The sequence below is a fragment of the Bacillus sp. JJ1533 genome, assembly GCF_036965045.1.
GTDB lineage: Bacteria > Bacillota > Bacilli > Bacillales > Bacillaceae_L > Ferdinandcohnia.
In genome coordinates this window covers 1-57,671 of record NZ_JBALOV010000036.1, presented here as the reverse complement: position 1 = coordinate 57,671, position 57,671 = coordinate 1, and the positions used below count along the sequence as shown (strand labels likewise).

Genomic DNA, 57,671 nt, shown 5'->3' with positions numbered 1-57,671 from the left:
TTCTGCAGTGAACCAGGGGCACCGTCATCCTAAGATTATTCAAGCCTTAAAGGATCAGGCTGATCGCGTAACATTGACATCACGCGCATTTCATAATGACCAGCTTGGCCCTTGGTATGAACTTATTTGTAAAATAACAAATAAAGAGATGGCTCTTCCGATGAACACGGGAGCAGAAGCAGTTGAAACAGCGATTAAGGCAGCGCGTAGATGGGCATATGATGTAAAAGGGGTAGAGGACAATCAGGCTGAAATCATTGCTTGTATTGGAAACTTCCATGGGCGAACGATGACCGCAGTATCCCTATCATCAGAAGAGGAGTATAAGCGTGGATTTGGTCCAATGCTGCCAGGTATTAAACTGATTCCTTATGGTGATATTGACGCCCTCAAGAATGCCATAACTAAAAACACAGCAGCGTTTCTGATTGAGCCGATTCAAGGGGAGGCTGGTATCATTATTCCTCCAGAAGGGTTCCTTAAGCTAGCTTATGAGACGTGTAGACAAAATCAGGTTCTTTTTATTGCGGACGAAATTCAGGCTGGACTTAGCCGTTCTGGAAAAATGTTTGCATGTGAATGGGATGAAGTAGAACCTGATATGTATATATTGGGTAAAGCGTTAGGTGGCGGGGTGTTCCCAATTTCCTGTGTGGTCGCAAATAAAGATGTGTTAGGTGTGTTTAACCCAGGTTCACATGGTTCTACATTTGGTGGAAATCCAATGGCTTGTGCTGTGTCCATTGCCTCAATGGATGTATTAATTGAGGAAAATCTAGCCCAACGTTCACTTGAACTTGGCCAATACTTTCTTGAACGATTAAAAGAGATAAAAAACCCAAGGATTAAAGAGGTTCGAGGTCGCGGTTTATTTATTGGAGTGGAGTTAACTGAAGCTGCTCGACCATATTGTGAGGCATTAAAACAAGAAGGACTGCTGTGTAAAGAAACGCATGATACGGTTATCCGATTTGCACCACCTTTAATCGTAACGAAAGAAGAATTAGATTGGGCGATTGAACGAATTGAGAAGGTTTTAAGATAAAATGAAAAAGGATCAAGACTCGTTTGTTTTGATCCTTTTTTGTTCGTTAAGGCATTTCATCTTCTTTTACTCGGTTTTTAAAGGCTTCATGAGAGACAATGCCTTCCATTTGTTCAAATTGTCGACTATGGTCTTTTTCCTCGCTTATGCTGTTCTTTGGAAAATTGCCAGGATGTCCTTTTTCTTTATGGTTAAAGCCTTTTCCACGACCCATATCCATCTCTCCTTTCATATGCTTTCCTACGTAGTTTTTGCATTCATGTGTTTTGTATGTATTGTACTTTATTTGAGGAAAGGGGAATTAGTCCTTAACTAAGAGGCATATGATTGGATAAAAATAGGGGAGTATTAGCTAAGGAAGCCGGGAAAGAGGCATAGGTTTGGAAAAAACCAGGGGAGTCTTAATTAGGAGTGTTGGCAAAGAAGCATTTTATTGGATAAAACTAGGAGAATACTGACGTGGAAAGTCAAGAAAGAGGCATTTATCTGGATAAAATTGGGAGAATATAAGCTAGGGAAGTCGGGAAAAAGGCGTTTGTTTGGATAAAATTAGGAGAGTAATAACTCGGAAAGCCGAGAAAGAGGAATATGTTTGGAAAAAACTAGGGAAGTGATGGCTAAAAAGGCATCCAGTCCGAAAAAACTAGGCGAATCATAACCAGCAACACCAAGAAACCAGGGGATGTTCCCAAAATCATTTAAAAAGTGATTTTGAGGACATCCCTTTATTCTTGCATGTAGGATATACTAGTAACAGACTTTTTATAGTAAGGGGAGCTTTTGTAATGAACGAAAAAGACGCACAGTATTACATAACACATCTCGGGCTTGAGCCACATCCAGAGGGTGGATATTATAAGCAAACATTTGCTTCAGAAACGATGATTGATACAAAGCAGGAAAATCCAAGAAAACTGTATACGAGTATTTATTTTCTGCTGGGGTCAAAGGATATATCCCATTTACATCGATTACAATCAGATGAGCTGTGGTATTACCATGGCGGGAGCTCTCTAACCGTCCATATCATTGACGAATCAGGAGAATACAAAGAAATGCAGCTTGGGCTAAATCTTGAAAAAGGAGAGGTTCCACAGGTTCTTGTCCCGAAAAACGCGATCTTTGGTTCTTCCGTTAAGGAGGAAAATACCTTTTCGCTAGTGGGCTGTATGGTTTCACCAGGATTCGAATTTGAGGACTTTGAATTATTTACACAGGAGGAACTACTAAAGATATATCCGCAGCATGAGAAGGTCATTCGTACGTTAGCATTGGAGAAACAATAGATTGGAATAGTAAAAATATCGTTTTTCGATATATAACAGCAGAAATTCAAATTGACAAATTCCATTTAAACAAACGCTTGTTTGAATTTCAAAACGCATGTGGCCCTAAGTTTTGGCCGCTAAACAAACGCTTGTTTGAAATGAGAGTTGCAAAAAGAAACAGATTGTTTTGAAACCATATTTCAATACCTTTTTAAAGGCGCCTTTCCAATGTAATGGGAAGGCGCTTTTTCAATGGTTTAAAGCGTTTATTGTGCACCGGAGATTCTTGAGAAGAAAGCCGAACTTATTTTACATTATAGGTAGAATGAATTTTCTCAAAATGGAGGGGTTCGGATGAAAAGAAGAACGGCAGAGCCATATAAAATCAAGGCAGTGGAACCATTAGCAATGCTAACGTATGAGGAAAGAAAACAAGCATTGGAACGAGCTGGCTATAATACCTTTTTGATTGATTCACAAGATGTCTATATCGATCTCCTAACAGATAGCGGGACAAGTGCCATGAGTGATCGCCAGTGGGGTGCCCTAATGGTTGGAGATGAAGCCTATGCGGGGAGTAAAAGCTGGAAAAAGCTTGAGCAGGCAGTAAAGGAGATTTATGGATATAAGTATGTGTTGCCAACACACCAAGGACGAGGAGCGGAAAACATTTTATCCCAATTAAAAATAAAGCCGGGTGATGTAGTACCCGGGAATATGTATTTTACAACAACGCGTGCCCATCAAGAGCTAAATGGAGCGAGATTCGTTGATATTATTAATGATGAAGCACATGATTCAACGAATGAGCATCCGTTTAAAGGGAACGTAGATCTATCTAAATTACAGACTCTAATTCAAGAGGTAGGAGCAGAGCGTATCCCGTATGTTTGTGTTGCAGTAACCGTCAATATGGCTGGGGGACAGCCAGTCAGTATGGAGAACATGAGGGAAGTTTATAACCTCTGTAAAGCTCATGGAATTGATGTCATGTTCGATGCCACACGCTGTGTAGAGAATGCCTATTTTATTAAGGAACGAGAAGCGGGATATGAAAACCATCAGATTAAGGATATTTTAAAAGAGATGCTATCCTATTCGGATGGCTGTACAATGAGTGGAAAAAAGGATTGTTTAGTAAATATAGGTGGATTCCTTGCGATGAATGATGAGGAGCTTTATGCAAGATCACGTGAATTGGTGGTTGTATATGAAGGGATGCCGTCCTATGGCGGAATGGCAGGACGTGATATGGAAGCAATGGCACAGGGAATCTATGAATCTATTGATGATCATTATATCCATCATCGTATCCAGCAGGTTCGTTATCTTGGGCAGCAGTTGATTGATGCAGGAATTCCAGTTGTTCAACCAATTGGGGGGCATGCCGTTTATCTGGATGCAAGGCAATTTTTATCACATCTACGCCAGGAGGAGTTTCCTGCACAAGCATTGGCAGCAGCACTGTATTTAGATTCAGGTGTTCGGGCAATGGAAAGAGGGATCGTCTCGGCAGGCAGAAATAAGGAAACTGGCGAACATAACAAGCCAAAGCTAGAGCTCGTTCGATTAACAATCCCAAGAAGAGTATATACGAATAATCACATGGATGTCGTTGCTGATTCGGTGATGGCCCTCTATGAAAAAAGAAATCAGATTAGTGGGCTGCGTATGGATTACGAGCCACCTACACTACGATTCTTTAACGCGAGATTTTCACCACTTTCAGGTAATTCAAGGTTAATTGCAGAAGAATAGTATGGTAGCCAGCCCGTTTTTGATTATGGGCTGGCTGTTTTTTTTACAACCCTTTTACCAAATAAGGACGGTCATTTTCCCAATGAACATGAACCGGAAGATTGAAATAGTCTGAAAGAGTTTCGCTTGTAATAAGTTGATTGGTGTGTCCTGAAGCAAATACTGCACCATCTTTTAAAAGTAATGTTTTCGAAAACACGGGAAGAATTTCTTCCACATGATGGGTAACGTAAATAATCGTTGGCGAATCTTCTTTATTGGCTAGCCTTTCAATTGAATCTAATAATTGTTCTCTTGCGATAAAGTCTAATCCGTTGGTAGGTTCGTCCAAAATTAGAATAGACGGATCTGCCATCAAAGCACGTGCGATCAGCACACGTTGTTTTTCACCCTGAGAAAGAGTTGCGTAATCCCGGTTTGCGTACCCAATACACCCAAGCTCTTCAAGTAATCCAATTGCTCTGTCTCGCATTTCGTCTGAAGGTGTTTCATATAAACCGATGGATGCGAAGGCTCCACTTAAGACGACCTCGAACGCATTGTCAGTTGGGTAGAATTTTTGCTGCAAAGAAGAGGAAACAAAGCCGATATTCTTTCGAAGCTCCTCACCAAGATATACCTTCCCAAATTGAAACCCAAGGACCGTTACATCGCCACTTGTAGGGAAATTGTATGCATTGATTAAATCCAATAATGCCGTTTTTCCAGAACCATTCAGCCCGTAAAGCACCCAATGCTCGCCTTGTTCAACTTGCCAATTAATATTCTGTAGAATAAGCGCATTATCGCGCCGTAATGTAACATCCACTAAATCCAAAACCACAGTATCCCTCCTTCATTAATAAAATAATAATATCAAATAATTCAGATAAAAGTGAACCTAGAAGATTCGCAGAGTGAAGGAAGGACAGGGCCAATACATAATCCCTTTACATAATCTTCACAGGGAATTTACAATGCTTGTTTATAATTTTAATTATATAGGTAAAAAGACATGGAGTTTGGGGGTTCTACACTTGGTAAAAAGGTTGCAGAAAGTAAAATTGCTAGACAAAGAGAACACTTCTAGAAATGGTTTTATACAGAGATTCTTACAAAGAGTAAACTTAAGTGCAAGATTATTTATCCTGTTTGTTTCGTTACTTGTAATATCTGTTGTAACGGTTGGAACAATCTCATACGTTATGGCCAAAGATATGACGATTGAAACAATTGAAAATCGATTAGTCCGTGAAGCGGAATTAATGGGATATATAGCAGAAAGCTTAAAATTTGTTTATGTAAGTGAAGATGATTATTTTATGCAACAGATAGACGGAAATGTTCGGATGCAGCAAAAGAAGCTTGAAGGAGATGGGATTAAAGCGGATTTCTTCTATATTCAGGATCAAGAAGTAATTCCCTTCAAGGTAAGTAAAGATGCTATTCCGGATTTTTCGGAAAAAACAGTTACAGAACTTGTTGAACGCAAAAATGGTGTCATTCATGAAAAAATTGATGGAGAAGATTACACGATTTCGTTCCTTAGGATTAAGGAGATAGGAGGAATTTATGGAATCCTTATCCCGACGAAATCCTATACGGGTCCAATCGACCAGATGGCCTATTTTACATTACTAGTGATGGCTGTCAGTATCATTGTGATGACGGTCGTGATTATCCTATTAGTACGTACAATCGTAAAACCATTAAGTGCATTACGTAATACGATGAAAGAAGTAAGGGATGGGAATCTCAAACACTCAGTAGATATACGTACAACAATTCCTGAAATTACTTCATTGCATAAGAGCTATAATGCGATGATAGATCAAATGAGAAGTATGCTGAATGAATTGAGGACTTCAACGAAAGAATTGGAAACAACGGGTGATGAATTAAATGTTACATCTCGGGATGCGCTTGAATCTAGTCATCAGTTAATCTCAGCGATTGATACAGTAAGACAAGGTGCAGAGCATACAGCAAGCAGCTCTGAGGAGAGTGCCCTTGGCTTTAAGACGATGTCAAATCGGATAGTCGATATTATAAAAAATATGGAAATTGTCATTGGCAGCTCAAAGAATATGAATCTTTCAGCTGAGCGCGGTGAAGAAAATATGGGACAGTTGATTTCGACAATCCAATCATTTGAAAGTGACTTCAATCGTCTCACAAAAACAATTAGAGAAGTGAAAGACTATTCACTGGAGATTACATCTCTTGTGGAGTTGGTAACGGAAATCGCGAAGCAAACGAAACTATTAGCTTTAAATGCAACCATTGAAGCGGCACGTGCAGGTGAAGCCGGAAAAGGGTTTGCCGTAGTGGCACAAGAGGTTCAGAAGCTTGCCGAGCAATCTACAAAAGCGACAGACGAAATTACAAATGCGATTTCAAAAATGGAATCTATAACATTATTGGCTTCAAAGGAATTTGACCAAATGCTAATCCAAATTAATTCCAACCTTCAATTGGCGAATGATTCAAAAATCTCGATTAATGAATTGATGCAAGGAATTTATGAGGTAAGTGGAAACATAGAAGTGATGCAAGATGAATTAACGGGGCTCGAAAGTATTGTACCTGAATTACAGCAATCAGTAACTCAATTCTCATCTGTATCACAGGAGACATTAGCAAGCGCCGAAGAAATGTTAGCCTTTAGTGAAAGTCAAATTCAGCAAATGGAAAATACAAACGGGGTAGGAAAAAGACTACATAATCTGTCAAAGTCGCTATCAGAAATCACTCAACGCTTCAGTGTTAGGTAGGTAAGTTTTTAGGGTCATTCGACATCATCAGATATTGAATGGCCTTTTGTGCTAGCGGAACTTTTTGAGGTATACTTTATATAAAGTTTTTTGAATAGGGGAGTTCGGCTATGGCTTTTAAAAAGGTTCGTTGGGGAATTATTGGTTGTGGAAACGTGACAGAAGTGAAGAGTGGTCCGGCATTTCAAAAAATCGCAAATTCTGAGTTAGTTGCGGTGATGCGAAGAACGGGAGAATTAGCGAGGGATTATGCCGAAAGACATCATGTGCCGAAATGGTATCAGAATGCCGATGAGCTTATCCAAGATCCAGAGGTGGATGCCATTTACATCGCCACACCGCCGGGATCTCATAAAGAATATACACTAAAGGCTGCACAGGCTGGGAAGCCAGTATATGTTGAAAAACCAATGGGGCGAAATTTTGAAGAATGTTTAGAAATGATTAAAGCCTGTAAAGAGGCAAATGTTCCGTTATATGTCGCATATTATCGTAGAGGACAACAAAGATTTTTGAAAATAAAAGAGTTACTTAATAATGGGGCTGTAGGGGAAGTGCGTTTTGTGTCCACCACACAATATCGCAAGGCAAAAGAAGACCCTACCAACCTACCATGGAGAGTGCAGCCTAAATTAGCTGGTGGAGGGTTGTTCTTTGATTTAGCAAGCCATACCCTTGATATTTTAGATTTCTTGTTAGGACCGATCAAGGAAGTTCGCGGTTTTGCTTCAAATCATGGCGGTCTTTACGAAGCAGAAGATATTGTAACAGGTACCTATTTATTTGAAACAGGTATACATGGTGTTGGCAGTTGGTGTTTTACCGCGTTTCAAAATGAAGACATCAATGAAATCGTCGGCAGTAAAGGGAAACTGACTTTTTCAACTTTTGGAGATGAGCCAGTTGTGTTAACAACCGAGAACGGAACAGAAGAGTGGAGTTTTGAACGCCCTCAGCATGTTCACCAACCACTTGTGGAAACCATTGTTGCTGAATTGACTGGCAAAGGCGGTGTTTGCCCAAGCACTGGAGAATCAGGTGCCCGTACAAATTGGGTAATGGATGAGATGGTGAGAGGGTATTACGCAGTTAAATAATGGTATAAAAGGCGTCCGTTATAACGGTCGCTATTCTTTTTGCCAAAAAATATTTTAAAAGAATGAAAATATTATATAAGTTACATGCCCCATTTACGACAAGATTGTGATAAAATAGTTGATATTATTATCAGAATAATATAAGATTTTTGATTAATACTAAAGATTTATATTAAATGAAAGCTGGGATTAACATGACGACAGATTTTAAACTTGACATCACCCTTACAACTGAGAAAAAGGAAATACCTCCTTTTGACCAGTTGGTATTTGGAACAAGCTTTACTGACCATATGTTTATGTGGGATTACACGGAAGGCAGGGGCTGGCATGATGCTCGAATTGTTCCATATCAATCCATTCCATTAGATCCTGCAGCGACTGTGTTTCATTATGGTCAATCCGTATTTGAAGGATTAAAAGCCTATCGTACAAAGGACGAGGAAATTCTATTATTCAGACCGGATCAAAACATGAAAAGATTCAATAAGTCAAATCTTCGTTTAGTCATGCCGCAGTTTGACGAGGAATTTGCCCTTCATGCTTTGAAGAAGCTAATTGAAATCGATAGAGACTGGGTTCCAAATCATCCAGGAACTTCATTGTATATCCGACCATTCATGATTGCTACGGAAGCACATCTTGGCGTCGATCCGGCTAAAAACTATAAATTTATGATTATTTTATCCCCAGTAGGTTCTTATTATAAAGAAGGTATCAATCCTGTAAAAATTGCAGTAGAAAATAAATATGTTCGTGCCGTTTCAGGTGGAACAGGTGATGCGAAAACAGCAGGTAACTATGCTGCAAGTTTATTAGCATCAGAAATAGCAGGTGAAAACGGCTATTCACAAGTATTATGGCTTGACGGTAGAGAGAGACAATATATTGAAGAAGTAGGTAGCATGAATATCTTCTTTAAAATCAATGGAGAAGTTGTTACGCCTGAATTAAACGGTAGTATTCTTGACGGAATCACTCGTAAGTCAATTATTGAACTCTTAAAACACTGGAACATCCCAGTAACAGAACGAAGAATTTCGATTCATGAAATTCAAGAGGCTTATAATGAAGGTATTCTTGAGGAAGTCTTCGGAACTGGAACGGCTGCTGTTATTTCACCAGTAGGAGAGCTATTCTACAATAATGAAAAACTAACCATTAACAACGGAGAAACAGGAGCTTTATCGAAAAAACTATACGACACCATCACAGGTATTCAAAACGGTACAAAAGAAGATGTGTTTGGATGGACTGTGAAACTTTAAAATTACGAAACAGTGTCTGCCCGATGGTAGACACTGTTTTTTTTACAAGGTGAATATTCTTAACGTTAGTTAAAGTCATTCAATTAAATATAGTAATCAAAATCTGTCTAAAAGAATACCAACCAATAAATATAAGAAACGAGAAGCAGACCAACATAGGTCCATGATAGGATGCGTTTCCAAGTTTTTGAGTAGAAGGTTGTAAATAGAAAAGTGATAGGTACGAGTGTCCAAGGAAGTAAGACTAATAGACTTAGTAAAAACACCCCAAACGAGGTTCCAAGTGATTTAATTTCAAAGGACATTTGAGCCAGGTAAGCTGATGCTCCTAATCCAATAGGGGAGACTAAGAGTAGCAAATATATTTTCAGCCGGAATGTTGAGAAAAATATGCTAAGAGATTCAGATTCGTATATGCTGAATTTAAAATGTGAGAGTGGTTCGCGAAGTTTTTCAGGAACTAATTGCATAATCATCACTCCTATTGAAATTGGAATCGAGTGCTAGTAAAAAATGAATCTATTTATTATACGTAATTATATAGTAAAATGTTTTACATTTATACTATAATATTCCATTTTACGATAATTTATATCTCTTATTTATCTTATAGAAATAGAGGGCCAACCCGTGTAAGGGCTGGCCTTAAATTTATTTCAGATCAATTTCTGTTTCTAAATCCGAAAATACTTCGTAGGTAGCATCATACATCAAAAATTGTGAGGATTCCGGATTCTTTACTTTCGGATATGTTACTTCAAAAAGACTATCTTGTTGCTTAAAAGAAATGGCCTCATACTCAATGTCGTTATTGCGGTCTTTTATAATCGGGAAGATTGGCAATGATTTGTCCATTTCATAATAAACAATTGTCTCGCCAGGCTTATCTTTAATTTCAGCCACTTTAATCTTCGAATCAGTTTCCAAAATGGCCCCTTGATTAAATGGGGAGGTAATGTCATTCGCTATATATCCGTTGTTAACTACCTCTCCTCCCTTAAAGGTGATAATATAAGGAACTATTCTATAGATATAGGAGTTGCTTTTTCTTGGAATTTCAACTTTTTCATGTACCATTAGTACAGAAGCATTTAAGTCAAATGAATCATTGCTGCTCCTTCTATTGTAATTGTCTAGATACACAGTTCCGTCAGGTCCAAGAGCAACAACCGAAATGTCAAAGTGACTTAAATCTGAATATGATTTTTCCAATATAAGTTTTGTTTCCGTGTTCAAGACTAATTTAGAAGGAGTCAGGTGTGCTTGAACGACGGAAAGATAATTTCCTTGATCATCTTCTTTTGAAGTAAGGCTTGATTTTTGAATAGATTCTTTGTCCTTTTCTAACTCAAAACGAAACGACCAATTTCCCTCAACATTATTGATTGATACGATTTTTATTTCAATTTCAGGGTTGGTTGGAAATTCTTTGGAGGTTTCAAAGTGAAAGATACCGCCTTGTCTGGATAAGTCTTCTGTCTTCAGCCCACCAGAGCCCGAATCACCTCTATATTCTCCATTAACATACAATTCAAATGAAATATTTGCCTCACTGTGAGCGCCTAAAACTGAATTAGGGTCTTCGACACGATAAGATAACGCCATCTGTTGGCTGTCAAGATACCCTTCCTCAAGAACTACTTTTAATCCTTGATCCTCTGATTCTACCGATAAATTCTTTGTTCTTCCTTCCAATGCCATTCTCTTAAGTCCACCGTCTCCGACATTATAAAAAATACTCTCCGTATATGGAATACTCTCCGTTTCTTGTTTTCCGCTAATTTGCCCTTCTTTACCGGGTGCTCCAAGATAGTAAGAGGTAAATAATAATCCTCCAATTGCCAAAATAAATAGGGAAGCAATACTAGCCATCACATTAGGTACTTGAAAAAAACGGCGTTTACGCTGTTTTTTTCCAGCTATTAGGGCTGTTTGGACAGTTTCATTAAGCTTTTCAGTAGGTACAGTAACGTGTTCTACCATACTTTTAATATCTTGATGAAGCTTTTCCATATGTATCTCCTCTGCTTTCAAGTTTTTCTTTTACCAATTGAAGTGTCCGATGTAATTGAGACTTAATGGTTCCCTCTGGTTTGCCGAGAATTTCAGAGATTTCGTTGATGGAGTAGCCATAATAAAAACGTAATAAAATTAATGTTTTTTGCTGTGGTTTTAGCTTTTCAAATATTAGCTCTATATCCATTGTCATTATTGAATTATTTTCTTCATTCTGCCCAGAATCCAACCAGTCCGTTTCGAGGGAAATCACCTTCTTAGACTTTCTTATATGATCGATAGCAGTATTTATAAGAATTCGGGTAATCCATGTAGAAAAATAATCAATCTCTTTTAATCTATCAAAGGATTTATAGCCTTTAATGATCGCATCTTGTACGATATCTAAAGCATCTTGCTCATTTTTTACATAAGAAAAGGCAACTTTATAGAGCTTTTCCTGCTCCTTTTTAATGAGTGCTTCAAAGGAATATTTATCGGAATTTGAACTCTTGTAAAACGATTTGAAAATAGACATTTGTAAAAGACCACTCCCTTCGTTCGCTTTTATTTTACTATTAACTTTACTGTATAGACATAATTGGTTAGCCCGGTTTTAATGACTGTCTCCTTATTAGACTTGGTCCAGGCTTTTTTCGTTCCATTGATTGCTATTATATTTTCGTGCCCTCGTTGAACTTACCGTTATGGTTGATGGAATGATTACGAGTTAATGGTGCCCTCACAAATCCTTAGAATAGTGGTTGAAGGTACAATTAGAGGTTAATCATACCCTCACAAATCCTCAAATTAGTGGCTGATGGTACGATACAGTCGCGCCTATGCGTCATTCAAAAGAACCATTCCACTTTTCGAGACTATATCCATTCCGAGTCCCAAAAATTTGCATCAGAACCAACATTATTAAATAATAGAGATAGCTAAAAATAGATGTAAGTAACTATAAAATTGGGGGTACAGACATTGGAAATAGGAATTAGTACTTTTGTTGAGACAACACCAGATCCTCGTACAGGTGAAGTCATCAGTCATGCGCAAAGAATCCGTGAGGTTGTCGAGGAAATCGTGCTGGCAGACCAAGTAGGCTTGGATATATTTGGAGTTGGGGAGCATCATCGGGAGGATTACGCAGCTTCAGCTCCTGCCATGGTACTTGCAGCAGCAGCGTCACAAACGAAGAATATTCGTTTAACTAGTGCGGTTACTGTTCTGTCTTCTGCGGATCCAGTTCGTGTGTTTCAGGATTTTTCAACGCTTGATGCCATATCAAATGGTCGCGCTGAAATCATGGCAGGAAGAGGATCCTTTATCGAATCGTTCCCGCTGTTTGGGTACGACTTAAAGGATTACGATGAGCTTTTTGAAGAAAAATTAGATCTATTGCTGCACATTCAAAGGTCGGAGAAAGTAACCTGGAAAGGGAAGCATCGACCATCTATCAATAACCGTGGAATCTATCCACGCCCTGTTCAAGATCCATTACCAATCTGGATAGGAAGTGGCGGAAACCAGGAATCAGTCGTTCGTGCAGGTTTATTGGGATTGCCACTCGTGTTAGCTATCATTGGAGGCAGACCGGTTCAATTTGCACCACTTGTTGAATTATACAAGAGAGCTGTTGCTCATGCGGGACATGATTTTTCGAAATTAGCAGTTGCCTCTCATTCTCATGGCTTCGTTGGAGAAACGATGGAAGAGGCGGCAGAAAAGTTCTTCCCATCTACTGCACAGGCGATGAGTAAATTAGGACAAGAGCGTGGGTGGGGACCTTATACACGTGAAAGCTTTGATTTCGCTCGTAGCTTTGAAGGCGCGTTATATGTAGGTGACCCTGAGTATGTTGCCAAAAAAATTATAGATTTACGTAAAAATGTAGGGGTTACTCGATTTATGCTACATTGCCCTGTCGGCACAATGCCACATGAAGATGTCATGCGCTCTATCGAACTATTAGGTAAAGAAGTAGCCCCACGCGTGAGAGAAGAAGTCGCAAAGTGGGAAGCTGAGAACAAAGGGAACTAAAAATATTGGAAAAAATATGAATAAGCGATGAAATAATTGGGATATTACTACTTGAGGTGAATAATATGAAAAAAGTAGTTATATCCCTGCTTGCTTTTGTCATCTTCTTCCCATTCCATGTCGGTGCACAAGCAAAGGTTGAATGTCCAAATGTGAGCCAATTAGAGAACACAACAATCATCTATAAAGATGAGCTCTTAAAGGCATTAGAAACCATTATCCCCCGTACGTTTGGGGATAGTGATTACTTAAATCACTATGCTGACTGGGAAGTCGTTACAGCACAGCCATTAGATGAAAAGGTGGCCAAGGAATATCAGATGTCTACCAATTATTGTGGACAAGAAGTCGCGGATAAGTCCTGGTTAGTATCATTGCATTTTCCTAGATGGGAAGGAAAAAGTGATATTGCATCAGATGGTCAAATCTTTGTATCCAAAAGCAAAGATAAAGGTTGGTTTGTCTGGTACAGAAATTAATGAACAAGGTGAACAAAAAAGTAGGGGCTGACTAAAAGGACAACGAAAGTTGAACTTTGAGGCATGCCCCTCATTTATTAATTTATAGAGAAAGAAACTGTTTCTTTCTAGAAATGCCCCTCTGACTTTTAATCAAACGCCTACTAAATTTTTCTTTCCATCACAGAAGAAACTTCTTTAAAACCAATTTCTTCATATAGCTTTTTTGCACGGTTACCTGAAAATACATTAAGCTGAACCCTGTTCAATCCTTCGCGATTCAAATATTTAAAGGCTTCATAACATAGTTTTTTAGCTATCCCTTTATTTCGATAATGGGGTAGGACGTATATTTCAAGTATAACTCCAATCATTTCATCCGTATAATTATCAACTGAACTGCCTACTCCGATCCAGCCTAAGATTCTATTTTTTTCAAGACAAATCAGATAATATCCACCGTTGGATAAAAATGGTGAAATCAAATCGAATGCTTTCTTCTTACTCGGTTTAACATGCCCCATAGTTGCTTCTTTTAAGACTTCCAAAGAATGATTGAGTATTCTCTGTGTTTCTTCATAAGTTGCTTTCCGAATCTGCACTGTTGCCCCTCCCTTATTATAAATCAAATTATTTATGTTTGTATTCCTAGAATATGCAAAGTATACCTGTACTAATAAACCTATAACCAAAATAGTTAATTTGCTTACTTTCACCGTTCTACAAATTTCCGCGCTTGTCTTAGGACATCTGACCTCTGCGAAACTCAATTTCTTACATATGATGGTAACTATCTAACGGGTTTGGGGGTGATTTGGATGTCTGTTGGACATATTCATTCTTTGTGTCATAAATACAGGGGTAGAGCTGTTATTATTAGAATGCGAGATGGAAGAATTCATAGAGGGATCATTCATCGTGTAACACGAGATCGTGTATTCCTTCGTCCTTTAGGGGCAAGAAGAAGTTTTGGTGGATATGGGTATGGTTATTATGGTTATGGTTTCGGTGGCTTTGGAGCTGGTCTTGCAATAGGTGCTATTGCAGGCATTGCCCTAGCAGGGGCGTTCTGGTGGTAGGTTAATAAGATTAATATTTAGAAAATATTTACGTTGAAGGACATTTCAAGTTTCATAATAAGACTGAAATGTCCTTCAATGATAAACTTTTTCATTACAACTTTCATAAAAATGAAAATAACTTAAAAAATGGGAGAGATGAAAAAATGTTTTATGGAAGACCAAGACAGCCTTTTCCTTTCAGATCTAACCATCCTGGTAGACCACGCAGGGCATTCACTCAGTCTCGGCCATCAAATACTCCAAGTCTTTTGTCACATTTTCAAACACAGGATGGTAAGCTTGATTTTAATAAGATCACGTCCACAGCGGGACAAATGAGAAAAGTATATAGCCAAGTGAGCCCCTTACTATCCATGTTTTTGAAAAAATAAAGAATAGGTGGAGTATAGATGAACTACACATACCTTGATAGTTTAGCCACTTATGGAGTTGGGGGTGCTCACCCTGGAGGATTACAACTTACCAAGCAACTATTAGCAAGGGAAAAAATAAATCGTAAATCAACAATACTTGATGTCGGCTGTGGAACCGGACAAACATCAGCATACATTTTCATGCAATATAAGTGTCGTGTTGCAGCATTGGATGGCAATAAAATAATGGTGAATAAGGCCAAACAAAGATTTCGTTCTTTGCACATACCAATTAATATTGTTCATGGGCGTACTGAAAATCTGCCTTTTAAAAATGAGGTATTTGATTTTATTCTCTCAGAGTCAGTAACAGCATTTACAAATATTCCTGTAAGCCTTTCAGAATATAAAAGGGTACTAAAGCCAAATGGTGTACTGTTGGCGATTGAGATGACAGCTGAACCACTTCCTTTTACAAAAAAGGAAAAGCAGTTTATTTGTGATTTTTACGGTGTCTCTGATTTATTAACTGAAACAGACTGGCGTAATTATTTCGGAAAATCAGGGTTTCGCCACGTAACAGTTGAAAAACACATGCATCATTTTGTTCCGCAGGATGTTATGTATGCAAATGACTTTATGCTTTCAAATCAAATAAATGATGAACATCATGAGATTCTTGAACAGCATCAACAAATCGTAAGCAAATACAAAGATAAATTAAACTTTAGAGTATTTAGGTGTATCGCCTAATTACCCTCACTAGAAAACGCTTGGAAAACCAAGCGTTATTTGTGTGAGGTAATTTATTTTTACTGTATGATAAATCTGAAAAGGGAGGGTATGTCTTCGTTTATTAATTGTATAAATGCATGAAATTTTGCTATTTTTTTCCTGCCCTTGCTTCAGCGGTCTGCTTAATCAATTGATGCCCAAATACTGCTACTCCAGCTGCAATTACTCCGTTATAAACGGCCTCCGCTGTTAACCCAAAGAAAAATGCACCTCCTACTAAAGAAACTCCTAACAAGATCCAAGTAATAGACCAGTTTGGAATTGAAGGCGTTGCCTTAAGGAAATAACCAATTACCCAAAGAACAGGTACTAACATATAATAATTTTCATTTAGAAATTGTAGCAAGTCCATTGTTGTCACCTCCTTCAGTGTATCGTATGAACGGGGAGGACAATGTGCTTGTATGAATGTACTAACTTGAAAAAAAATTAGTGAGTGAATACTCATTTTTATATTGACTGGAATATAATACAAGAGCATAATGTGAGTAAGCACTCACTTTTTATTTAATAAATTTTCCTATGTGAGATGTTTGTTAAAAGGGGGCATTTTTAATGAATGTAACGGTACAAATCGAAAAAGTTAGTAAAAGCTATGGGAAAAAGAACGTGTTGAATGAAATTGACCTTGCAATCGAGGAAGGAACTATTTATGGCTTTATAGGGCCTTCAGGAGCGGGTAAAACAACATTGGTCAAGATGATTGTAGGGATGGACTCACCTGACGATGGATCGATTCATGTTTTAGGGAGGAAAATGCCAAATTTGGAGTTGTTGCAGGATATCGGTTATATGGCCCAATCTGATGCCCTTTACACAGAGCTAACAGGGAAGGAAAATCTCGCATTTTTTGCTTCACTTTATAAGCTAAATCGTGCCCAGACAAAAGAAAGAATTGCCTATACTTCAAAGCTCGTAAACCTTACCGATGATTTAAATAAAAAGGTATCTACTTATTCCGGTGGGATGAAACGCCGTTTGTCACTGGCCATCGCCTTAATTCAAAACCCGAAAATGCTTATTTTAGATGAACCGACTGTCGGAATAGATCCGGAGCTAAGGCTTACAATTTGGAGTGAACTAATCCGCTTAAAAAAGGAAGAAGGAAAAACGATTATTGTCACAACCCATGTCATGGAAGAGGCAGAGCGATGCGATTATATTGCGATGGTCCGGGATGGACAAATTTTAGCAAGAGGTACGCCAACTGAATTAAAAGAAACATACCAAGCAAGTAATTTTGATGAGGTATTTTTACATGCGGGGAGGGTGAGACAATGAGAACCATTGCACTCATAAAAAGAATCTTTCAACAGCTGCTTCGCGATAAGCGAACATTAGCCTTGTTATTTGTAGCGCCGCTTTTAGTCTTATCACTTATGTATGTTATGTTTAACGGTGATACCGCAGAACCAACATTGGGTATTGTAGACATTGATCAGCAACTAGCAGACTCCTTACAACAGTCGGATATAAAAATTGAGCAGATTGACCAAGCACCGAATCCTAAACAAACAATACTAGATCACAAGCTTGATGGGTTACTAGCAATGGAAAATAACAAAGTAATTCTAACATTAACAAACAGTGACCCCACAACCGCAAAAACCTTGCAAATGAAGGTGAGTCAAGTGTTTGCTGCCCAGGCACAGGAAAAACTGGTGAAACAGATACCTGCAATGGGGAACTTACCTAAAGTCGATTTAGAAATAAACTATGTTTACGGGGATAGTGATACGGTATTTTTTGATGTACTCTCTCCAATATTGATTGGCTACTTTGTATTCTTTTTTGTCTTTCTAATATCAGGTATTGGATTGTTAAAGGAGAGAACAACAGGTACCTTAGAGAGAATGATGGCAACGCCTATCCGTAGGGGAGAAATAGTGACTGCCTATTTGGTTGGCTTTGGAATATTTGCTATCATTCAAACAGTTATTGTCGTATTCTTTGCAATTTCTGTGTTAGATATCGTGCTAGTAGGATCAATTTGGAACGTGATTCTCATTAATTTATTGCTTGCATTAGTTGCTTTATCGTTAGGCATTTTATTGTCGGCATTTGCTGCATCAGAATTTCAAATGATTCAATTTATACCAATTGTCATCATCCCACAAATATTCTTCTCTGGCATTTTTCCTCTTGAGGGAATGGCTGATTGGCTTCAGATGATTGCAAAAGTTATGCCGATCTATTACGCAGCTGATGCATTAAAGGGTGTCATGTATCAAGGCTTAGGATTCACTGATATCGGTTTTGACCTTTTAGCATTAGTCATATTTGCTACAGTTTTTATCATATTAAACGTTTTTGCGTTAAAAAAATACCGTGCATTGTAACATAAGGACGTGAAAGAATTTGTCTAAAGAAAATCTATTGGATGCCATTATTGAACAAACAAGATTATCGAAGAAACCAACTGAAAAACAACAAAAAATCGCTGAAACTGCAATCAAAATGTTTGCTGAAAAAGGCTACTCAAACACATCTACAAGTGAAATTGCAAAAGCAGCCGGAGTTGCAGAAGGAACCATTTTTCGTCATTACGGTACAAAAGACAATTTATTGCTTTCAGTTATCATTCCATTTCTAAAAGAAGCTTTACCGGGGATGGCCGAAAAAGTATTTAAAGAGGTACTAACGGAGGACACAATATACTTTGAAGATTTTTTAAGAAGGATAATCAAAAACAGGATGGAATTCATCAGCGAAAATCAAGAAGTCTTTCAAATTATCGTGAAGGAATTAGTCTATAGTGAAACATTAAGAAAGGAATTTCTTCCGTATTTCACTGCCAATGTAATAAACCGCATTACACATGTAATTGAACTATTCAAAAGCCGTGGAGAAATAAAGGATCTTCCTACAGATTTGATTGTAAAAATGCTAATGACTACATTCGGTGGATTCCTTGTTACTAATTTTGTTCTTTTACCATCCCAAGATACAATGGATACCGACAAAGAAGCAGACAATCTCGTCCGTTTTGTCATGGACGGAATCCGAAACTAAATCAGCCTTGCCCCACAATTAAATGGGCAAGGCTAGTTTTTACAACGACACTGTTACGGATTGATTTTTTCGTTGGATAGACTCTTTCTTCCCATGCAAGAGGAAGTAAAGAATGATCGTTGATAAAGCAACAATTCCTAATATCGAATAAAGCTTGCTGTACCCAGTTATCGGAACAAGAAAACCTAATAGATAAGGACCAAAACCTAAACCTGCGTCTAAAAAGATGTAGAAGGTTGAAGTCGCAAGTCCCATGCGATGTGTTGGTGTTAACTTGATTGCCACGGCCTGAGTACATGACTGCATATTCCCAAATCCAAGTCCGATAAGTGCACCAGATAGAAGAAGGGTCATGCTGTTATGTGCCATACTTAAAAGAAACATCCCAATCGCTAGGATAAAAAAGGCGGGATACATGACATAGTTGGCACCTTTTATATCCATTAAGCGTCCAGTGAAGGGACGTGAAATTAGAATCGCAATTGAATAAACAAGGAAGAAAAAACTTGCGGACGTTACTAAATCAATTTCAATTGCGTAAAAATTGATAAATGACAGAACACCTGCATAACAAAGTGATATCGCAAATGTAACAATTGCGATTGGCAGTGCCCGCGGTTCCACAAAATTAGCAATGGAAAAGCGCTTTTTCTCTTGATTTTGATGGGTCTGTGTTTCGATTGGTGGTACATACAAGGCGAATGAAGTAAGCAGGCCAATGATGCCAATCACAAGACAAAGTCCGAAGATAACTTGGTAACTCGTATGCTGGGACATATATAGACCAATAAAAGGTCCGATGGCGGTTGCTAATGTCGCGCTCATACTAAAGTAACCAATTCCTTCTCCCCTGCGTTTAGGTGGTATGATTTGTGCTACGATTGTACCCGTTGCTGTACTGGCGATACCGAGAGTGATTCCGTGAATGAAACGATTAATTAGAAGAAAAGTGATTCCGGCATGTACGAAGTATAGAAAGGTGGTAATGGTAAATAAAACTAACCCGATAAACAATGTGTTTTTACGACCAATCAGATCAATATAACGGCCGATAAAAAGGCGGCCAATTAATGTTCCTACGATAAAGATTCCAGTAACGAGCCCGGCCTGGCTGGTAGAGGCATGATATTCATCAACGGCATACACCGCAATAATGACAACTAATAGATAAAAAATAAAAGTTAAGAAAAAGTTGATGGAGGAAACGATGATAAAATCCTTCGTCCACAGTTTTTGATTATCCAAGTTGAAACTCTCCTTACTTTAATAGATTGCTGCGAATTGCTTTCATAACATGTATAGCTTCAAGCAATTCTTTCTCAGAAACTCCTTTGATGATTTCCTGTTCAAATTCATCGACCGTCTTTCGAACTTCTCGATAAACGTTTTTACCGAGAGTGGTAAGCTGCATTCTTTTTTCTCGCTTGTCTTTCCCAGGAACATGTTCCACATATCCAAGTTCTTCTAGACGATTAATGGTTCTTGTGACCGTAGGTTTTTCGACACCAAGGTAAGTAGAAATTTCCACGAGTGTTGGGGAACCAAAATTGACAATATAGTAAAGAATTGACCACTGTGCCCGATAAAGTTGATGCTTACTTAGTTCCACATTTAGCTTGCTTTCAAAAGGACGGTACACCTGTGTTAATTGCTGAAAAAATAATTGAAATGTCTCGATTGGAGTTCACTCCTTATTATCAAATAGTTACCTAGGGTAACCATTTGATAATAGTAACAGAAATCACCTTAATAGTCTATGGGTAAAACCATTACATAAATACAAATAGCGTATAAAACTGTTTCCAGTCTACACGCTATTTTCATCAGGTCGCTTATTTAAGAGCCAAGAACATGATTTTCATGCTCCTTCACTCTGCTGATAAAAATCAGTGCCACAATCAAGCTTCCTGCTGCAGCTAAAAACAATACACTAAACCCAAAGAGGTCAATTAAATAACCGATAACTGGTGGTGATGTAATGGCTGCCAGTGAGGAAACTAAATAATAGAGTCCCGTTCTTGTGCCATAGCTTTTTTCACTACCAGTCGAAACAATAAATGGGTATGCGTTAATATTAACAAGGGCCCAAAAAATGCCACCTAAAAATAGGATAAGTCTCAAGTAAACAACTGAAACTACCCAATTTAACAGTAAAAAGGAAACAATTAATCCGATAACTCCGATCAAAATCACATTTTTCTTACCGAATTTTGCACCAAGCAGGCCACTTGGAATGGCAGAAATGACAAAGCTTAAGGAAAAAAAGGTTAATGAAAATGCAGAAGCGCTTTTAGAAAGGCCTAATTCGTTCACGCCATATAATGTAAACAAAGCTTCCATTCCCTGGATGGCAATGAACCAAAAAAAGATGGCGGCTAACAGATAGAGGGTAGAAGAATTTAGTTCTTCCCGATAGTTAATTTTCGGTACGGTTGTTTCGGTATATGAAAGGGCATCGCGGTGCTCTTTGATATTTTTAAATACGATCCACAAAGTGATTAAAAAGACGATAGAAACCGCAATAAATGGAAGGGTCTCGTCAACGCTAAATAAGTACGAGCCGATACTAAATGCTAAGATGGCTCCACAGCCACCCATAAAATTAATAATTCCATTTGCATTTGTTCGTTTAGGTTCGGGCGTGATATCAGGCATTAATGCAATGGTTGGAGAACGGAAAACCGCCATCGATAAGTTCATACACAGCATAAAAATGAGCAAGGAAACTAACCCTGTGTGGAGAGGAATCAGTGTATAAAATAGCGCCGCGAGCGGAACACCAATCAGTAAATATGGCATCCTTCGTCCGAAACGCGTCCGAGTTCGGTCACTGAGATGACCGATATATGGCTGTAAAAAAAGAGCGATATAATTATCGATGGTCATGAGAAATCCAATTAACGCAGTACTTGTAATGAAATTATCGAGAAAAAAAGGAACAAATCCATTATATAAAGACCACCCAAGACTAATGCTAAAAAAGCCAAACCCTAACAGCCAAGTTTTTCTCATGTCCGATCTCCTTAAAAAACAGTAGTACTAATTTATGCATGGGAATAGTCCTTTTTGCCTGTTTTATCTGATTCTTTCGAAACTGTTTTATTTGTTTAAAGCGCGAAAATAATGTATGGTAGGTAATATGTGAATTTCAGATAAAAGCAATCTAGAAAGTGAGAAGATGAATCATATGAAAGAGCAAAGCCTTATCTTTTTTGATATAGATGGAACATTGTTGAACGATGATAAAAAACTCCCATCCTCGGCAAAGGAAGCCATTTTTAAACTTAAAGAACGGGGTCATGAAGTTGCGATTGCTACGGGTCGAGCTCCATTTATGTTCGAAGACCTGCGTGAGGAGCTCGGAATCGGAACGTACGTCAGCTATAACGGTCAATATGTCGTGTTAAACGGTGAAGAAATATATACTAACCCATTAAATGAAGAAGCTCTTTTACAGCTTACAGAAACAGCACTTGCTAATAATCACCCTGTAGTTTATATGGACCATGAGGACATGAAGGCAAATGTTCCAGAACATGAATTCATTACAGAAAGCATAGCAACCTTAAAAATCAAAAGCTTCCCAACCTATGATCCAAAGTATTATGAAGGACGTAAATTGTTCCAATCACTTTTATTTGTCCAAGAAGGAGAAGAAGCCCAGTACGAAGAAGGCTTCAAGGACTTTGACTTTGTTCGCTGGCATCCGCTCTCTGTTGACGTCCTTCCAAGTGGCGGGTCAAAAGCACAAGGGATTGAAAAGCTTGTTGAGAAGTTAGGTATTCCGGAAGAACGAGTATATGCCTTTGGAGACGGATTAAATGACATCGAAATGCTGACCACGATTCAAAATAGTGTTGCCATGGGAAATGCACTTGACGAAGTAAAAGAAGTAGCCAAATATGTGACAAAATCGGTTGAAGAAGACGGAATTTTGAACGGACTAAAGATGGTCGGGTTGTTATAAGGATGAGAGAAGGTCAAGATGATTCTTGATCTTCTTTTTTATGCAAACTTTTAAGAAAATTAGGATATTAAATGTCAATCCAGGCTAGTTTGTTTTATAATAGAATTATTATTTCGCTTTACGAAGCATTTAGGGGGATTATTCAAATGGCATTATTACGTTCAGAGGTTCCTGTTGAACAAACATGGAACCTACACGATTTATTTGAAACAGACGAAGCATGGGAGAAGGAACTTGAATCCTTACAATCGGACATTCAAACTGTTACACAATTCAAGGGATCTGTTGGTACGACGGCAAAAACATTGTTTGACTGCTTAGTGGCAAAGGATGCTTTGCAGGAAAGAGTGATGCGTGTTGTGAGCTATGCAGATTTACACATGTCGGTTGATGGGACAAATTCTGTTTATCAGGAAAACTCAGCCAGAGCAGCATCCTTAATCTCAAATGTGAAAGCAAGTCTGTCATTTATAACATCAGAATTGCTTGCACTAGACGCTGAAACAATCAAAGCCTATATAAAAGAGGAGCCTGGCTTACAGGAATTCCAAAAAACGTTAACAGATATACTCGAAGCGAAGGAACATACACTTTCCCCGGATGCTGAAGAAGTATTAGCAGCTTTTGGTGAGATTATGGATTCTCCGTATATGATTTATCAAAGAAGTAAGACATCAGATATGCAGTTTTCATCATTTACGACGGATGATGGGGTTGAGCATCCGCTGACCTTCAACTCTTTCCCGAAATATGAGGACTCCGCTAATACAGAATGGCGACGTAAGGGATCTGCGGCTTTTGCTGAAACACTGGCTAAATATAAAAACACGTATGCAGCCACCTATGCAACAGAAGTTAAGAAGCAAGTCATTGAAGCGCGCTTACGCGGGTATGATTCTGTAACAGAGATGCTCTTAGAAGAACAAGAGGTAACTCAAGAAATGTACCACAATCAGTTACATACGATTCAAACGGAATTAGCTCCACACATGCGACGTCTTGCAAAACTAAAGCAACGCGTTTTAGGGCTTGAAAAAATGTATTATAGTGATTTAAAGGCACCACTTGATCCAGGTTTCGACCCTGAGGTTACATATGAAGAGGCCTCAAAGTTAGTGCTGGATGCCTTACAGGTGATGGGACCGGAGTATGTTGAAATTATGGAAGAAGGGATTCAAAACCGATGGGTTGACTTAGCCGATAATATCGGAAAGCGATCTGGTGCATTTTGTTCAAGCCCCTATGGCGCCCATCCGTACATATTAATGACCTGGAATAATTCAATGCGAAACACATTTACCCTCGCTCATGAATTAGGACATGCTGGGCACTTTGTGTTAGCTGGCCGCAATCAGCGAATCTCAAACACACGTCCTTCACGATATTTTATCGAGGCGCCATCGACGATGAATGAGATGTTGCTAAGCAGACATATGTTGTCCCAGTCGAATGATAATCGAATGAAGCGTTGGGTCATTTTACAATCCTTAGGCACCTATTACCATAATTTTGTTACACATATTCTTGAAGGCGAATTGCAACGACGAATCTATGAGTTAGCACATAACGGCACCCCAATTACAGCCAATATTTTATGTGACCAAAAAACAGAGTTACTTTCCGCATTCTGGGGAGAGGAAGTCGAAATGGATGATTTAGCTGCGCTAACATGGATGCGTCAGCCACATTATTATATGGGCTTATATCCATATACGTATTCCGCTGGGTTAACTGCTTCAACAGCAGCCTCCCAAATGATTCAAGAAGAAGGTCAACCTGCGGTAGAACGTTGGCTATCTGCATTAAAAGCAGGTGGGACAATGAAACCACTTGAGTTAATGAAACTTGCTGGAGTGGATATGTCAACACCGGAGCCAATTAAAAAGGCAGTTGCCTATGTTGGTTCATTGGTAGATGAGCTTGAAAAGAGTTTTTAAGACCATGTATGTGTAAAAACAGATTCGCAGCATAACCTAAGGAAAGGTGAAAAATTTTAAAGCCTGTTCAATGATTCATTTGTTTACCTCTGTAGTACAATAGAAGTAAAGAGTTAGATTATAAAAATGGGGGATTCACATGGATGAAATGGAAAAGCATTATTCGGACGATAAATTTTGGGAAAAACTAAAAAAGTTTGCGCTAAGAGCAGGTCATTCGGTTGTGTACACGGCACTTTTGCTTTACTATGTGCTACAAAAGCCAAATCTCCCTGCTAAAGCAAGGGTGACGATTCTTGCTGCATTAGGATACTTTATTTTTCCGGTTGACCTCATTCCAGACCTCGCTGTTGGTATTGGGTTTACAGATGATCTTGGTGCTTTAGGTGTTGCGCTTTTCCAAGTCGCCATGCATATCGATGAAGACGTCAAAGCAAAGGCTAAGGCAAAGCTAGTTGATTGGTTTGGCGATGATGTTGATACCTCAGATGTAGATGAAAAGCTTTAGAATATTAGAACCAGAACTACCCTTATTTTGCTTGGGGTAGTTCTTTTTTTAAGGTAATAGACCTTGGTTTTTTCGGCTCATAATGCAGAATGCCTTTTTCGCTAAGGCGATCAAGATATGCTTTGATTGTACTTGTCGAGTTCACAGATGTGCAAAGCCTTGAAAGCTCACGCATTGTCGGAGCTTCGTGGTGCTTCCTCAAGTATTTTTCGATTTGCTCAAGTATTTCTTTTTCGGTATGCTCCATTCGCATTTGTAATGTTCTAATTTGCAAATTTAACAACTCCTTTTTTCCTCGGTACTGCTGCTGATAGTATGCTATCTATTTTAAAGGTTCGATTTTTATTACGAAGCAGGCAATAGGCTTTGATTGTAGTTTCTTGGATATCTAAAACCTGAATTTGCCGTTGTGTAAGAATTCCACTATGAGACATATAGATGATTTCGATTGGTGTGTGCTGAAGCCTGGCACGCTGTAACATCCCGCGCATATAATCATCTCCTTTTTTTTATTATATACGAACATATATTCTATTATCAACTAAAAATAGAACGTTTATTCTCTTTTTGCAAAATTAAGGATGGATGAAAACGGGGTACCAATTGGAATTAAGCGGGCTAACTCCTCCACATCACGGGTATACATTCGAATACAGCCTTTCGAAATCGATTTACCGATTGAAGATACGAACGAATAGAAATAAAAAAACACCAGGCTAAAAGCCTAGTGCATTACGATTTTGTTGAAATGTTTGGGGTGGATTGCTGAGTGGAGTCCGCGATTTTTTCCCCTTGGACACCGTGCGTTTCCAGCAATTCCAAGATTCTTTCAAGGTGGGCTTCTTTTTCGATAACAACGAAATTGACAAATGGAAAAATTCCTTTTACCTTAATCGTTAGTTTATAGCCGAAATTCATGCGGTCATTGATACCATATAAATCGTGCCAACGTATAATTCGTTCGACCTTATATTCCTTGACCCGGCTGTAAGAAAAATATCTACCTTGGAGGATGATCCCTTTTGGCAATATAAATAGATTTCCTCTGTGGCGAACAGCACTGATAATAGCAAAAAAGAGATACGCCAACGAGAAGAAAGAAGACCCTAGAAAATCAGTTGTTAGGATGAGCAACAGTAGCCCCATAAGGAACGCAATGGCAACAACAGTGCCCCATTTGACAAATTTATAAGATTTCGTTGATTTAGAGAGTGGTTCCATTTCCTTATATTCAGTAGGAATAAAAATGCCATGAAATTCATCTTCCGTTTGCGGGAAAAGCGCCTCTTTTGAAAGATCGACAGCCTTTTTGATGCTAATTCTGTATTGAATTAAATAATACACGCCCAGTATAAAAATTATCGTAAAAAGGATATTGAGAAACAAGTTATCACCCACCTCGGCTTTTCCATTGTATTCTACCTCTATTTTTTCATACAAAATTCCTTTTGAAAAGGAAAAAAGACCACAAAGTTGTGGCCTTTCTTGTTATACTGCTTGTTTTGCATCTTCAACAATATGATATAGCAGGTGGGCAAGATGATGGATTGGACCATACTCTTGTTCTTCGCCCTCAGATTCCTCTTCTGAGAACTCAAGGTCATTGAGGTACAATGCCATAAATTCATAAAAATCCGTAATCTCGAATTCGAAGCAGTATGTAGGGTCTTCACTTTCCTCTTCATATTGTAGGGCAAGATAATGTAAATTACCCTCGGCATCTTCGCCATCGAAAAAGACAAAAAACCCGATATTTGTATCGAGCTCAAATAGGTGACGCGTACCACCTTCTGTTACTCGGTTAAAATCCTCTTCTTCAAGAATATTGACTTTCATTGCTTCAACCGCATCTTCCTTATGAAACGAAACAGTAATTGATTTCATCATTACACCTCCTTTGTATCCTTAATAGAATGTACAGAAAAAAGGAAATAAAATCAAATACGTTAAATAAATGGCGGTAAACAAAAAACTATTTCAGTATAGTTGTTAAACTATTCGTAATTTAGTAGACTTTATGTATATTTCTAATTTTTGTAAACGAAACGGAGAACCTAATGATAGCTTCATTTATAAAAGTAGCCTGTAAACAATTGGTATTGTGGTGCATTACAACAGCTCTGCTCCTAATTGTGATATTTATTCCGCGTGATGTCATATATGAGACTAGTAAATATGGAGATATACAAAAAATTGTATATGACTATAGTGTAGAACAGCATGTGAATAACATAAAAGACTTTTTTACCTTTTTACAAGAAAATAATGGATTGGGATTTTATTCTGATGGGAATACAGTTGAGCTCCATGTGTTAAGTACCTCAGGAAGAAGTCTTTTGTTGATTGTCCCAGCAATTATGATCGGTTTCTTTTTAGGAATCATGAAAGGGGTTATTGATTATTTTATAAAAAATAAAAAAACTGGTGTGGGGAGTGGGCTGACCTGGTTTGTATTATCCGTTCCAGATCTCTTTTTTATGATTGGGATTCAGCTTCTACTTATGTTTTTATATGAGATTGGGCAATTCCCGCATATTGATTTATATGGGCATGAAAAGCTTGAAAATGTTGTCGTATGTATTCTCTTTTTGGCGATGTATCCTTTATTTCTGATTGCCAACCTTACATATACAAGTCTTGTTGAAGAAGAATCGAAGGATTACATCAGAACTGCGAAGTCAAAAGGAATTTCGCGATATAAAACAATTACCTTTCATATGTTGAAGAATGCCTTACAGAAAATCAACATCAACAGCAATACGATGACTTTATATGTTTTATCCAATTTATTTATAGTGGAATTTCTAACGAACTATCGTGGAGCTGCTTATTATTTTTACAAAGCAATTGCATCGCCAAGTAGATTTGCAGAAGGTACAAATTTTCACATGAACACGAATAGTGCGGTGGGATTTGTGGTTGTATTTACGCTCATAATCCTGGTTTCGAATCTGTTTTTTCTATTACTAAGTCAATTGGTTTCACCGAAAGGAAAAGAAGCATGAAGAATCCATCCCTAACAATTGGAACACTCATCTTAAGTTTTATTTTACTCTTGGCCCTTTTTGGCCCTTATCTTCCGTACATTGATGAGGATTTAACAGAACATTTATATTTAAAAAATGAAGATGGGACATTGATCACACCGCCGTTTTCGCCATCAAACGAATTCCTATTGGGGAGTGATCGTAAGGGTGTTGACTTGTTAAGTAGGCTTGTCATTGGAACTCGAGAAACCCTTCTTATTATCTTTAGTGTGGTGATCATCCGGTTTTTGATTGGGGCTTTCTTGGGAATGGGGGCCTTTTACTCTCGGATTCTAAAGGCGGTTTTACGGATTTGGCATCAGGTATTTTCGTATATTCCTTCTATTTTTCTTATTGTTATGATTGTAGGAATTCCTTTCTTTCTATACTCACCGAACCGGCCATTTTGGTTTATTCTAGTTTTGGCACTGATTGAGGTTGGTAGAGTAGGAGATATCATTTTTAAATATGTGAGTGAGATTGCAACGAAGCCTTATTATGAGGCTGGTATTGTTGCGGGTGGTTCGCCGTTTCGTTTAACACAACGGTATTTTTACCCAAACATGAAGACACAATTGATCACCCTTATTGCAAATGAGTTAGGGCGAACCTTGTTTCTCATTGCCCAGCTTGGGATTGTAGGCATTTTTATCAGTGTGGCTTTCGAAAATGATGCAGTCGGTGCAATTTATACAGTGAATGCTTCTGATTCCTGGCCCCTTATACTCTCCACCATTTTAAACGATATGTGGGGTGTGAAATTAATTCCGTTTAGTGCCATTTTCTTAATTGCGATCACTGTCCTATCGTTCTATTTAATTGGAAATGGGCTTGTAAAGAAAACAAATAAGAAATGAAAAGGGCAGGCATCCGTATTTTTACAAGAATGATAGTTTTGAGGTATAGATACAAAAAAACTTGGCTATCCTTGTTAAAGAGGTGAGGGACGGATGAAGATGACAATTGCATTAATCCTATCGTTTGGGATATTAGCTGGTTTTTTCTCGAATAATCAAGCCACTCAAAGGAATGATCTAGAAGAGATAAAAATACTTGCGGATAAAAATAATATTGAAGTAACAGCATGGATGGCTTTATCACGAGGTAAGGTTGGACAAGCAAATGATGTACATGATATGAAAAATCAGATTGAACAATTCATGAGCAATCATGATTCATATAGTTGGAAAACGATTCTTGAGGAAGAAAACAGCCATTATGTTTGGCAAGGCAACAAAACGAATGAATACGGAATCACAGAGTCCATTAAGTTAAAAGCATACAAATCAAGTGGAGAGTACGAGATCGCAATTACAAATGAAGTGAAAGGTTCAAAGCTAACCAAAGAGCAGATTCAGTGGGTTAGTGAAACTTTCGAGGATAGCAAAACCTTTTATTCACTATCAGGTGTAATGTTATCTTCTAACAAGTTACGTGAAGTTGCGGCAGGGATTATTGAAGATGCAGAAGCGGAAGCGGTGGAACAGCTTCATGAAGAAAAATTTATTTCTATTTCAGCTTACTCAAAGGCGTTTGAATCGGAATTAATGACAGCAGAGCAGGAAAAAATAAACTTGCAGATTGGTTTAAGAGCAAACCTAGAGAGCAATGAAATCGATGTAACGATTGGAACACCGATTATTACAACGGAATATTAACATAAAAGGCTTGGAGGTTTTCCGCGCCTTTTTCTTTACAAAAAATTAACATAATCTTATCGTTTCAAAGAAAGTTCACACTTTATAATAGAAATAGACACCACGTTAATCTTGTACAAAAGGTAGGAGCCCATGAAAACAAATCATTTACGTAATTTAATACACTTTCTTGCTTTTTTAAAAAAGAAAAGGGCCACATTATACCAAGAATACAAACGGGATGAAGATCTTAAATTACTCATGCATAAATCAAAAGTAAAAACTATGTTTCAACCTATACTTTCCCTTAAGGAAGGCTCTACAGAAGGTTTTGAAATATTGAACAGACCTGAAAGCACCGTGCATTTTCCAACAACTGAAACCTTTTATGACTATGTTGGGGAAAGCTCTTATGTAGTGATGGTCGAACAGTTCTTGAGAAATCTTTCAATCGAACGATTTGCAGAGCAGGTACATAAGCAAAATGAATGCAGGGATCCACTTGTGTTTCTTAATATCCAAACACAGGTATTGGCAGACCCTTGTTGGCGTAGTGGGATTACGATGGAATTGCTTGAAAAATATAATCTATCCCCAAACCAAATTGTATTAGAATTAACGGAAAAACAATCTGTTAAAAATTATAATCTATTTAAAGAACTGATTGAGCATTATCGACAACAAGGCTTCCGAATCGCGGTTGATGATGCGGGGACCGGATACAATAGCTTACAGACCCTAGTATACTTAAAGCCTGAATTTATTAAGCTTGATAAGTCACTTATACGGAACATTCACTGTCATCGAGAAAACCAGCACCTAGTGAAGCTTTTGGTAAAATACGCGACACAGGTGGGAACGAAAATCATTGCTGAAGGTATTGAAACAGATGACGAACTGGAGTTTTTACAAAGTATAGATGTACACATGGGGCAGGGGTTTGCACTTGGCAGACCAAGTCAAAAGCTACAGCAGGGAAGTATGCCTAAGGTAAATATTCACGACCAATTAGCGTTAACTCTTTTGTTTGGTCATCAAAATCGTCTAATGTAAGATAGACGCTATTTTTTATTGTTTTGCAGCAGCTTTTTACTTTTGCTGACTCCAAGCTTAATTGTTCGAGCGATGTAATGGCTCTTTTTCTATTGTGAATGACTGCAATTGAGATACTTGCCAAAGGTAATTTTTCGAAGACACCTTGTCTACTTACTCCAGTAACATACCCTTGTAAAAGATCCTCCTGTGAATAAAAAATCTTTAGCGAGTCTGTAAACCCAGCGATAATGTTTTCGCATATGGATTGATAGTGATAATGTGGAATAGTTGCTATAAAATCATCTCCACCAATATGTCCAATGAAGGATGGCTCATTTTCAGTGACCATGACAGAATCAGTTAGAATCATGGCTGTTTCTTTAATTAATTCGTCTCCCTTTGAAAATCCGTATGTATCGTTAAAGGCTTTAAAGGAATCAATATCGATATATAAGACACTAAATCGTTTATATGTAAGGACTTCTTGCAATGTCTCTTTTATTACATTGTTACCCGGTAGTCCGGTTAAAGGGTTAGAGTAGCGTGCATTTCTTATCTGTATCTCCGAAAGCTTCATAATCAGTTCGCGAATGCTAACGATTCCAAAGAAGGTATTATCCTTTGTTACAATGACGGCATCATATAAATGCTCTAATTTTCGGCTCATTGCAAGAGAACTTACTTCCGTTAAAGATAAACTATAATCCACAATTAAAATTTCCTGGTCCATGACTAAATCAATCGTTCGTTTCATAAAAAGGTCAAATCCATATTTGATGGAGAGCCTTTGAAAAAAGTGTGTTTTCATTACCAAACCTACCGGTTGTCGATCTGAGCAAACAACGATTCCTTCAATGGCAGTCTCCTTTTCGAAGGTCATATAGACTTCCTCACATTTTGTTGAAGGAGACACAATGAAACTCTCTTTCGCTATTTCTCCTATCACAATGTCCATTTAACAGTCCATCTCCTATACTATTATTTTTTCTAGATGCAATCCTAAATAGGAAAAGAGAAATAATACCAAGTACCTATAAATAGACTATCAGTCTCCTATTAATAATTTAATGTAACAACGTTAATATTTTGTAAATTAAGTATTAATTTTCTATTTTTTGACAATGAAAGTAAAGAGATGTCACCTTATCAATTGGATGTATAAGTGCATATTTATGATTTTTTGAAATTTTATGTTAAATTAATAGAATAAAACTTTTGAGAAAGGATGAACATAATGTCACTTGAAAGTGTAAAAGAGCATTTTAAAAAATGGAATCGTGAACAGGATGTTATGGAATTTGATACTGTGAGTGCAACCGTGGATCAGGCAGCTGAAACAATTGGTGTTGCGCCTGAAAGGATTGCGAAGACGCTATCTTTTCGCGGAGAAGGAGATGCAGCCATTTTAGTCGTCACAGCGGGTGATGCGAAGATTGATAATAAAAAATTCCGTCATACCTTTGGGTTTAAGGCAAGAATGCTATCTGGAGAAGAAGTAGTTGAGCAAACCGGACATGTGATTGGTGGCGTATGCCCTTTTGGACTTGCGAACAATCTAGACGTATATGTCGATGAATCGTTAAAGCGTTTTACAACGGTATTCCCTGCTTGTGGCAGCGTCAACTCTGCCATCGAATTGACATGTGATGAACTTTTCCAATATTCCGAAGCGAAGGAATGGGTTGACGTGTGCAAAGGCTGGCAAACCGAAGAAACAGAAGAAAAAGAAGCGGTACATAACAAATAAGGAAATAGGTGGGACGGAGGGACGGGTTCCTCGCTGCTCGCAAAGTTTGTTTGGAACAAAAATAACCGACCTGACATAGTATGCTATATGGCCCAGAAATCCATAATAAAATGAGCGGCAGGAGGGTTATGATGTTTCATGCAAGGTTGGTTCAATATACATTAGGCACAGGCCAGAGGTTAATCGCTGAGCAATTAACAAAAGAATTTGATAAAGTCAGTAGAGGTCTAATGGGATTTAGAGGGAATGTCTATTTTTTTGATGATTCCACTGGTGAATATAGAGTAGTAAATTACTGGGATACGAAGCAAGATGCAGAGGCGGCCCATCAAGTAATCTCTCCAAAATTAGAAGAGGTGCTACAGAAATACACAAATGAAAAGCCTACTTATCGTTTTTTTGAAATATTTGATGGGATTGATGATGGAGAAATCCTCTCGTCGCATACCATTACTAAATGAAAAAGAGCTTGAATTCCAAGCTCTTTTTCTTATTCCACTAGTCCAATCGATTTTAACCCGTTGTACACTCCAGAATTTTCAACGTCTGTTGTTTTGTGCTTCGCATAGGAAAATAAATCAGGATTGGCGTTGCCCATTGCAAATCCCGAACCAACTGTCGACAGCATTTCTTTATCATTCATGCCATCTCCAAATGCAACTGCATGTTCAGGTGAAAGCTGAAGTGCAGCCAACACGGCTTTAACGGCAACCCCTTTGTTGACCTTCTCACGAATCACATCGCGGCAGTTTTTCATGCCTTCCACATTTACAGAGGCAAGATGAATTTCATTAAGATGCTCAAATTTCTTTTCTGCATGTTCCTGGGTAGTGATAATGGTTGAACCCAAAATATCGACCTTGTTTGTATCGTCATACAGCTCATTCTTTTTTAGATGAAAAGTACTTATGAAGTCTTTTACAATCTCAGATTCCATGCTAGGGAACATGTTTTTATTTTTAGAGTACAGAACAATATCGAAATTATTTTCCTTAGTCGTTTTTAAAAGGTTGTCGACTAAGCCAGGTGGAAGTGGTTCGTTAAAGAGTGTTTCATCGTTATGCACGGCAAACGCACCATTGTAAGCAATATAGGATGAAATAGAAAGCTCATCCCCAATGTCAGTTATCTCATGAAGCGGTCTGCCAGTTGCAAGAAACACCTCAATTCCTTTTTCCTTCAGCTGTACAACTGCATTTTTTGTGGATTCCTCAATCGTATCATCCGGCCGTAAAATCGTTCCATCTATATCAAGAAAGACAATTTTTATATCAAGCATGATTTTCTCCTTTTTTGTATTAGTATACCATTGTTTTAGTTTGAAACCTGATAGCAGGTTTATTCGTATAAGTAAGTATGAAGGAGGGGACGGAAATGCGTGCGAAAATGGGTGGACTCATTCTTTTAATAGGGTTTTTGTTAATTTTTCCGGGTCAAGGATTTGCAGTGGACTATTGGATCAATGATGTGAAAATGGATGCAAACCTCAAAGATGATGGGATTGTTCACGTAACTGAAACCCATACCTACGAATTTGATGGAGAATTTAACGGGATTACCCGGACTATTATTCCGAAGGTAGGAAGTTCGATAAAGGACTTTTCCGCAATTGAAAATGGAAAAGAGTTGCGAACAGAAAAGGAAGATGACCTTTATAAAATCCATCGTAAGGGGAAAGATGAAACCATTTCTATTACACTCAGTTACACGATACATAATGGTATAGAAATCTACGAGGATGTAGCACAATTTTATTGGCCTTTTTTTGATAACAGGAATGAATCGACCTATGAAAATCTAGTCATTACAATCCACCCGCCACAATCAACGAGTGATGTCATTGCGTTTGGGTATGATCAGGCATTTCAAACCGAATCAGTGCAATCTGACGGATCAGTAGTGTTTCGTTTAGGAGAGGTTCCGAGTGAAACGAATGGAGATATTCGCGTTGCGTATCCTGTTGAATTATTTTCAGGGGCAACCTATGTCACTTCTGACAAGCCGATGAAAGATGAAATTATAAATGATAAAAATGAACTGCTGGCAAAAGCGCAGGAAAGAGCCGAGACAAAAGACGTTCTTTCAAAGGTCGCATGGTTTTTAGTTCCAATTTTTACGTTACTCTTTTTGATCTTAATCATTCGAAATTGGATGGAAGGCAGGGCAAAACTTGCAGCAGTTAAAAGAGATATGGAAAATCCCGGTGCACTGCCAAAGCAAGTGATGAGTTTGCCGGCAACCATGTATTATACGAACCATAATTATCTTCCACAGGGACAGTCAATGGCTGCAGCATTATTGGATCTAGTGAGGAAAAAGATGGTGAGACAGGTTTCAGATGAAAAGTTTCAGCTTGTAAATCAGTCGGGAGCCTTATTACATGAGAGCATTTTAATGGAATGGTTATTTGAAAAAATTGGCCGAAATGGTGTGTTTGACTTATCAGATCTAGAAACCTATTCAAAAAACAAAAAGAACTCTGAAAAATACACAAGTTTTCAAATGAAATGGGGAGAGGCTGTCCGGAATGAGGTGAAAGAGCACCAACTTTATGAGGATAAATCCAAATTTAAGTTATTTTTAGGATTATTAAGCATTGTCTTAGTTCCATTTTTATTTCTGTTCCCCATGTATGAGTTATTTACATGGTTTGTATTAACATTGATTTTATTTGGAGGAATCATTATTTACTTAATCGCCTATCGCCCGAAAAATAGCGAGGGACTAAGGATTTTCCATGAGTGGTTGATGTTCAGAGAAAGTTATAAGGCGTTATCGCACGATGAGTGGAAAAAGTGGTCTGATGATGACCAGATGCGGGCATACATTTATGGGCTTGGCGGGGGAGATAAGGGAATGATGAAACAGAATGAAGATCTGATATTCGCCCTCAACAAACCTTATTATGGTGAAAGTGTAGGTTTCTACCCTTTCTCCGTGTATTCTTTGGGGTATGTAGGACCAAACGCCTCTGCCCAATTTGAGTCTGCAAATGAATCAATTGGAAGTGGCAGTAGCGTTGGTGGAAGCAGCAGCGGGGGAGGAACCGGTGGCGGCGGAGGAGGATCTGGGGCTTTTTGATTGGCGAGAATCCGTCTCAAGGATCTTTAGCGAGATGAATAGCTCCAAATAATCCTTCATAACCAATCTATAAAAAGCGGCTGCCTACAAGGCTGCCGCTTTACCATCTTTAATACAATTTTCCTTGACGATGCAAGACAGTTGAGAGTCTCATGACAGAATGAATATAGCAATTTTGTCTCAACGTGAAGGAATCAGCAAAGAAAGCAGGCAAGATTGAATCGAGTGTACCTTGCATTTTCTTCATTAGCTGACTAAAAACTTCTTCCTCGGAATAAAACTGCGTTTCACGGCCTTGCAGCCACTCCAAGTAGGACACGATCACGCCGCCTGCATTGGCAAGAATGTCCGGGATAATGAGGACACCTTTTTTACTTAAATAGTCATCCGCATCACTTGTAATGGGAGCATTCGCACCTTCGACAATGATCGGTGCTTTAATTTGTTCCATATTGTCAGAACGTATTTGATCCTCTAGAGCTGCCAGGATAAGACCATCTACATCGAGGTAAAGGATCGCTTCTCTGTCAAGGATGTCTGCTTTTACTCCAGCAATAGCCAATTCCTCGTTTGATACTGGAAGATCTCCCTTGTTTCCTTTTGTGAATTTTACGAGAGAAGGAATGTTTAATCCGTCCTCATTAAATAATGTAACATTCCGGTCGCTTACCGCCACCACTTTATTTTGCAGATGAGAACATTGATACGCTTCTAAAGCCGCAACCGAACCCACATTTCCAAACCCCTGAACAGCAAGCTTCATTGCCTTATTTTCAAATCTTGCCACTGTTTTTGCAAAGATATTATCCGTTTTTGTGAGCAGGCTTTTCTGGTTCTGAAGAAAGTCGTGAAACAGATAACGGAAGGTAAAATAGACCCCCTTGCCAGTTGCCTCCCGTCTTCCTAATGAACCGCCATTGACTATACTCTTTCCGGTAAAACTGCCACGATATGGTGTACCAGGCCGGATACTTTTATATTCAGCCATCATCCAGTCCATTTCACGCTCACCTGAACCCACGTCTGGTGCAGGAATATCTTTATCTGGCCCGAGACTATCGGCAAAATAACGAACATATTTTTGACAAATTAAATGAAGCTCTCTTTCAGATAGTGTTCTAGGATTGACAACGAGTCCGCCTTTTCCGCCACCAAAAGGAACATCATGAAGGGCATTTTTTAATGTCATTAGAGATGCAAGATTAATGACTTCATCTTCATTGACAGTTTCGTGGAACCTGATTCCGCCCTTATAAGGACCTAAAGCATTATTATGCTGTACGCGGTAGGCTGGAATTCGAACGACTTGACCATTTTCTAACGGGATTCTTAAAAAAGACTTATGTACATGATTCGGAGTCGAAAGTATCGAGGCTAGTGAGGTAAAAGCTTGCTCCCGGGTATTTCCTGCTAATTCTGGAATAAACGTGTTATCTTCCATTAAAGCATCTAATGATTTTTGTACGATTTGCTTCGTTTTATTCAATTCCATTCCTCCTTATGCTGAAAGTGTTTTCAATTAAATTGTAACATGTGGATAAGTCTTGTGTCCTATCATATGTTTACATGAGGTTCTCGGATAGATTCGTTCCCTGACTAACGTTATTTTTATTTGCACTTCTTTAAGGATTCAAATATGATAATACATATCAGATTAATAGGGATTGGAGAGCGGATTATGGCTAAAATAATATATATTATCCATGAAAATGACGAGTGGACTGTTCATTTAACTAAACGTTTAGATGAGTTGCAGCTTCCATATGAGACTTGGCATCTTGATAAAGGGATTATCGATTTAACATCTGAGCCACCCGAGGGGGTGTTCTACAATCGAATGAGTGCCTCCTCACACACGAGAGACCACCGATTCGCTCCTGAATTAACAGGCGGGATTCTAGATTGGCTTGAGTTCCATAACCGCACAGTTTTTAATGGGAGTAATGCTTTGCGACTAGAACTCAGTAAAATTAAGCAATACACGGCCCTTGAAGCTAATGGTATTCGAACACCGAAAACGATTGGGGCAGTGGGACGCGAGCAAATTATAGAAGCAGCCGAAAAGCTAGGTACAACACCTTTTATTACGAAACATAATCGCGCAGGGAAAGGTCTTGGCGTCCAATTATTCCAGTCTGTGGATTCCTTGAAAGGGTATGTAAATAGTGATGCATTCGAAGAGCCGGTTGACGGTATTACGCTCATTCAGGAATATATCCAGTCACCAGAATCCTATATTACGAGAGCCGAATTTGTGGGTGGTAAATATGTGTATTCTGTGCGGGTTGATACGTCAGAAGGATTTGAGCTTTGCCCTGCAGATGCTTGTCAAATAGGCGATCTGTTTTGCCCAGTAGGAGAAGAGGCAGAAGTGCGTCCGAAATTTGAAATCATAGAAGACGTTAGTCCAGAATTGATCTCACGGTATGAAGCGTTTCTTAAAGATGTAAAAATTGATGTAGCAGGTATTGAGTTTGTGAAAAATGCAGCTGGGGAAGTATTCACTTATGATGTGAATACCAACACGAACTACAATTGGGATGCAGAAGCAAAAGCCGGTAAATACGGAATGCTTGAGCTTGCAAAATTTCTTGGAGCAGCTTTGGAAAAAATTTAAATGTAGAGTTTTACAGTTAAAAAAAGAGGGGTGTCCTCAAAAGTCATTTTTCAACGACTTTTCGGACAGCCCCTTTGTTTGTCTTCGCCGAATAGATTTTAAAAAGAATAAACGCAACGGCTGAAAGGAAAATACCTGATATATAAGGTAATCCCATTGAGATTGTATAAAGCATGCCACCTAAAATAGGTCCAAGGATTCTTCCAAGTGAGTCGAAGGAAGATAATAACCCTGTGACGCTTCCATGTCCAGTCTTAGAACGCTTTGTTAATAAGGCTGAAACCGCAGGACGAATAACACCATTACCGACACCAAAAATCGTCAAGTAAATCGCAGCAGTAAGGAAATCCTTCGTAAATAAAATAAGGAAGAAACCTAAAGCTGATACAAAAATTCCAATTTGAATCACAAAGCCTTCACCAAACCGCTTTGTCAATCTTCCAACGAGCCCACCTTGGACAATCGCTCCAGCGAGCCCCATAATCATAAAAATATAACCGAGTTCCGTTGTCCCTAATCCAGCTTTTTCAGCGGCAAAGTAGGCAAAGGTGGCCTCAAGTCCAGAGAGGGATAGCGTAATAAATAAAGAAAGAAAAAACAGAACAGATTCTGGACCGTTAATTGCTTTTAATAGACCAGTTCTTTTTCGATCTTTTGGATGTCTTAACTCCTTTGGCAGAGATTCCTTAAGGACTACCATCACAAGGAAAAAAGTTATTAGGGATAAGATACCTGCTATGTAAAAAGGCATTTGTAAATCCGTTTTTGAAAAAATACCACCAATTGCTGGGCCGAAAATAAATCCTAGACCAATCGATGCCCCGATGACTCCCATTCCTTTGCCACGGTCTTCCTCAGACGTAATATCGGCAGCATAGGCCATTACGGTTGGCATATTTGCGGCTGAAAGGAAGCCCCCAATGACTCTTGCTGCAAAAAGCATCCACAGCTCTGTAGATAAAGCCATTAAAAGGAAGGATACGGCAAGGCCAAAAATACCAATCATGATAACTGGCTTACGTCCAATCCGGTCTGAAATTCTTCCCCACATTGGCGCAAACAAAAATTGCATCAAGGAATAAACAGCCATGAGCAGACCTAATTCAGTTGGAGAAGCACCAAGGTCTTCTGCATAAAAGGGGATAACAGGAATAATGATTCCAAACCCGACATAAACCAAAAACATAACGGCAAAAAGAATAGGTAACGCTTTTTTTGTCTCCAAAATATGTCACTCCAGTATGATAGCTTACCTTCCTATAATAAATTAAATGTTAACAATTTGCGAGTCGTTGCAGGGAGAAGTTACAAAAAAGTTAACAAAAAAAGCATCTTCATGATGAAGATGCTTTTGTCAGGAGCTTTTCCGATTACATAACTCGTCTTACATGTCCATTGAAAACATTTTTCCAGTAACCATGTGTCATATCAGCGATGCCAACACCTGTAGAGGATTGAGAACCGATAAATTTACCGCCGCCAATATAGATTCCAACGTGTCCATCTGTTTTATACGTATTAAAGAATACTAAGTCACCAGGTTTAATATCACTGACTGAAACAGCGGTACCTTGGGTTCTTAATGCACTTGTGCTAGAACCAACACTAACTCCAGCTTGTGAGAACGCCCAGTGTACAAAACCTGAACAGTCAAAACGTCCATTAGCAATGTCATAAGCACTTCTTCCGCCACCAAATACATATACGGAGTTACCAATGTATTTATATCCCGCATTAATGACGGTGCTGATTGATCCCGTTACTTTTGGTGTTGACGTTGGTACTGCAGGAACAGAAGCAGTAGACGTCGAAGTCGTTGCTGCAGCAGATGTTGATGTATTGGTAACCTCAGGTGTAGCTGCAAGCATGCTCGCACGAAGTTCTTCGATATCCGCTAATGTTTTTTGTTCTTTTGATTGTAGGGCAGCCTTTAACGCGTCATTTTGACTTTTTTGTTCTTCAATTTGACCCTGCATTTCAACTAATTCTTCTTTTTTATCTTTTAAAGAAGTTAGAGTCTCTTGGATAGTATCTTGTTTTTCTTCTACTAGTTTAATAGCTTTAGCTTGATCGTCAATGATTTTCTGATCAGCTTGCATGATGGTAGAAACGGCACTAACGCGGTTAATAAAGTCAGAGAAGCTTTGTGCACCAAAAATAACATCCAGGTAGCTAATCGTTCCACCTGATTCCTGCATCATACGTGCGCGCTCTTTAAGAATCTCGTTACGAGCTTCAATTTCTTTTTCAAGTTGGTCGATCTCATTTTGAAGAGTATGTACTTGCTCCTCAGACTTTTTAATTTCGTCTTCTGTTTGAGCGATCATTTTACGGTTATCTTCAATTGCTTGGTCAACTTTTGCAATTTGTGTATTTAATTCATTCAAAGCATTTTGTGTTTCTGTAAGATCACCTTGAAGTGTACTCATCGTATTTGCACTAGTTTGTATCACATATGGAGAAAAGGCACTTAGCATTAAAGTGGCACTTAAAGTTACGAGTGTCTTTTTCAAAATTATTCCTACTTTCTTACTAATCTATTTAGTCTATTATCTGATATTTTTACTTTCCCATATTATCATATATTTCTATGAAATTCTCCATTTGTCGCGAAATTGTTACATTTTGTTAAAATTGTAATACTTCAAATTACAGTAGAATCAAGGTTTGTAATAAAGGAACTCCCCATTTAATGTCGAAATAAATTTGTAATAAAGGTAATATTTCTGATAGATTTAGGTAAAAAAAACCTACTAAAGTAGGATTGGGAGACTAAAGGTAAAATAGGAGAATGGGTCACGAGGCATTTATTTTTTAATATAGAAAGGTCGAACATTACATGTTTATTACACAAATAAAGGGGATTATAGAGTCATATGCAGTTGCGACTGTTGGAGGTGTGTTGTTCTATTTGTTGCATTTTCCAATACCGTGGATTCTCGGACCGATGACGTTCATGATTTTATACAAATCGATTACTCATCGAAAAATGGTTGTGTCAACAAGGTTGTATAACCTTGGCCTTGCAACGCTAGGAATCTACTTTGGGTTATCCTTTACAATGGATACCTTTATGATGGTATATCCTTATATCCTCCCGTTTTTAATTACGACCATTTTGCTGCTAACAGTTAGTGTTCTCAATAGTATTTTTGTAACCCGTTTTATAAAAATTGACCCGATGACAAGTGTTTTTGGTTCTATTCCTGGGGGGCTTTCTGAGATGGTAGCGTCAAGCCATTCATTAAAAGCAAACTCCGCTATGGTAACCATTTTTCAAACGGTTCGCTTGTTAACGGTGGTTTTCATGGTTCCGTTTATTGTGACGCATTGGTTCATCGCGAGTGCAGGAAATGCATATGAGGTAACAAAAAATATTAGCAATGTACCAGTGTACTCATATTTATGGTTTGGGTTAGCACTATTGGTGGGGTGGCTCCTTCGAGATAAGTTGCCAGCGGCTTATGTTATTGGACCACTTGCTGTTACGGCAATTCTTGGTGTTGCCGGAGCCGGACTACCGGACATTCCTTCTTGGTTCCTTATTCTTGCCCAAATTACAGTTGGGATGAGGATGGGGAATAATATTAATTTGAGAGATTTAAAGATTGGCGGAAAATATTGTGGAGTATACTTTGTACTTACGGTATTTTTAGTAGCAATATCATTTGGATTTGGCTATATTTTTGCCATTTTTTCAGATTTGGATTTAGCAACAGCTCTCCTAAGCTTAGCTCCAGGCGGATTAGTTGAGATGGTTTTAACTGCTACAGCCATCGGAGCAGATCCCGCAGTCGTAAGTTCGTTGCAGCTCATCCGTTTGTTATTCATCATTTTAATTGTTCCGAGCTTTTTAAAATGGATGTTTACTAGGAAAGAAAAAGCGGCTGCTTGATGGAATGGGGATTCAAACAAACATTTGATTGAACCGGAAAACCCTTGATGATTAAGGGATGAACTTTAAACAAACGTTTGATTGAAAATGGAACCCCTTGTGCGCCAATGGATTGACTGCTAAACAAACGTTTGTTTGAAAAATATTATGTAAACTAAAAGGCGTTAAAAAGGAGCCTTCTCAAAATGGCTCCTTTTGTATATAGAAATTATGCTCCCCATTCCTCTTTTGAAGGACCGTAAACGCCAGGAACCTTCAATCCTGCTTGACGCATGAGGATGGTCATTTGCCCGCGGTGGTGAATCTGATGGGTATTCATCATTCCAAGTACCGCTGCAGCAGGCATTTGTTGGCCAAATACCTCTTTGGTTTCTTTCATTGTTCCATCATTCCATTGTGATTTAATGGCCGAAACTAAGTTCTCACTTGTTGAGCGATAGCTATCTGCCATTTCCTTAGCACTTGCAGGTACCTTTTCTCCGGTAGCCCCTTCAAATTCTAGTCCTGCGCTTGATAGAAAGAGATGGAGTGAAGTCACCACATGCCATGCCAGCTCACCTAATGTACGGTGGCCAGTTGAAACAGATTGTGATAATGATTCATCTGTTAGCGCGTCTAGAATTTTTTGTGTTGCAGCGCCCTCATATTGCCAATCCTGAACAAATTCTTCAATTGTATGGTACATATGTATTCCTCCTTAAAATGTTAGTACAACCATTATACTTCATGCACAAGTAAAAACCATTTTAAACGCTTCATATGAATTTTGATGTTTTATCTTTCGAATATCTGTAAAATAGAATCAGATACTAGATTTATACAACAAAGGATGTTGACGTGTGAAGGATATAACAATTAGCTCACTCTTAGATGTGATTGGGGAATTGTTCTCCGATGAAATTTCAATAGCGGTTTCTAATACAAAGGAATATATCTATTATCGACCAAGTAAACGTATTGATCTTAAAATAAAACCCGGTGATGAGGTGAAAAAGGGGACGATTGCTTATAAAGCGATTACGTCTAAACAAAAGGCCTCCGAATTCATCAATCGGGATGTATTTGGTATTCCTTATCATGGAATGGCAGTGCCCTTTTTTCATGGAAATGAGATAGAGGGATGTGTAACGGCAATCTACCCTGCCTTAACTGATGGGAAATCAGTAGTGACCGTGAAATCTCCTGATGGTTGGGTACCAATCCCCTTTTCAGATGTTCTCTATCTGGAGGCGAAGGACAAGAAGACCCACGTATACACAAAAGGCTTTTCTGGAACCCATAAATATTCACTTCAAGAATTCGAATATACATTACCAAAGGACTTTTTTATCCGATGTCACCGGTCGTTTGTCGTAAATGTCAATCAAATAAAAGAGATTCATCCTGATACTCATTCCACATTCGTACTAGAAATGAAAAATGGAGCACGAGTTCCAGTTAGCCAAAACTACTCCAGTTATTTTCGAAAACTGTTGGGGTTCTAATTTGCTGGAAAAAGAACAAATCTTCTGCTTCAGTGGTTTGTTCTTCTTTTTTATCTGATTATTTTGTTCTTTGTTCCAGAAATCCCTTTTGTGATAGCGGTTTCAGATAAAATTATCTTAATATTCTATTTCATAAAGGGGATGGGAGAAATGAATAGTAAACTAGACCGCATTAAGGATACCCGTCTGCATACCCGTGTTGTAACACCGGAAGAAGCAGCAGAATGGATCGAGGATGGTATGACGTTGGGACTTAGTGGCTTTACTCGTGCGGGTGATGTGAAAGCGGTTCCATTTGCGTTGGTAAAACGCGCTGAAAACGAGCCTTTAAAAGTAAATGTATATACTGGAGCATCTTTGGGCTCTGATGTTGATAAATTATTTGCTGAAGCAGGGATTTTAGGGAAACGCCTACCATTCCAAGCTGACCCAACAATGAGAAAAGGAATAAATGAGGGGGACTTCTTATTTGTTGATCAGCATTTATCACATACATCAGAACTAATTCGTTCAAATGTAATGGATGTCGATGTCGCAATATTGGAAGCGATTTCGATTAAAGAGGATGGATTAATCATTCCAACAACTTCAATCGGAAACTCGTTAACGTTTGCTCAGCATGCTAAATCAATTATTGTTGAAATCAATCTTGCTCAAACACCAGAGCTTGAGGGAGTTCACGATTTATATGCACCTGGCAAGCAGGGGGAGCGAGAGCCGATTCCTTTAACTAAGCCAAATGACAGAATTGGCCAACCGGGAATTAAAGTGGATGTTGAAAAAATAAAAGGAATCGTATTTACAGAACAAACCGATTCTCCATCAACAATTGTACCACCTGATGAAGAAACAGAAATCATGGCACAGCATCTCTTAACATTTTTACGTAAGGAAGTGGAAGCTGGGCGTTTAACCGAAAAGCTTGCTCCATTGCAATCAGGTATCGGATCTGTAGCAAACGCAGTTCTTCACGGTATGCTTGATTCTGAGTTTACAGATTTAGAGGTGTACTCTGAAGTATTGCAGGATGCTGTATTTGACTTAATGGATGCAGGAAAAGTAAACTTTGCGTCTTGTTGTTCAATCACGCTTTCAGAAGAAAAAATGAAAAAAGTGTTTTCAAACTTTGATCAGTATCGTGACCGTTTGATGATGAGACCTCAGGAAATTTCAAATCACCCTGAAATCATTCGTCGTCTTGGACTAATTTCGATTAACACAGCACTAGAGCTTGATATATACGGAAACGTGAACTCCACCCATGTGTCTGGTACAAAAATGATGAATGGAATTGGTGGTTCTGGTGACTTTGCTCGAAACGCACGCCTTGCTATCTTTGTTACAAAATCCATTGCTAAAGGCGGAAACATTTCAAGCATCGTGCCATTTGTATCCCATGTGGACCACACAGAGCATGATGTTGATATCATCGTAACGGAGCAAGGGTATGCCGACCTGCGAGGGCTTGCACCAAGAGAACGTGTAGAATTGCTTATCGAAAACTGTGCACATCCGATGTACAAACAACAGCTTCGTGACTACTACGAAGAAGCACTAACAAGAGGCGGTCAAACACCTCATGTATTAGAAAAAGCATTCTCATGGCACACCAACTACGCCCAAACAGGAACAATGCTACAAAAAGAATTAGTAAAAGCATAAAAATGATGGCCGTATAAGGAAGAAATTCTTTATACGGCTTTTTACGGTGTGCAGGGTAAAAAATGGTTTTGTTTTGATTCTGACAGGAATAGCCCATTTTGCCTGAGTCAAGTCGGAATGAGCTCAAGATTAGGACAGTTTTATCACAATTTGCTAAAGTCGAGTCGGAATGAGAACGAGATTTGGACAGTTAAATCAGATTTTGCTAGAGTTGAGTCAGAATGGATACGAGATTTGGACAGTTAAATCACGTTTTGTTAGAGTTGAGTCTGAATGAGTATGTGATTAGGACAGTTAAATCACGTTTTGCTAGAGTTGAGTCGTAATGCGTACATGATTAGGACAGTTAAATCACTTTTTGCTAGAGTTGAGTCTGAATGGGTACGAGATTTGGACAGTTAAATCAGATTTTGCTAGAGTTGAGTCAGAAGTAGCCCAAGATTAGGACAGTTAAATCAGATTTTGCTAGAGTCGAGTCGGAACGAGTACGAGATATGGACAGGCGTAGTACGCTTTGCTTAAGTAGAGTCAAAATGAGCTTAAGATTTGGACACTCAGCAACATTTTTCTTCAATTCAAGTCAGAATGGATCCGAGTTTCAGACAAAGGTAAAGTATTTGATCATACCTTTTCCGAATGACCTTAGGAAAACCCCAGATAAACACCAGCCCCCCAAATACCCCTAGCTTCCCTTCTCCCACTAATCTAGGTAAAAAGTAATATGTCCCATCATTTGGAATCGTGATACGATTAACAAAAAGTGAATAGAGAAGAGGGGTAAGATGAAGCAAATCAAGGCTTTTGTTGGGTGCTTTTTCATTGCGGTGTCGGCCTTTTTATATTCGACAAAACACATAACGGCAGCAATAATATCATCCAATATCAATCGTCCGGACGTCAATTACTATGAAGGTGCCTTCAAAATCGTCGGATTCGGGATCAACTTTTGGATAATCGCATCATTGCTTGTCGGAATTGCGATGTTAATTAGCCTTCTCGCACAAGGGACTGCATTCCCATTCAAAACGAAACAACCCATAGAAGAAAATCCCCACCAGTGAATGGATGGGGATTTTGTTAAATAAAAGGTTAAAAAGGCTTCAAAATCATTAACGCAATCACAATCAAAAAGATTCCGTTCTCAATATGCTCTACTCGAAAAAGAGCTTTTGCTAAAGGATAGTATTCTTCAGGAATGTCATCACCTTGGTGTGTTTCTAATAACGCTTTTACAGGTTTTGATTTTGGTTTAAGAGCAAATGGTCCCATTGCTAACGAAATAAGAAAAAGCAGCAAGCTTGTCGTATACCAGCCCATATTAAATAAATACGGATTAATGGCTCCCATTAAGAGGCCGGTCACAAGCAGCATTATACCACCAATCATGACAAATATATGAAGTCTATGTCTGATTGCATACGAATGCCGCAGCTCTGTCATCGTATCTGCTGACTTCCCAACAGTTGTTAAAATAAAGCCAGGTCCCAAACCAATGATGGCTGAAAAAATATGTATGAAAACAAGTACTTGATAAATTACATCCACTTGATGGAAACCCCCAATCACAACATATTCTACTATAAATGATAGCACGATAATAAAAAAAACCAAGTGATGTACCTCACAATTCCATCTTCATTATCTTACTATTTTGTGACATTGTATTTCCAATAAAAGATACGTGGTATAATAGTAACTGGTTAAAGTCGGAGAAAGGGGGCAATTTTTTGAAAAGCCTGACCAAATTTTTTTATATTGTCTTAGGTTTTCTTTTTTTAGGCCTTGGAGTTGTAGGAATTGTGTTGCCACTCATTCCAACTACGCCCCTGCTACTGCTTGCTTCTTTCTTTTTTGTAAAAGGATCAGACCGTTTTGATCGTTGGTTTAAAGGTACGAAATTATATAAAAAGCATTTAGAAGGCTTTGTAAAGCGACGTGAAATGACACTGAGACAAAAGCTAACGATTTTACTAACCGCAGATGCGATGATTGTCGTCCCATTTATTATACTGGACAGCATCGCCGTAAAACTTCTTTTAGTCGCGGTTGTTATTTATAAGTACTACTACTTTATCACGAAAATAAAGACTGTTGCACCTGAGACTCATGCGATTCACAAGCAGACACTTGTTGAGAAAACAAGCCATAAATAGACGGAAAAAACCCTTGTCATTTAGCGATGACAAGGGTTGTATATTATTTATCTATCTTGCTAAACTCATGGACCCATACTTTCATTTGAGGAAGCCAAGGCATTCCAGGGTGGTAAGAAAGAATGGATTCTTTATATTCATCAACCGTATTGAAGCCTTCTCTTTTCGCATCCTCATCTGTAAGTTCACCAAGGGACTGCTCGTATACGCGGTCAATTTTAAATGCTTGGCCTTCAAGCGTCATAATTTCCCCAACATCGGCATATCTTCCATTCCTTCTAGTTGCTGTTTTTTTACCTTCCAGAACCTTTTTTATATCCGATTCCATTGTGACAAGACGTTCAATTGAACATGTTTTAGCTGGTAATTCGTTATTCGGTGTACTCATAGACAAGCTCCTTTTCTTATAAAAAATGTTTCCAACACTTACTCTTCACTTTAACAAGAAAAATCATTCGCCACAACTTAAGCTGTCTTTCGGTCAAAATACCTTCTCAAACCTTCCCCTAAAATCGTAAACGTAAACATCGTAAAAGAGATGGCAACACATGTCCAAAAGGGGATCCAAATCGAACTAATCATATCTTTTCTAGCTTGACCGAGCAGTGTTGGCCAGTTGAGACTCGTGTTAATCATTTCACCAACACCATAATTCGTTTGGACAAACACTTGAGAAAGGAATACACCAAAAATGCCAAGCTGTGCAATTAAAAGACAGGTTCTTCCGATATCAATAAAGAAATTCACCATAATCGCTGGGTATGTATTCGGTAAAATGTTCCCTAAAGCAAGTCGGAGCGGGGAGATGCCAACAGTGATTCCGGCTTCAATATAAGGCTTCCTCACAATTCGTTGTGTTTCCTCACGGATAATATGGCTTACTTTTCCAACCTCAATTAAGGCTAAAAGTAATATCGACCACCATAACCTGTTTTCATTCATAACAAGAGCGGGTATGGCTAACAGCAGCAACGCGGAAAAAATAATGGGAATACTTGAAAAGACATTATTCCAAGTGGTCACAATCCAGGAAAATGGATTGTTTTTTCTAGTGGCAAGCAAACCAAGCGGGATTGCAATCAGATAGCGAAGCACGACAATTCCTAATATGACCTTCAGCGTGTCCTTTGCACCGACAATCAAAACACTCAATAAATCTCTTCCTTCATGATCTGACCCAAAAGGGGGTTGCTCTCCAGGGGTAAAGGGTGCTTTAAGTAAACCCTGTCCACCATCGAGGAAACGAATCCTTCCCTCTTCAATTCCTTCTTTTACATATGGTACATGCGGTCCTACAAATGTGACTAGAAGCAGGATACTTAACATCATTAAGCCAGCGATTAAAAACCAATTTCGATTCATTATAGAAACACCCTCTTATTTCGGATCTAATCTCATTTTGATGAATTGACTCATAATATGGGCAACCATCACTAGCATTAGAAAGCTGATACAAATGCCAATGATTAAACCACGTTCATCGGCTCCGCCACCTGGTGGGATAAAATTTGTATAGCCAATTGCTGTAAATAACCGATAGGCAGCTCCCTGGTAACCTAGTAAGTATTCGACTACTAATAAGTTTGATAGAATAAATACCATAATCGATTGCAGGTGACTTGAAACTGTGATTATGCATGACCTCATCATATGGTTGAGTAGGACTTTATTTTTGGTAAAGCCTTTAGCGAATGCTACTTGAATATACGGCTCGCGGTCCTGGGTAAGCAGGGAGACAGATGTAATTCTCGCAACATACAACATTGGTGCAATCGATACAAGAATACTAGGTGCAATAAACTTCCACCAGGCTTCGGTGCCCATTATGCTAAAATCAGGAACATATAGTAGTAGAAAATAGCTTAAACAGATGATAATAAAAAAGTCTGGTACACCTGATAAAAACCAGGTGGCGCCACTTCCTAGAAAGCTCTTTTTCGTATTCGTAAACCGGTAATCTAAGATTCCTTTTATTATCCCAAACACAATGCTAAGAACATACCCAATCAAGATAATCTTGAGGCTCCTTGGAAAGAATTTTGCAATTTCATCCTCTGCTGAAAGGGTGGCAAACTTCGTACCTCCAAGACTTTTATTCTCATATACATTTTTTAAAAAAGTGACAAAATTTGTTGCGTAATCCTTCATATTAAATTGATAGGAATACTCGACTGTTATTGCTCTTCCGCTAAACTCAATACTGGGTTCGCGAGGGAAAAGAACAAATAGAATTACACATAAGAATACACATAGATAGATAGCTAAAATCTTCCCTAGCTCCTTTACAACCCCCACAAAAACACCGTCCTTTTCGAAAGTAACCACTATTCTAAATATATTAGAAATTATAATCCCTGTCATCATCGGATTTTTGAGTGGTTTAGTTCTATCGTCCTGTTTGGGTTTCATAAAATGTAAGGAGTAAGGCACTATAGTGGGAATTGTCAATTCTATATTTCTTTTAGCCTATCAATGTGATAATATTGTAAAAAAGAAAATTGTTTAAATTTTATAATAATAGGAAGGGGTTACATACGTGAAAAAAGTATTTGTTTTTTCAATCCTGCTTGTTTTTTTACTTTTAGCAGCCTGTGGAACTAGTGATACGAGTGGGACAGGCGGAGAAAAAGACGGTGAAGACTCAGGAAAAAAAACACTTAAGGTTATGACAGATGCGGCATATGCTCCATTCGAATTCATGGAGGGTGACAAAATCGTTGGTTTTGAAATTGATGTGATTAAAGCAGTCGCTGAGGAAGCGGGATATGAACTAGATATTAAACATACTGGTTGGGATCCAATATTCGTTGAGCTAAACAAGGGATCTTACGACATGGCGATTTCATCCATTTCAATTACGGAGGAACGTCAAAATGAATATCTCTTTACCATTCCGTTCTTTCTATCTACCAATAAAATTATGATCCCTGAAGATAGTGATATTCAAACTGCTGAAGACCTTAAAGGGAAGAAGGTAGCAGTTCAAGCGTCCACAACCGGACATTTTGCTGTTGAGAAAGTGCTTGGAGAAAAACACCCGGATATTAAAGCATTTGAAAATAACAATCTTGCCATCCTTGAGCTTGAGAGTGGTGGTGCGGATGCAGTTGTAGCAGATAATGGTGTAATCGAATACTATGCAGCCCAAAATCCAGACAAAAAGTTAAAGGTTGTTGGAGACAAGGATACGTTTGATGCAGAGTTCTATGGAATGATGTTCCCTAAGGATAGCGAAGACTTAAAAGCCGACTTTGATAAGGCAATCGAAGCCATTATCGAAAGTGGAAAATACACCGAAATTTATAAAGAATGGTTCGGTGCAGAGCCTGATTTAGAGGCACTAAAGGCTGAACAAGAAGCTTCAAAATAAGAAAGAAAAAATTGCGTAACGACAACAACGTGTTACGCAATTTTTCACTTATAAAAATAATACAGGGGGACGCAGCATGGATTTTAAGTTTGATATTCTCATTGATTACCTTCCCTATTTTGGTCAGGGTACATTAATTACCATTGGGTTATCAATTGCTGGTATTTTACTTGGGACAATCCTAGGTTTATTTATCGGTCTTGGAAAAATGATTCGAAATAGATGGTTGGCATTTCCATTCGTTTGTTATGTGACGTTCTTCCGCGGAACTCCACTCTTAGTTCAAATCTTTTTGGTTCACTTCGGGGTTGTTCCCTTATTTTTAGGTGGAACAAACGGAATTGTAGCAGGTGTAATCGCACTTACATTAAATGCATCCGCCTACATAGCAGAAATCTTCAGAGCGGGTATTCAATCCCTTGATCGTGGACAAATGGAAGCGGCACGGTCCTTAGGAATGACACATCCCCAGGCGATGAGGTATGTCATTATCCCGCAAGCGTTTAAACGCATGATTCCTCCATTAGGAAATGAATTTGTTATTTTAATTAAGGATTCATCACTTCTTTCGGTAGTAGCCACTCCTGAAATCATGCATTGGGGCCGGATGATGATGGGGCAGCATGCCCGTGTGTGGGAGCCTTATTTAATGGCAGCCTTCATTTATTTAATACTCACTCTTACCTTAACCATTCTATTAAACTATCTAGAAAAGAGGTTGAAAACGGAATGATTAAAATAGACAATATAAAGAAATCGTTTGGGAAAAATGAGGTGCTAAAAGGGATCTCGGCCGATATTAAGCCCCAGGAGGTTGTTGTGGTTATTGGCCCTTCAGGCTCCGGGAAATCAACCTTTTTACGATGCATAAATTTATTAGAGACTATTGATGAAGGGCATGTTTATATAGAGGGAGTCGATACGACGGATAAAAAGACAAACATCAACCAAATCAGAACCGATGTCGGAATGGTGTTTCAGCAGTTTAATTTATTCCCTCACAAAACAGTGATGGAAAACATTATGCTTTCTCCTTTAAAGGTTAAAAAGCTTCCCCATGAAAAAGCATATAATAAAGGAATGGAGCTTTTGAAAAAGGTAGGGCTTGCTGAAAAAGCAGATGCTTATCCGGATTCATTGTCAGGCGGTCAAAAACAACGGGTAGCGATTGCAAGAGCACTAGCAATGGAACCTAAAATCATGCTATTTGATGAACCGACTTCTGCTCTTGACCCCGAAATGGTTGGAGAGGTTTTAGAAGTCATGAAACAGTTGGCACGAGAGGGAATGACCATGGTCGTCGTGACCCATGAAATGGGCTTTGCACGTGAAGTAGGCGACCGGGTTCTCTTTATGGATGACGGCTATATCGTGGAGGAAAACAAGCCAAAAGAATTGTTCGAAAACCCTCAGCACGACCGTACAAAAGCATTTTTAAGTAAAGTACTGTAAACCTGACATAGCGACGTGTAAGGTTTACCTAGGGAGGCTAACCAAAAATGGACATGATTGAAAAAGCCATTATTGTTGCAAGTAAAGCACATGATGGGCAGTATCGAAAACTAACCAATATTCCATACATCACACATCCACTTGGTGTTGGCCTGATTTTAATGAAGATCAATGCGCGTGAGGAACTGATAGTTGCTGGAATTTTACATGATACGGTAGAAGATAAGGAGCTTACTTTAGAAGAGATAAGCGACGGTTTCGGTGACGAGGTTGCAAAACTTGTGGAAGGCTGTTCCGAGCCCGATAAATCCCTGCCGTGGGAAGCAAGAAAAGAGCATACGATTTCATTCCTGCGGACAGCTTCAGAGGACACTCGTACTGTCGTATGTGCAGATAAACTACATAATATCCGCTCGATTATCCGTGATTACGAGGAACAAGGCGAGCAGGTATGGAGCCGATTTAGCCGCGGAAAGGAAAAACAAGAGTGGTATTACCGAAATGTCGTCGATAGCTTAAGTCACGCCTCCACCTTTCCGTTATTAGAGGAGCTGAAAAAGGAAGTCGATCGACTGTTTCATTAAGAAGGCAAAAGGAGCCGTGAAGCTCCTTTTACTCATTTTTGTAAGTAAGATTGATCATCTGTACGCCTAAAAAGCGTTTAATGGCTAGTGCGCAGGCACCCATTTGGACTGCTTTCTTTCCAAAAGTTGAGACCGATAACTGGCGATAGTGATTAATAGATGAGGTTAGATGCCCTTCTATTTTTTTGATGGAATCGGGATACATTCGCAGGATTTCACCGTCAAGAACGATTGTATCTGGGTTATACATATTAATCATGTTATTCAGACCAATTGAAAGGTAGTAGATAAATTGCTCAAGACGTTCACTTATGTCCTCGTCGCCCTCTTCTATCAGCTTTTGTAAATCAGCATATGTAAAAGAAGAAAGGCCTTTTTCGGCTTTTATATTTTCTAAAAAAACAGACTCTGAGGCATACTGTTCCCAGCACCCTTCATTGCCGCATCGACAGGGTCTGCCATGTGGAACAACAATCATATGACCGATTTCACCGGCGAATCCATCATTCCCTCTAAAAAAATGATTGTCCACAATTATTCCTAGTCCAATTCCAGAATAAATCGTGGTACACAGAAGGCTATTGGTTTCATGATGGTTAAACACTCTTTCAGCAAAAGTGGACATATTTGCGTTATTTTCAATTTGAATATTGAGACCACATGCTTTTTCAAGGTCTGCCTTCAAATCAACGGACCGCCACAGGTAGCGTGGCACGAAGTGAATTTTTTCATCCTTTCCAACAAGTCCGTGAATGGCAATCACAACGCCAATAATCCCATAACGGCTATCATTAAACTTCTTATCCAGACTATTAATTTGTTCAATTAATAGCTGCAGAATGTAGCCATAGTCTAGACTATGGCACTCAATTGATTTTTCGAAAATAGGTTTTCCGAGTAGGTCTGATACGGTAAAAGAGATTAGTTCATAGTCCACGTCGATTCCAAGAGCATAGCCGGCATTCGCTTTCAATGAAAGCATTATCGGCTTTCTTCCAACACTCGTATGCTCAAGCTGTGTTTCAATGATTAAGCCCTCGTCTAACAAATCAGCCACCTGTGCAGAAACCGTCGCCCTGGTAAGGGCTGTGGCTTTGGAAATGTCAGCCCTTGAAATCATACCTTCTTCTACTATTTTTTCTAAAATAAGCGAGCGATTTATTTTTTTTATATATGCTGCATCACCGGTTATCATTATAAATCCCCCAGTTGTTAGTACATAATTTTTAAAAGAAGATATCATCATTAAGTTACGCATTATGAAAAGCAATATGTGTAACCGTTTTGACGACGCTTTCAAAAAGCGTTGATTAAAATTGTTTGAATTTAGATAATTGACGAATAAAGATAAGGGTGGTACATTATTAATGGTTATAATTTGTTTAGTGAACGAATTAATTATACATCTTATTTTAAAGATTGAAAAGATTGGATTTTTTAGGTAGGGTATAACAGTATAGAAATACTATTTTAATAGTTTAGGAGAGTGGTAAAAAATGAAAACAACTCTAAATGATAAAGAACTTGATTTGTTAGCAATTAATACAATTCGAACTCTTTCTATTGATGCTATAGAGAAAGCAAATTCTGGCCACCCAGGTATGCCGATGGGTGCTGCACCAATGGCTTACACTCTATGGGCAAAAGAAATGAATCACAACCCTTCTAATCCAAACTGGTTCAACCGCGATCGCTTCGTTTTATCTGCTGGACACGGTTCCATGCTTTTATATAGTTTATTACATTTATTTGGTTACGATGTAACAATGGAAGACTTAAAAGGTTTCCGCCAATGGGGAAGCAGAACTCCAGGACATCCTGAGTTTGGACACACTCCAGGCGTTGAAGCAACTACTGGTCCACTAGGCCAAGGTATTGCTATGTCTGTTGGTATGGCAATGGCTGAAAGACATCTAGCTGAAACTTACAATAAAGATAACTATGAAGTAGTCAACCACTTTACATATGCAATTTGTGGTGATGGAGACTTAATGGAAGGTGTTTCTGCAGAAGCAGCTTCACTTGCTGGTCATCTAAAACTAGGCCGTCTTATCGTAATGTACGATTCAAACGACATTTCTCTTGATGGTGATTTAAACCTTTCTTTCTCTGAAAGTGTTGAAGATCGTTTTAAAGCTTACGGATGGCAAGTAATCCGTGTTGAAAACGGAAATGATATTGAAGAACTTCAAAATGCTTTACAAGCAGCAAAAGCAGATTTAAACCGTCCGACTTTAATTGAAGTTAAAACAACAATCGGCTTCGGTTCTCCAAATAAAGGAGGAAAATCTGCATCACACGGTGCTCCACTTGGTAAAGACGAAGTTGCTTTAACGAAAGAAGCATACGGCTGGACTTATGAAGAGCCATTCTTCGTTCCAGAAGAAGTAAGAGAGCACTACAGCCAATTTGTAGAAGCTGGTAAGCAAAAAGAAAGTGTATGGAATGAATTATTTGCAGAATATAAAAAAGAATACCCTGAATTAGCGAAGCAATTTGAAATGGCATTAAATGGCGAGCTACCTGAAAACTGGGAAGCTTCACTTCCAACTTTCGAAGCTGGATCTTCATTTGCAACTCGTGATGCTTCAGGTAAAGCTTTAAATGCTGCTGCTACTGCAATTCCACAACTAATCGGTGGTTCAGCAGACTTAGCAGGATCAAATAAAACGTTAATCACGTCTGAAAAGAACTATGCCATCGACAGCTTTGCTGCTCGTAACATCTGGTTCGGAGTAAGAGAATTTGCAATGGGTGCTGCAATCAACGGTATGGCCCTTCATGGTGGTGTAAAAGTATTTGGAGCTACATTCTTCGTATTCTCTGATTACCTACGTCCAGCTATTCGTCTAGCAGCTCTAATGAAGCTCCCTGTAACATATGTGTTTACACATGACTCAATTGCAGTTGGTGAAGACGGCCCAACACATGAGCCAGTAGAACAATTGGCTGCATTACGTGCAATGCCAGGTTTATCGATTCTACGTCCAGCTGATGCAAAAGAAACTGCGTCTGCATGGCGCTTAGCAATTGAAAGCACAGATACACCAACAGCACTTGTCCTAACTCGTCAAGGTCTACCAACCTTAGAGCTAGACCAAGAAGCTGTATATGAAGGTGTTAAAAAAGGTGCTTACGTTGTTTCTGAAGCAAAAGGAGAAGTAGCAGGTCTATTACTTGCAACAGGTTCTGAAGTTTCATTAGCAATGGCTGCACAAAAAGAGTTAGAAAAAGAAGGCATCTTCGTATCAGTTGTGAGTATGCCAAGCTGGGATCGCTTTGAAAAGCAATCTGCTGAATACAAAGAAAGTGTTCTTCCAAAAGCAGTTAAAGCTCGTCTTGGAATCGAAATGGCTTCACCACTTGGATGGAAAGAATTCGTTGGTGACGAAGGTAAAGTCCTTGCTGTTAACACATTCGGAGCATCTGCACCGGCAGACAAACTGTTAGCAGAATACGGCTTTACAGTTGAAAACGTAGTTAAGAACTTTAAAGAAATTTTGTAAAATAGTAGTTTTTACTAACTGCATTTGACTTGCCTTTTGCGAATAGGTGAGTCAAATGTGTGAACAATATCTTTGATATAATTAAGTTACTGGAGGGAAAAGAAATGAAATTTTTTATCGATACAGCTAACCTAGATGATATTAAAAAAGCGTACAAAATGGGTGTTCTATCTGGTGTAACAACAAACCCATCACTTGTTGTAAAAGAAGGCGTTAAGTTCGAAGACCGCATCGCAGAAATTCTTCAAGCTGTGCCAGAAGTAGAAAGCGTATCTGCTGAAGTATCTCCTGATGCTGAAACTGCTGAACAAATGATTGCAGAAGCTGAAGAGCTTATCAAAATAAACGGTGGCGACAAAAACATCACAATCAAAGTTCCAATGACTGTAGCTGGATTAGAAGCTACTCGCTATCTATCTAAAAAAGGCGTGAAAACAAACGTTACGTTAATTTTCACTATGAACCAAGCTCTACTTGCAGCACGTGCTGGTGCAACTTATGTATCTCCATTCTTAGGTCGTCTTGACGACATTTCTGAAGATGGCGTACAGCTTGTAGCTAAAATTGCTGAACTTTTCCGTATTCACAACCTTGATTCACAAATCATCGCTGCATCTGTAAGACACCCAGACCACGTTACTCGCGTAGCATTGGCTGGTGCTCACATCGCAACGATTCCATACTCTGTCATTGAGCAGCTTACTAAGCACCCACTTACAGACCAAGGCTTAGAAAAATTCGCAGCTGACTGGGTAAAAGCAGTAAAATAATTGGATATTTGAGGTTAGGCAACCCCGGTTCGCAATGGTTTGATGCGGATTGGGGTTTTTTTAGTGTTATGAAGGAGATGGGGTGGATGTAGTTTAAGTAGGATGATGACGTTATTACGTCCGAGGGGTATTCATCGGAGTTATGAAGACGAAAAGGCGTGGTTGAATTCGGTTAAACGGTCATCATCGGGGTGATGAAGACGAAAAGACAGCGTTGAATTCGTTCAAACGGTCATCATCGGGGTGATGAAGACGAAAAGGCTTCGTTACATTCGGTTAAACGGTCATCATCGAGGTGATGAAGACGAAAAGG

Annotated in this window: 61 protein-coding genes and 1 pseudogene (1 of these 62 running past the window's edge); 36 read left to right on the top strand and 26 right to left on the bottom strand. The window is 38.7% G+C overall.

The genetic code is table 11. The annotated features are described in order from the left end of the window. A protein-coding gene (locus V7138_RS19725) for an ornithine--oxo-acid transaminase (protein ID WP_335400735.1) crosses the window boundary here: on the top strand, positions 1-1,045 show its 3' portion. It extends 158 nt beyond the left edge of the window; only the last 1,045 of its 1,203 coding nucleotides appear in the window; the start codon falls outside the window, past its left edge; the stop codon is at positions 1,043-1,045. A 46-nt stretch (positions 1,046-1,091) separates the two neighbouring features. On the opposite strand, the gene V7138_RS19720 is transcribed toward V7138_RS19725, so the two are convergent. Continuing rightward, positions 1,092-1,259 (bottom strand): hypothetical protein, encoded by a 168-nt coding sequence (locus V7138_RS19720; protein ID WP_335400733.1) that lies wholly within the window; start codon positions 1,257-1,259, stop codon positions 1,092-1,094. 571 nt (positions 1,260-1,830) lie between these two features. Between V7138_RS19720 and V7138_RS19715 the strand changes: the two genes are divergently transcribed. Both V7138_RS19715 and V7138_RS19710 read left to right on the top strand, forming a co-directional pair. Further along, positions 1,831-2,331 carry a cupin domain-containing protein gene (locus tag V7138_RS19715; RefSeq protein ID WP_335400731.1) on the top strand — a complete coding sequence of 167 codons (501 nt, stop codon included), beginning with the start codon at positions 1,831-1,833 and terminating at the stop codon, positions 2,329-2,331. Between the two features lie 336 nt (positions 2,332-2,667). Continuing rightward, complete coding sequence (locus V7138_RS19710) at positions 2,668-4,071, top strand: tyrosine phenol-lyase (RefSeq protein ID WP_335400730.1); 1,404 nt, start codon at positions 2,668-2,670, stop codon at positions 4,069-4,071. A 43-nt stretch (positions 4,072-4,114) separates the two neighbouring features. Here the strand turns inward: V7138_RS19710 and V7138_RS19705 are convergent, their stop codons facing one another. Next, positions 4,115-4,894: an ABC transporter ATP-binding protein gene (locus V7138_RS19705; RefSeq protein WP_335400729.1), complete on the bottom strand. Its 780-nt coding sequence runs from the start codon at positions 4,892-4,894 to the stop codon at positions 4,115-4,117. Between the two features lie 193 nt (positions 4,895-5,087). Here V7138_RS19705 and V7138_RS19700 point away from each other — a divergent pair, with 193 nt between their 5' ends. The 3 genes from V7138_RS19700 to V7138_RS19690 all read left to right on the top strand — a co-directional run bounded on the left by V7138_RS19700 (position 5,088) and on the right by V7138_RS19690 (position 9,189). Further along, positions 5,088-6,824: a methyl-accepting chemotaxis protein gene (locus tag V7138_RS19700; RefSeq protein WP_335400727.1), complete on the top strand. Its 1,737-nt coding sequence runs from the start codon at positions 5,088-5,090 to the stop codon at positions 6,822-6,824. Between the two features lie 110 nt (positions 6,825-6,934). After that, on the top strand, positions 6,935-7,921 hold the full coding sequence (locus tag V7138_RS19695) for a Gfo/Idh/MocA family protein (protein ID WP_335400725.1): 987 nt from the start codon (positions 6,935-6,937) through the stop codon (positions 7,919-7,921). Positions 7,922-8,115: 194 nt separating this feature from the next. Next, positions 8,116-9,189 (top strand): branched-chain amino acid aminotransferase, encoded by a 1,074-nt coding sequence (locus tag V7138_RS19690; protein ID WP_335400723.1) that lies wholly within the window; start codon positions 8,116-8,118, stop codon positions 9,187-9,189. Between the two features lie 107 nt (positions 9,190-9,296). Here the strand turns inward: V7138_RS19690 and V7138_RS19685 are convergent, their stop codons facing one another. The 3 genes from V7138_RS19685 to V7138_RS19675 all read right to left on the bottom strand — a co-directional run bounded on the left by V7138_RS19685 (position 9,297) and on the right by V7138_RS19675 (position 11,722). Then, a complete protein-coding gene (locus V7138_RS19685) occupies positions 9,297-9,659 on the bottom strand; it encodes a hypothetical protein (RefSeq protein ID WP_335400721.1) in 363 nt (120 codons plus the stop codon). Between the two features lie 181 nt (positions 9,660-9,840). Further along, positions 9,841-11,202: a DUF4179 domain-containing protein gene (locus tag V7138_RS19680; RefSeq protein WP_335400719.1), complete on the bottom strand. Its 1,362-nt coding sequence runs from the start codon at positions 11,200-11,202 to the stop codon at positions 9,841-9,843. After that, positions 11,177-11,722, bottom strand: coding sequence for a sigma-70 family RNA polymerase sigma factor (locus tag V7138_RS19675; protein ID WP_335400717.1), 546 nt, complete (start codon positions 11,720-11,722; stop codon positions 11,177-11,179). Before V7138_RS19675 ends, V7138_RS19680 begins: the two co-directional genes overlap by 26 nt. Before the next feature lie 446 nt (positions 11,723-12,168). On the opposite strand from V7138_RS19675, the gene V7138_RS19670 reads away from it, so the two are divergent. Both V7138_RS19670 and V7138_RS19665 read left to right on the top strand, forming a co-directional pair. Beyond that, complete coding sequence (locus V7138_RS19670; protein ID WP_335400715.1) at positions 12,169-13,227, top strand: LLM class flavin-dependent oxidoreductase; 1,059 nt, start codon at positions 12,169-12,171, stop codon at positions 13,225-13,227. A gap of 65 nt (positions 13,228-13,292) precedes the next feature. Beyond that, a complete protein-coding gene (locus V7138_RS19665; protein WP_335400713.1) occupies positions 13,293-13,706 on the top strand; it encodes a hypothetical protein in 414 nt (137 codons plus the stop codon). A gap of 143 nt (positions 13,707-13,849) precedes the next feature. Here V7138_RS19665 and V7138_RS19660 read toward each other — a convergent pair whose 3' ends face one another. Beyond that, positions 13,850-14,401, bottom strand: a complete 552-nt coding sequence (locus V7138_RS19660) for a GNAT family N-acetyltransferase (RefSeq protein ID WP_335400711.1) — start codon at positions 14,399-14,401, stop codon at positions 13,850-13,852. Positions 14,402-14,503: 102 nt separating this feature from the next. On the opposite strand from V7138_RS19660, the gene V7138_RS19655 reads away from it, so the two are divergent. The 3 genes from V7138_RS19655 to V7138_RS19650 all read left to right on the top strand — a co-directional run bounded on the left by V7138_RS19655 (position 14,504) and on the right by V7138_RS19650 (position 15,873). Next, a complete protein-coding gene (locus tag V7138_RS19655; protein WP_335400709.1) occupies positions 14,504-14,764 on the top strand; it encodes a hypothetical protein in 261 nt (86 codons plus the stop codon). 68 nt (positions 14,765-14,832) lie between these two features. After that, positions 14,833-15,138 (top strand): YppG family protein, encoded by a 306-nt coding sequence (locus tag V7138_RS25325; RefSeq protein ID WP_438824382.1) that lies wholly within the window; start codon positions 14,833-14,835, stop codon positions 15,136-15,138. 18 nt (positions 15,139-15,156) lie between these two features. Further along, the gene (locus tag V7138_RS19650; protein ID WP_335400707.1) at positions 15,157-15,873 is read left to right on the top strand and encodes a class I SAM-dependent methyltransferase; all 717 of its coding nucleotides are present in this window, start codon (positions 15,157-15,159) and stop codon (positions 15,871-15,873) included. A 130-nt stretch (positions 15,874-16,003) separates the two neighbouring features. Here the strand turns inward: V7138_RS19650 and V7138_RS19645 are convergent, their stop codons facing one another. Then, positions 16,004-16,267: a phage holin family protein gene (locus V7138_RS19645; protein ID WP_335400706.1), complete on the bottom strand. Its 264-nt coding sequence runs from the start codon at positions 16,265-16,267 to the stop codon at positions 16,004-16,006. A gap of 203 nt (positions 16,268-16,470) precedes the next feature. On the opposite strand from V7138_RS19645, the gene V7138_RS19640 reads away from it, so the two are divergent. From V7138_RS19640 to V7138_RS19630, 3 genes are read left to right on the top strand one after another with little or no spacing between them, the layout of a single operon-like run. After that, positions 16,471-17,196, top strand: coding sequence for an ABC transporter ATP-binding protein (locus V7138_RS19640; protein ID WP_335400704.1), 726 nt, complete (start codon positions 16,471-16,473; stop codon positions 17,194-17,196). Continuing rightward, on the top strand, positions 17,193-18,254 hold the full coding sequence (locus V7138_RS19635; protein WP_335400702.1) for an ABC transporter permease: 1,062 nt from the start codon (positions 17,193-17,195) through the stop codon (positions 18,252-18,254). The genes V7138_RS19640 and V7138_RS19635 overlap by 4 nt, the downstream gene beginning before the upstream one ends. 19 nt (positions 18,255-18,273) lie before the next feature. Next, the gene (locus tag V7138_RS19630) at positions 18,274-18,927 is read left to right on the top strand and encodes a TetR/AcrR family transcriptional regulator (protein ID WP_335400700.1); all 654 of its coding nucleotides are present in this window, start codon (positions 18,274-18,276) and stop codon (positions 18,925-18,927) included. A gap of 39 nt (positions 18,928-18,966) precedes the next feature. Here the strand turns inward: V7138_RS19630 and V7138_RS19625 are convergent, their stop codons facing one another. The 3 genes from V7138_RS19625 to V7138_RS19615 form a co-directional block, all read right to left on the bottom strand. Then, positions 18,967-20,172, bottom strand: coding sequence for an MFS transporter (locus V7138_RS19625; protein ID WP_335400698.1), 1,206 nt, complete (start codon positions 20,170-20,172; stop codon positions 18,967-18,969). A gap of 13 nt (positions 20,173-20,185) precedes the next feature. Then, a complete protein-coding gene (locus tag V7138_RS19620; RefSeq protein WP_335400858.1) occupies positions 20,186-20,605 on the bottom strand; it encodes a MarR family winged helix-turn-helix transcriptional regulator in 420 nt (139 codons plus the stop codon). 158 nt (positions 20,606-20,763) lie between these two features. Further along, positions 20,764-21,939, bottom strand: coding sequence for an SLC45 family MFS transporter (locus V7138_RS19615; protein WP_335400696.1), 1,176 nt, complete (start codon positions 21,937-21,939; stop codon positions 20,764-20,766). A gap of 175 nt (positions 21,940-22,114) precedes the next feature. Here V7138_RS19615 and V7138_RS19610 point away from each other — a divergent pair, with 175 nt between their 5' ends. The 3 genes from V7138_RS19610 (at position 22,115) to V7138_RS19600 (ending at position 25,339) form a co-directional block, all read left to right on the top strand. Then, positions 22,115-22,894: a Cof-type HAD-IIB family hydrolase gene (locus V7138_RS19610; protein ID WP_335400695.1), complete on the top strand. Its 780-nt coding sequence runs from the start codon at positions 22,115-22,117 to the stop codon at positions 22,892-22,894. Positions 22,895-23,040: 146 nt separating this feature from the next. Beyond that, positions 23,041-24,831: an oligoendopeptidase F gene (gene pepF / locus V7138_RS19605; RefSeq protein WP_335400694.1), complete on the top strand. Its 1,791-nt coding sequence runs from the start codon at positions 23,041-23,043 to the stop codon at positions 24,829-24,831. A 148-nt stretch (positions 24,832-24,979) separates the two neighbouring features. Then, positions 24,980-25,339, top strand: a complete 360-nt coding sequence (locus tag V7138_RS19600) for a YkvA family protein (RefSeq protein WP_438824384.1) — start codon at positions 24,980-24,982, stop codon at positions 25,337-25,339. A 22-nt stretch (positions 25,340-25,361) separates the two neighbouring features. On the opposite strand, the gene V7138_RS19595 is transcribed toward V7138_RS19600, so the two are convergent. The 5 genes and pseudogenes from V7138_RS19595 to V7138_RS19575 form a co-directional block, all read right to left on the bottom strand. After that, positions 25,362-25,613, bottom strand: a complete 252-nt coding sequence (locus tag V7138_RS19595; protein ID WP_335400691.1) for a LexA family protein — start codon at positions 25,611-25,613, stop codon at positions 25,362-25,364. Beyond that, positions 25,603-25,830, bottom strand: coding sequence for a hypothetical protein (locus V7138_RS19590; RefSeq protein WP_335400689.1), 228 nt, complete (start codon positions 25,828-25,830; stop codon positions 25,603-25,605). Before V7138_RS19590 ends, V7138_RS19595 begins: the two co-directional genes overlap by 11 nt. A gap of 65 nt (positions 25,831-25,895) precedes the next feature. Next, positions 25,896-26,024, bottom strand: a pseudogene (locus tag V7138_RS19585) (L,D-transpeptidase); the annotation flags it as partial. A gap of 47 nt (positions 26,025-26,071) precedes the next feature. Next, positions 26,072-26,725: a hypothetical protein gene (locus V7138_RS19580; protein ID WP_335400687.1), complete on the bottom strand. Its 654-nt coding sequence runs from the start codon at positions 26,723-26,725 to the stop codon at positions 26,072-26,074. 102 nt (positions 26,726-26,827) lie between these two features. Next, positions 26,828-27,223 carry a cytosolic protein gene (locus tag V7138_RS19575; protein WP_335400685.1) on the bottom strand — a complete coding sequence of 132 codons (396 nt, stop codon included), beginning with the start codon at positions 27,221-27,223 and terminating at the stop codon, positions 26,828-26,830. 173 nt (positions 27,224-27,396) lie between these two features. On the opposite strand from V7138_RS19575, the gene V7138_RS19570 reads away from it, so the two are divergent. The 4 genes from V7138_RS19570 to V7138_RS19555 all read left to right on the top strand — a co-directional run bounded on the left by V7138_RS19570 (position 27,397) and on the right by V7138_RS19555 (position 31,055). Beyond that, entirely contained in the window at positions 27,397-28,344 is a 948-nt protein-coding gene (locus V7138_RS19570) for an ABC transporter permease subunit (protein WP_335400683.1), read from the top strand. Next, the gene (locus V7138_RS19565) at positions 28,341-29,222 is read left to right on the top strand and encodes an ABC transporter permease (protein ID WP_335400681.1); all 882 of its coding nucleotides are present in this window, start codon (positions 28,341-28,343) and stop codon (positions 29,220-29,222) included. The genes V7138_RS19570 and V7138_RS19565 overlap by 4 nt, the downstream gene beginning before the upstream one ends. A gap of 93 nt (positions 29,223-29,315) precedes the next feature. Further along, on the top strand, positions 29,316-30,023 hold the full coding sequence (locus V7138_RS19560; protein ID WP_335400679.1) for a YwmB family TATA-box binding protein: 708 nt from the start codon (positions 29,316-29,318) through the stop codon (positions 30,021-30,023). A 132-nt stretch (positions 30,024-30,155) separates the two neighbouring features. Next, a complete protein-coding gene (locus V7138_RS19555) occupies positions 30,156-31,055 on the top strand; it encodes an EAL domain-containing protein (protein WP_335400677.1) in 900 nt (299 codons plus the stop codon). Here V7138_RS19555 and V7138_RS19550 read toward each other — a convergent pair. Next, a complete protein-coding gene (locus V7138_RS19550) occupies positions 30,988-31,992 on the bottom strand; it encodes a GGDEF domain-containing protein (protein ID WP_335400674.1) in 1,005 nt (334 codons plus the stop codon). The genes V7138_RS19555 and V7138_RS19550 overlap by 68 nt on opposite strands. A 279-nt stretch (positions 31,993-32,271) precedes the next feature. Here V7138_RS19550 and V7138_RS19545 point away from each other — a divergent pair, with 279 nt between their 5' ends. Both V7138_RS19545 and V7138_RS19540 read left to right on the top strand, forming a co-directional pair. Next, positions 32,272-32,784, top strand: a complete 513-nt coding sequence (locus V7138_RS19545) for a YbaK/EbsC family protein (RefSeq protein WP_335400672.1) — start codon at positions 32,272-32,274, stop codon at positions 32,782-32,784. A 131-nt stretch (positions 32,785-32,915) separates the two neighbouring features. After that, positions 32,916-33,245: a hypothetical protein gene (locus tag V7138_RS19540; protein ID WP_335400670.1), complete on the top strand. Its 330-nt coding sequence runs from the start codon at positions 32,916-32,918 to the stop codon at positions 33,243-33,245. A 29-nt stretch (positions 33,246-33,274) separates the two neighbouring features. Here V7138_RS19540 and V7138_RS19535 read toward each other — a convergent pair whose 3' ends face one another. After that, entirely contained in the window at positions 33,275-34,063 is a 789-nt protein-coding gene (locus V7138_RS19535) for an HAD family hydrolase (protein WP_335400668.1), read from the bottom strand. 95 nt (positions 34,064-34,158) lie between these two features. On the opposite strand from V7138_RS19535, the gene V7138_RS19530 reads away from it, so the two are divergent. Continuing rightward, positions 34,159-35,865: a DUF2207 domain-containing protein gene (locus V7138_RS19530; protein WP_335400666.1), complete on the top strand. Its 1,707-nt coding sequence runs from the start codon at positions 34,159-34,161 to the stop codon at positions 35,863-35,865. 109 nt (positions 35,866-35,974) lie between these two features. Here V7138_RS19530 and V7138_RS19525 read toward each other — a convergent pair whose 3' ends face one another. Continuing rightward, on the bottom strand, positions 35,975-37,357 hold the full coding sequence (locus tag V7138_RS19525) for a Glu/Leu/Phe/Val family dehydrogenase (RefSeq protein ID WP_335400664.1): 1,383 nt from the start codon (positions 37,355-37,357) through the stop codon (positions 35,975-35,977). 186 nt (positions 37,358-37,543) lie between these two features. Here V7138_RS19525 and V7138_RS19520 point away from each other — a divergent pair, with 186 nt between their 5' ends. Continuing rightward, a complete protein-coding gene (locus V7138_RS19520; protein WP_335400662.1) occupies positions 37,544-38,482 on the top strand; it encodes an ATP-grasp domain-containing protein in 939 nt (312 codons plus the stop codon). A gap of 43 nt (positions 38,483-38,525) precedes the next feature. Here the strand turns inward: V7138_RS19520 and V7138_RS19515 are convergent, their stop codons facing one another. Next, positions 38,526-39,707, bottom strand: a complete 1,182-nt coding sequence (locus tag V7138_RS19515) for an MFS transporter (protein WP_335400660.1) — start codon at positions 39,705-39,707, stop codon at positions 38,526-38,528. 145 nt (positions 39,708-39,852) lie between these two features. Next, the gene (locus V7138_RS19510) at positions 39,853-40,995 is read right to left on the bottom strand and encodes a coiled-coil domain-containing protein (protein ID WP_335400658.1); all 1,143 of its coding nucleotides are present in this window, start codon (positions 40,993-40,995) and stop codon (positions 39,853-39,855) included. Positions 40,996-41,321: 326 nt separating this feature from the next. Here V7138_RS19510 and V7138_RS19505 point away from each other — a divergent pair, with 326 nt between their 5' ends. Next, positions 41,322-42,377, top strand: a complete 1,056-nt coding sequence (locus tag V7138_RS19505; protein ID WP_335400656.1) for an AbrB family transcriptional regulator — start codon at positions 41,322-41,324, stop codon at positions 42,375-42,377. 208 nt (positions 42,378-42,585) lie between these two features. Here V7138_RS19505 and V7138_RS19500 read toward each other — a convergent pair whose 3' ends face one another. Next, a complete protein-coding gene (locus V7138_RS19500) occupies positions 42,586-43,062 on the bottom strand; it encodes a DinB family protein (RefSeq protein WP_335400654.1) in 477 nt (158 codons plus the stop codon). A 154-nt stretch (positions 43,063-43,216) separates the two neighbouring features. Between V7138_RS19500 and V7138_RS19495 the strand changes: the two genes are divergently transcribed. From V7138_RS19495 to V7138_RS19485, 3 genes are all read left to right on the top strand, one after another. Further along, a complete protein-coding gene (locus V7138_RS19495) occupies positions 43,217-43,861 on the top strand; it encodes a LytTR family DNA-binding domain-containing protein (protein ID WP_335400652.1) in 645 nt (214 codons plus the stop codon). A 150-nt stretch (positions 43,862-44,011) separates the two neighbouring features. Next, on the top strand, positions 44,012-45,523 hold the full coding sequence (locus V7138_RS19490; RefSeq protein ID WP_335400650.1) for an acetyl-CoA hydrolase/transferase family protein: 1,512 nt from the start codon (positions 44,012-44,014) through the stop codon (positions 45,521-45,523). Between the two features lie 782 nt (positions 45,524-46,305). After that, entirely contained in the window at positions 46,306-46,584 is a 279-nt protein-coding gene (locus V7138_RS19485) for a hypothetical protein (RefSeq protein WP_335400648.1), read from the top strand. A gap of 28 nt (positions 46,585-46,612) precedes the next feature. On the opposite strand, the gene V7138_RS19480 is transcribed toward V7138_RS19485, so the two are convergent. After that, positions 46,613-47,068, bottom strand: coding sequence for a DUF2269 family protein (locus tag V7138_RS19480; RefSeq protein ID WP_335400646.1), 456 nt, complete (start codon positions 47,066-47,068; stop codon positions 46,613-46,615). Between the two features lie 182 nt (positions 47,069-47,250). On the opposite strand from V7138_RS19480, the gene V7138_RS19475 reads away from it, so the two are divergent. Continuing rightward, positions 47,251-47,676, top strand: coding sequence for a YbaN family protein (locus V7138_RS19475; protein WP_335400644.1), 426 nt, complete (start codon positions 47,251-47,253; stop codon positions 47,674-47,676). 43 nt (positions 47,677-47,719) lie between these two features. Here the strand turns inward: V7138_RS19475 and V7138_RS19470 are convergent, their stop codons facing one another. The 3 genes from V7138_RS19470 to V7138_RS19460 form a co-directional block, all read right to left on the bottom strand. Beyond that, positions 47,720-48,064 carry an ASCH domain-containing protein gene (locus tag V7138_RS19470; RefSeq protein ID WP_335400642.1) on the bottom strand — a complete coding sequence of 115 codons (345 nt, stop codon included), beginning with the start codon at positions 48,062-48,064 and terminating at the stop codon, positions 47,720-47,722. A gap of 77 nt (positions 48,065-48,141) precedes the next feature. Then, positions 48,142-49,038 carry an ABC transporter permease gene (locus V7138_RS19465; RefSeq protein WP_335400640.1) on the bottom strand — a complete coding sequence of 299 codons (897 nt, stop codon included), beginning with the start codon at positions 49,036-49,038 and terminating at the stop codon, positions 48,142-48,144. A 15-nt stretch (positions 49,039-49,053) separates the two neighbouring features. Continuing rightward, the gene (locus tag V7138_RS19460; RefSeq protein ID WP_335400638.1) at positions 49,054-49,971 is read right to left on the bottom strand and encodes an ABC transporter permease subunit; all 918 of its coding nucleotides are present in this window, start codon (positions 49,969-49,971) and stop codon (positions 49,054-49,056) included. Between the two features lie 241 nt (positions 49,972-50,212). Between V7138_RS19460 and V7138_RS19455 the strand changes: the two genes are divergently transcribed. From V7138_RS19455 to V7138_RS19440, 4 genes are all read left to right on the top strand, one after another. Then, the gene (locus tag V7138_RS19455; RefSeq protein WP_335400636.1) at positions 50,213-51,046 is read left to right on the top strand and encodes a basic amino acid ABC transporter substrate-binding protein; all 834 of its coding nucleotides are present in this window, start codon (positions 50,213-50,215) and stop codon (positions 51,044-51,046) included. A gap of 76 nt (positions 51,047-51,122) precedes the next feature. Then, positions 51,123-51,779, top strand: coding sequence for an amino acid ABC transporter permease (locus V7138_RS19450; protein WP_335400634.1), 657 nt, complete (start codon positions 51,123-51,125; stop codon positions 51,777-51,779). Next, the gene (locus tag V7138_RS19445; protein WP_335400632.1) at positions 51,776-52,498 is read left to right on the top strand and encodes an amino acid ABC transporter ATP-binding protein; all 723 of its coding nucleotides are present in this window, start codon (positions 51,776-51,778) and stop codon (positions 52,496-52,498) included. The genes V7138_RS19450 and V7138_RS19445 overlap by 4 nt, the downstream gene beginning before the upstream one ends. A 47-nt stretch (positions 52,499-52,545) precedes the next feature. Beyond that, positions 52,546-53,082 (top strand): HD domain-containing protein, encoded by a 537-nt coding sequence (locus tag V7138_RS19440; protein ID WP_335400630.1) that lies wholly within the window; start codon positions 52,546-52,548, stop codon positions 53,080-53,082. Between the two features lie 28 nt (positions 53,083-53,110). On the opposite strand, the gene V7138_RS19435 is transcribed toward V7138_RS19440, so the two are convergent. Next, positions 53,111-54,277 (bottom strand): ROK family transcriptional regulator, encoded by a 1,167-nt coding sequence (locus tag V7138_RS19435; RefSeq protein WP_335400629.1) that lies wholly within the window; start codon positions 54,275-54,277, stop codon positions 53,111-53,113. Positions 54,278-54,578: 301 nt separating this feature from the next. Here V7138_RS19435 and tkt point away from each other — a divergent pair, with 301 nt between their 5' ends. After that, the gene (gene tkt, locus V7138_RS19430) at positions 54,579-56,588 is read left to right on the top strand and encodes a transketolase (RefSeq protein ID WP_335400627.1); all 2,010 of its coding nucleotides are present in this window, start codon (positions 54,579-54,581) and stop codon (positions 56,586-56,588) included. Positions 56,589-56,692: 104 nt separating this feature from the next. Next, complete coding sequence (fsa, locus tag V7138_RS19425; protein WP_335400625.1) at positions 56,693-57,358, top strand: fructose-6-phosphate aldolase; 666 nt, start codon at positions 56,693-56,695, stop codon at positions 57,356-57,358. The last annotated feature ends 313 nt before the right edge of the window (positions 57,359-57,671 follow it).

Excerpts from the sequence above, each read along its gene's own strand:
- V7138_RS19720 (WP_335400733.1), bottom strand. The coding sequence starts at position 1,259 with ATGGGTCGTGGAAAAGGCTTTAACCATAAAGAAAAAGGACATCCTGGC.
- V7138_RS19715 (WP_335400731.1), top strand. The coding sequence starts at position 1,831 with ATGAACGAAAAAGACGCACAGTATTACATAACACATCTCGGGCTTGAG.
- V7138_RS19710 (WP_335400730.1), top strand. The coding sequence starts at position 2,668 with ATGAAAAGAAGAACGGCAGAGCCATATAAAATCAAGGCAGTGGAACCA.
- V7138_RS19695 (WP_335400725.1), top strand. The coding sequence starts at position 6,935 with ATGGCTTTTAAAAAGGTTCGTTGGGGAATTATTGGTTGTGGAAACGTG.
- V7138_RS19690 (WP_335400723.1), top strand. The coding sequence starts at position 8,116 with ATGACGACAGATTTTAAACTTGACATCACCCTTACAACTGAGAAAAAG.
- V7138_RS19685 (WP_335400721.1), bottom strand. The coding sequence starts at position 9,659 with ATGCAATTAGTTCCTGAAAAACTTCGCGAACCACTCTCACATTTTAAA.
- V7138_RS19680 (WP_335400719.1), bottom strand. The coding sequence starts at position 11,202 with ATGGAAAAGCTTCATCAAGATATTAAAAGTATGGTAGAACACGTTACT.
- V7138_RS19675 (WP_335400717.1), bottom strand. The coding sequence starts at position 11,722 with ATGTCTATTTTCAAATCGTTTTACAAGAGTTCAAATTCCGATAAATAT.
- V7138_RS19665 (WP_335400713.1), top strand. The coding sequence starts at position 13,293 with ATGAAAAAAGTAGTTATATCCCTGCTTGCTTTTGTCATCTTCTTCCCA.
- V7138_RS19655 (WP_335400709.1), top strand. The coding sequence starts at position 14,504 with ATGTCTGTTGGACATATTCATTCTTTGTGTCATAAATACAGGGGTAGA.
- V7138_RS25325 (WP_438824382.1), top strand. The coding sequence starts at position 14,833 with ATGTCCTTCAATGATAAACTTTTTCATTACAACTTTCATAAAAATGAA.
- V7138_RS19650 (WP_335400707.1), top strand. The coding sequence starts at position 15,157 with ATGAACTACACATACCTTGATAGTTTAGCCACTTATGGAGTTGGGGGT.
- V7138_RS19645 (WP_335400706.1), bottom strand. The coding sequence starts at position 16,267 with ATGGACTTGCTACAATTTCTAAATGAAAATTATTATATGTTAGTACCT.
- V7138_RS19640 (WP_335400704.1), top strand. The coding sequence starts at position 16,471 with ATGAATGTAACGGTACAAATCGAAAAAGTTAGTAAAAGCTATGGGAAA.
- V7138_RS19635 (WP_335400702.1), top strand. The coding sequence starts at position 17,193 with ATGAGAACCATTGCACTCATAAAAAGAATCTTTCAACAGCTGCTTCGC.
- V7138_RS19615 (WP_335400696.1), bottom strand. The coding sequence starts at position 21,939 with ATGAGAAAAACTTGGCTGTTAGGGTTTGGCTTTTTTAGCATTAGTCTT.
- V7138_RS19610 (WP_335400695.1), top strand. The coding sequence starts at position 22,115 with ATGAAAGAGCAAAGCCTTATCTTTTTTGATATAGATGGAACATTGTTG.
- pepF (WP_335400694.1), top strand. The coding sequence starts at position 23,041 with ATGGCATTATTACGTTCAGAGGTTCCTGTTGAACAAACATGGAACCTA.
- V7138_RS19600 (WP_438824384.1), top strand. The coding sequence starts at position 24,980 with ATGGAAAAGCATTATTCGGACGATAAATTTTGGGAAAAACTAAAAAAG.
- V7138_RS19590 (WP_335400689.1), bottom strand. The coding sequence starts at position 25,830 with ATGCGCGGGATGTTACAGCGTGCCAGGCTTCAGCACACACCAATCGAA.
- V7138_RS19575 (WP_335400685.1), bottom strand. The coding sequence starts at position 27,223 with ATGAAATCAATTACTGTTTCGTTTCATAAGGAAGATGCGGTTGAAGCA.
- V7138_RS19570 (WP_335400683.1), top strand. The coding sequence starts at position 27,397 with ATGATAGCTTCATTTATAAAAGTAGCCTGTAAACAATTGGTATTGTGG.
- V7138_RS19565 (WP_335400681.1), top strand. The coding sequence starts at position 28,341 with ATGAAGAATCCATCCCTAACAATTGGAACACTCATCTTAAGTTTTATT.
- V7138_RS19560 (WP_335400679.1), top strand. The coding sequence starts at position 29,316 with ATGAAGATGACAATTGCATTAATCCTATCGTTTGGGATATTAGCTGGT.
- V7138_RS19555 (WP_335400677.1), top strand. The coding sequence starts at position 30,156 with ATGAAAACAAATCATTTACGTAATTTAATACACTTTCTTGCTTTTTTA.
- V7138_RS19550 (WP_335400674.1), bottom strand. The coding sequence starts at position 31,992 with ATGGACATTGTGATAGGAGAAATAGCGAAAGAGAGTTTCATTGTGTCT.
- V7138_RS19545 (WP_335400672.1), top strand. The coding sequence starts at position 32,272 with ATGTCACTTGAAAGTGTAAAAGAGCATTTTAAAAAATGGAATCGTGAA.
- V7138_RS19540 (WP_335400670.1), top strand. The coding sequence starts at position 32,916 with ATGTTTCATGCAAGGTTGGTTCAATATACATTAGGCACAGGCCAGAGG.
- V7138_RS19535 (WP_335400668.1), bottom strand. The coding sequence starts at position 34,063 with ATGCTTGATATAAAAATTGTCTTTCTTGATATAGATGGAACGATTTTA.
- V7138_RS19530 (WP_335400666.1), top strand. The coding sequence starts at position 34,159 with ATGCGTGCGAAAATGGGTGGACTCATTCTTTTAATAGGGTTTTTGTTA.
- V7138_RS19525 (WP_335400664.1), bottom strand. The coding sequence starts at position 37,357 with ATGGAATTGAATAAAACGAAGCAAATCGTACAAAAATCATTAGATGCT.
- V7138_RS19520 (WP_335400662.1), top strand. The coding sequence starts at position 37,544 with ATGGCTAAAATAATATATATTATCCATGAAAATGACGAGTGGACTGTT.
- V7138_RS19505 (WP_335400656.1), top strand. The coding sequence starts at position 41,322 with ATGTTTATTACACAAATAAAGGGGATTATAGAGTCATATGCAGTTGCG.
- V7138_RS19500 (WP_335400654.1), bottom strand. The coding sequence starts at position 43,062 with ATGTACCATACAATTGAAGAATTTGTTCAGGATTGGCAATATGAGGGC.
- V7138_RS19490 (WP_335400650.1), top strand. The coding sequence starts at position 44,012 with ATGAATAGTAAACTAGACCGCATTAAGGATACCCGTCTGCATACCCGT.
- V7138_RS19485 (WP_335400648.1), top strand. The coding sequence starts at position 46,306 with ATGAAGCAAATCAAGGCTTTTGTTGGGTGCTTTTTCATTGCGGTGTCG.
- V7138_RS19470 (WP_335400642.1), bottom strand. The coding sequence starts at position 48,064 with ATGAGTACACCGAATAACGAATTACCAGCTAAAACATGTTCAATTGAA.
- V7138_RS19465 (WP_335400640.1), bottom strand. The coding sequence starts at position 49,038 with ATGAATCGAAATTGGTTTTTAATCGCTGGCTTAATGATGTTAAGTATC.
- V7138_RS19450 (WP_335400634.1), top strand. The coding sequence starts at position 51,123 with ATGGATTTTAAGTTTGATATTCTCATTGATTACCTTCCCTATTTTGGT.
- V7138_RS19445 (WP_335400632.1), top strand. The coding sequence starts at position 51,776 with ATGATTAAAATAGACAATATAAAGAAATCGTTTGGGAAAAATGAGGTG.
- V7138_RS19440 (WP_335400630.1), top strand. The coding sequence starts at position 52,546 with ATGGACATGATTGAAAAAGCCATTATTGTTGCAAGTAAAGCACATGAT.
- V7138_RS19435 (WP_335400629.1), bottom strand. The coding sequence starts at position 54,277 with ATGATAACCGGTGATGCAGCATATATAAAAAAAATAAATCGCTCGCTT.
- tkt (WP_335400627.1), top strand. The coding sequence starts at position 54,579 with ATGAAAACAACTCTAAATGATAAAGAACTTGATTTGTTAGCAATTAAT.
- fsa (WP_335400625.1), top strand. The coding sequence starts at position 56,693 with ATGAAATTTTTTATCGATACAGCTAACCTAGATGATATTAAAAAAGCG.